General features: G+C 37.5%; 55 protein-coding genes and 2 tRNA genes (2 of these 57 cut by a window edge). 23 read left to right on the forward strand and 34 right to left on the reverse strand.

All coding sequences use genetic code 11. The features are described from left to right. Both dnaE and FORMA_RS02310 read right to left on the reverse strand, forming a co-directional pair. Window positions 1-2,909, reverse strand: partial view of a DNA polymerase III subunit alpha gene (gene dnaE / locus FORMA_RS02305; RefSeq protein ID WP_069674137.1) — the 5' portion only. The gene continues 1,471 nt to the left of window position 1, outside the view; only the first 2,909 of its 4,380 coding nucleotides appear in the window; the start codon lies at window positions 2,907-2,909; the stop codon falls past the left edge of the window. Window positions 2,910-3,183: 274 nt separating this feature from the next. After that, window positions 3,184-3,654 carry a DUF6252 family protein gene (locus FORMA_RS02310; protein ID WP_157506015.1) on the reverse strand — a complete coding sequence of 157 codons (471 nt, stop codon included), beginning with the start codon at window positions 3,652-3,654 and terminating at the stop codon, window positions 3,184-3,186. A 145-nt stretch (window positions 3,655-3,799) separates the two neighbouring features. Between FORMA_RS02310 and FORMA_RS02315 the strand changes: the two genes are divergently transcribed. The 5 genes from FORMA_RS02315 to FORMA_RS02335 all read left to right on the forward strand — a co-directional run bounded on the left by FORMA_RS02315 (window position 3,800) and on the right by FORMA_RS02335 (window position 7,649). After that, entirely contained in the window at window positions 3,800-4,312 is a 513-nt protein-coding gene (locus FORMA_RS02315; protein ID WP_069675417.1) for a 30S ribosomal protein S16, read from the forward strand. A 59-nt stretch (window positions 4,313-4,371) separates the two neighbouring features. Then, window positions 4,372-4,899 (forward strand): ribosome maturation factor RimM, encoded by a 528-nt coding sequence (gene rimM, locus FORMA_RS02320; RefSeq protein ID WP_069674139.1) that lies wholly within the window; start codon window positions 4,372-4,374, stop codon window positions 4,897-4,899. Next, the gene (locus tag FORMA_RS02325; RefSeq protein ID WP_069674140.1) at window positions 4,899-5,615 is read left to right on the forward strand and encodes a tRNA1(Val) (adenine(37)-N6)-methyltransferase; all 717 of its coding nucleotides are present in this window, start codon (window positions 4,899-4,901) and stop codon (window positions 5,613-5,615) included. The genes rimM and FORMA_RS02325 overlap by 1 nt, the downstream gene beginning before the upstream one ends. An 89-nt stretch (window positions 5,616-5,704) precedes the next feature. Further along, window positions 5,705-6,883 (forward strand): acyl-CoA dehydrogenase family protein, encoded by a 1,179-nt coding sequence (locus FORMA_RS02330; RefSeq protein ID WP_069674141.1) that lies wholly within the window; start codon window positions 5,705-5,707, stop codon window positions 6,881-6,883. Beyond that, window positions 6,870-7,649 carry an SGNH/GDSL hydrolase family protein gene (locus tag FORMA_RS02335; RefSeq protein ID WP_069674142.1) on the forward strand — a complete coding sequence of 260 codons (780 nt, stop codon included), beginning with the start codon at window positions 6,870-6,872 and terminating at the stop codon, window positions 7,647-7,649. Before FORMA_RS02330 ends, FORMA_RS02335 begins: the two co-directional genes overlap by 14 nt. A 2-nt stretch (window positions 7,650-7,651) precedes the next feature. Here FORMA_RS02335 and FORMA_RS02340 read toward each other — a convergent pair whose 3' ends face one another. From FORMA_RS02340 to FORMA_RS02380, 9 genes are read right to left on the reverse strand one after another with little or no spacing between them, the layout of a single operon-like run. Continuing rightward, window positions 7,652-7,984, reverse strand: a complete 333-nt coding sequence (locus tag FORMA_RS02340) for a 2Fe-2S iron-sulfur cluster-binding protein (protein WP_069674143.1) — start codon at window positions 7,982-7,984, stop codon at window positions 7,652-7,654. Beyond that, window positions 7,984-9,039, reverse strand: coding sequence for an NAD(P)/FAD-dependent oxidoreductase (locus FORMA_RS02345; protein WP_069674144.1), 1,056 nt, complete (start codon window positions 9,037-9,039; stop codon window positions 7,984-7,986). Before FORMA_RS02345 ends, FORMA_RS02340 begins: the two co-directional genes overlap by 1 nt. Window position 9,040: 1 nt before the next feature. Then, complete coding sequence (locus FORMA_RS02350) at window positions 9,041-9,283, reverse strand: NifU family protein (RefSeq protein ID WP_069675418.1); 243 nt, start codon at window positions 9,281-9,283, stop codon at window positions 9,041-9,043. Between the two features lie 12 nt (window positions 9,284-9,295). Continuing rightward, window positions 9,296-10,429 carry an Mrp/NBP35 family ATP-binding protein gene (locus FORMA_RS02355; protein ID WP_069674145.1) on the reverse strand — a complete coding sequence of 378 codons (1,134 nt, stop codon included), beginning with the start codon at window positions 10,427-10,429 and terminating at the stop codon, window positions 9,296-9,298. Between the two features lie 57 nt (window positions 10,430-10,486). Next, window positions 10,487-10,813 (reverse strand): MGMT family protein, encoded by a 327-nt coding sequence (locus tag FORMA_RS02360; RefSeq protein ID WP_069674146.1) that lies wholly within the window; start codon window positions 10,811-10,813, stop codon window positions 10,487-10,489. Between the two features lies 1 nt (window position 10,814). Next, window positions 10,815-11,441, reverse strand: coding sequence for a LysE family translocator (locus FORMA_RS02365; protein ID WP_069674147.1), 627 nt, complete (start codon window positions 11,439-11,441; stop codon window positions 10,815-10,817). A 3-nt stretch (window positions 11,442-11,444) separates the two neighbouring features. Then, a complete protein-coding gene (trmB, locus tag FORMA_RS02370; protein ID WP_069674148.1) occupies window positions 11,445-12,119 on the reverse strand; it encodes a tRNA (guanosine(46)-N7)-methyltransferase TrmB in 675 nt (224 codons plus the stop codon). Window positions 12,120-12,160: 41 nt separating this feature from the next. Next, complete coding sequence (locus FORMA_RS02375; RefSeq protein ID WP_069674149.1) at window positions 12,161-13,210, reverse strand: sensor histidine kinase; 1,050 nt, start codon at window positions 13,208-13,210, stop codon at window positions 12,161-12,163. Continuing rightward, window positions 13,207-13,899: a response regulator transcription factor gene (locus FORMA_RS02380; RefSeq protein WP_069674150.1), complete on the reverse strand. Its 693-nt coding sequence runs from the start codon at window positions 13,897-13,899 to the stop codon at window positions 13,207-13,209. Before FORMA_RS02380 ends, FORMA_RS02375 begins: the two co-directional genes overlap by 4 nt. A 335-nt stretch (window positions 13,900-14,234) precedes the next feature. Here FORMA_RS02380 and FORMA_RS02385 point away from each other — a divergent pair, with 335 nt between their 5' ends. Then, window positions 14,235-15,959 carry a T9SS type A sorting domain-containing protein gene (locus FORMA_RS02385; protein WP_069674151.1) on the forward strand — a complete coding sequence of 575 codons (1,725 nt, stop codon included), beginning with the start codon at window positions 14,235-14,237 and terminating at the stop codon, window positions 15,957-15,959. Window positions 15,960-16,044: 85 nt separating this feature from the next. After that, the gene (locus FORMA_RS02390; protein ID WP_069674152.1) at window positions 16,045-17,022 is read left to right on the forward strand and encodes a LuxE/PaaK family acyltransferase; all 978 of its coding nucleotides are present in this window, start codon (window positions 16,045-16,047) and stop codon (window positions 17,020-17,022) included. On the opposite strand, the gene tyrS is transcribed toward FORMA_RS02390, so the two are convergent. Further along, a complete protein-coding gene (gene tyrS / locus FORMA_RS02395; RefSeq protein WP_069674153.1) occupies window positions 17,019-18,314 on the reverse strand; it encodes a tyrosine--tRNA ligase in 1,296 nt (431 codons plus the stop codon). The two genes, FORMA_RS02390 and tyrS, sit on opposite strands and share 4 nt — an antisense overlap. A gap of 72 nt (window positions 18,315-18,386) precedes the next feature. Here tyrS and FORMA_RS02400 point away from each other — a divergent pair, with 72 nt between their 5' ends. Further along, a complete protein-coding gene (locus FORMA_RS02400; RefSeq protein ID WP_069674154.1) occupies window positions 18,387-19,397 on the forward strand; it encodes an NAD-dependent epimerase/dehydratase family protein in 1,011 nt (336 codons plus the stop codon). Here the strand turns inward: FORMA_RS02400 and FORMA_RS02405 are convergent. Genes FORMA_RS02405 through FORMA_RS02415 form a run of 3 tightly spaced genes read right to left on the reverse strand, consistent with a single transcriptional unit; the run spans window position 19,351 to window position 21,893 of the window. Further along, window positions 19,351-19,824 (reverse strand): DUF4296 domain-containing protein, encoded by a 474-nt coding sequence (locus tag FORMA_RS02405; RefSeq protein ID WP_069674155.1) that lies wholly within the window; start codon window positions 19,822-19,824, stop codon window positions 19,351-19,353. The two genes, FORMA_RS02400 and FORMA_RS02405, sit on opposite strands and share 47 nt — an antisense overlap. Next, the gene (locus FORMA_RS02410; protein ID WP_069674156.1) at window positions 19,821-21,167 is read right to left on the reverse strand and encodes a dihydroorotase; all 1,347 of its coding nucleotides are present in this window, start codon (window positions 21,165-21,167) and stop codon (window positions 19,821-19,823) included. Before FORMA_RS02410 ends, FORMA_RS02405 begins: the two co-directional genes overlap by 4 nt. Next, window positions 21,168-21,893, reverse strand: a complete 726-nt coding sequence (locus tag FORMA_RS02415) for a polyprenol monophosphomannose synthase (protein ID WP_069674157.1) — start codon at window positions 21,891-21,893, stop codon at window positions 21,168-21,170. It abuts the gene before it with no gap. A 74-nt stretch (window positions 21,894-21,967) separates the two neighbouring features. On the opposite strand from FORMA_RS02415, the gene FORMA_RS02420 reads away from it, so the two are divergent. From FORMA_RS02420 to FORMA_RS02430, 3 genes are all read left to right on the forward strand, one after another. Further along, window positions 21,968-22,615 carry a DUF4271 domain-containing protein gene (locus tag FORMA_RS02420; protein ID WP_069674158.1) on the forward strand — a complete coding sequence of 216 codons (648 nt, stop codon included), beginning with the start codon at window positions 21,968-21,970 and terminating at the stop codon, window positions 22,613-22,615. Between the two features lie 26 nt (window positions 22,616-22,641). Then, a complete protein-coding gene (locus FORMA_RS02425) occupies window positions 22,642-23,388 on the forward strand; it encodes a uroporphyrinogen-III synthase (protein ID WP_069674159.1) in 747 nt (248 codons plus the stop codon). Window positions 23,389-23,474: 86 nt separating this feature from the next. Then, window positions 23,475-24,341: a hypothetical protein gene (locus FORMA_RS02430; protein WP_069674160.1), complete on the forward strand. Its 867-nt coding sequence runs from the start codon at window positions 23,475-23,477 to the stop codon at window positions 24,339-24,341. Here the strand turns inward: FORMA_RS02430 and FORMA_RS02435 are convergent. Next, window positions 24,338-25,282, reverse strand: a complete 945-nt coding sequence (locus FORMA_RS02435) for a calcium/sodium antiporter (protein WP_069674161.1) — start codon at window positions 25,280-25,282, stop codon at window positions 24,338-24,340. The two genes, FORMA_RS02430 and FORMA_RS02435, sit on opposite strands and share 4 nt — an antisense overlap. A 77-nt stretch (window positions 25,283-25,359) precedes the next feature. On the opposite strand from FORMA_RS02435, the gene FORMA_RS02440 reads away from it, so the two are divergent. Beyond that, window positions 25,360-25,509, forward strand: coding sequence for an SsrA-binding protein (locus FORMA_RS02440; protein ID WP_069674162.1), 150 nt, complete (start codon window positions 25,360-25,362; stop codon window positions 25,507-25,509). A 112-nt stretch (window positions 25,510-25,621) separates the two neighbouring features. Here FORMA_RS02440 and FORMA_RS02445 read toward each other — a convergent pair whose 3' ends face one another. Continuing rightward, window positions 25,622-28,324 (reverse strand): reprolysin-like metallopeptidase, encoded by a 2,703-nt coding sequence (locus FORMA_RS02445; RefSeq protein ID WP_069674163.1) that lies wholly within the window; start codon window positions 28,322-28,324, stop codon window positions 25,622-25,624. Window positions 28,325-28,483: 159 nt separating this feature from the next. Beyond that, window positions 28,484-28,557, reverse strand: a tRNA-Arg gene (locus FORMA_RS02450). Between the two features lie 98 nt (window positions 28,558-28,655). Between FORMA_RS02450 and FORMA_RS02455 the strand changes: the two genes are divergently transcribed. Next, entirely contained in the window at window positions 28,656-30,068 is a 1,413-nt protein-coding gene (locus FORMA_RS02455) for an MBL fold metallo-hydrolase (protein WP_069674164.1), read from the forward strand. Window positions 30,069-30,079: 11 nt separating this feature from the next. On the opposite strand, the gene FORMA_RS02460 is transcribed toward FORMA_RS02455, so the two are convergent. Genes FORMA_RS02460 through FORMA_RS02490 form a run of 7 tightly spaced genes read right to left on the reverse strand, consistent with a single transcriptional unit; the run spans window position 30,080 to window position 35,146 of the window. Next, window positions 30,080-30,355 carry an ATP-dependent Clp protease adaptor ClpS gene (locus FORMA_RS02460; RefSeq protein WP_069674165.1) on the reverse strand — a complete coding sequence of 92 codons (276 nt, stop codon included), beginning with the start codon at window positions 30,353-30,355 and terminating at the stop codon, window positions 30,080-30,082. Next, window positions 30,345-31,193 carry a 50S ribosomal protein L11 methyltransferase gene (gene prmA / locus FORMA_RS02465; RefSeq protein ID WP_069674166.1) on the reverse strand — a complete coding sequence of 283 codons (849 nt, stop codon included), beginning with the start codon at window positions 31,191-31,193 and terminating at the stop codon, window positions 30,345-30,347. Before prmA ends, FORMA_RS02460 begins: the two co-directional genes overlap by 11 nt. A gap of 4 nt (window positions 31,194-31,197) precedes the next feature. Beyond that, the gene (gene tpiA / locus FORMA_RS02470; RefSeq protein WP_069674167.1) at window positions 31,198-31,947 is read right to left on the reverse strand and encodes a triose-phosphate isomerase; all 750 of its coding nucleotides are present in this window, start codon (window positions 31,945-31,947) and stop codon (window positions 31,198-31,200) included. Next, the gene (locus FORMA_RS02475; RefSeq protein WP_069674168.1) at window positions 31,944-32,432 is read right to left on the reverse strand and encodes a TlpA family protein disulfide reductase; all 489 of its coding nucleotides are present in this window, start codon (window positions 32,430-32,432) and stop codon (window positions 31,944-31,946) included. Before FORMA_RS02475 ends, tpiA begins: the two co-directional genes overlap by 4 nt. Then, window positions 32,433-33,509, reverse strand: a complete 1,077-nt coding sequence (locus FORMA_RS02480; RefSeq protein WP_069674169.1) for an ABC transporter permease — start codon at window positions 33,507-33,509, stop codon at window positions 32,433-32,435. It abuts the gene before it with no gap. A 3-nt stretch (window positions 33,510-33,512) separates the two neighbouring features. Then, window positions 33,513-34,607 carry a BT_3928 family protein gene (locus FORMA_RS02485; RefSeq protein ID WP_069674170.1) on the reverse strand — a complete coding sequence of 365 codons (1,095 nt, stop codon included), beginning with the start codon at window positions 34,605-34,607 and terminating at the stop codon, window positions 33,513-33,515. Beyond that, window positions 34,604-35,146, reverse strand: a complete 543-nt coding sequence (locus tag FORMA_RS02490) for a DUF1599 domain-containing protein (RefSeq protein ID WP_069674171.1) — start codon at window positions 35,144-35,146, stop codon at window positions 34,604-34,606. Before FORMA_RS02490 ends, FORMA_RS02485 begins: the two co-directional genes overlap by 4 nt. A 79-nt stretch (window positions 35,147-35,225) precedes the next feature. On the opposite strand from FORMA_RS02490, the gene folP reads away from it, so the two are divergent. Continuing rightward, entirely contained in the window at window positions 35,226-36,071 is an 846-nt protein-coding gene (gene folP, locus FORMA_RS02495) for a dihydropteroate synthase (RefSeq protein WP_069674172.1), read from the forward strand. Window positions 36,072-36,114: 43 nt separating this feature from the next. Next, on the forward strand, window positions 36,115-36,903 hold the full coding sequence (locus FORMA_RS02500) for a diadenylate cyclase (RefSeq protein WP_069674173.1): 789 nt from the start codon (window positions 36,115-36,117) through the stop codon (window positions 36,901-36,903). Here the strand turns inward: FORMA_RS02500 and FORMA_RS02505 are convergent. Both FORMA_RS02505 and truA read right to left on the reverse strand, forming a co-directional pair. Continuing rightward, on the reverse strand, window positions 36,895-38,667 hold the full coding sequence (locus tag FORMA_RS02505; RefSeq protein WP_069675419.1) for an ABC transporter ATP-binding protein: 1,773 nt from the start codon (window positions 38,665-38,667) through the stop codon (window positions 36,895-36,897). The genes FORMA_RS02500 and FORMA_RS02505 overlap by 9 nt on opposite strands. Further along, entirely contained in the window at window positions 38,660-39,406 is a 747-nt protein-coding gene (gene truA, locus FORMA_RS02510; RefSeq protein WP_069674174.1) for a tRNA pseudouridine(38-40) synthase TruA, read from the reverse strand. The genes FORMA_RS02505 and truA overlap by 8 nt, the downstream gene beginning before the upstream one ends. Window positions 39,407-39,482: 76 nt before the next feature. On the opposite strand from truA, the gene FORMA_RS02515 reads away from it, so the two are divergent. Then, a complete protein-coding gene (locus FORMA_RS02515) occupies window positions 39,483-39,995 on the forward strand; it encodes a metallophosphoesterase family protein (RefSeq protein WP_069674175.1) in 513 nt (170 codons plus the stop codon). Window positions 39,996-40,037: 42 nt separating this feature from the next. On the opposite strand, the gene FORMA_RS02520 is transcribed toward FORMA_RS02515, so the two are convergent. Beyond that, a complete protein-coding gene (locus FORMA_RS02520; RefSeq protein WP_069674176.1) occupies window positions 40,038-40,445 on the reverse strand; it encodes a DUF4293 domain-containing protein in 408 nt (135 codons plus the stop codon). Between the two features lie 224 nt (window positions 40,446-40,669). On the opposite strand from FORMA_RS02520, the gene rho reads away from it, so the two are divergent. After that, the gene (gene rho / locus FORMA_RS02525) at window positions 40,670-42,235 is read left to right on the forward strand and encodes a transcription termination factor Rho (RefSeq protein WP_069674177.1); all 1,566 of its coding nucleotides are present in this window, start codon (window positions 40,670-40,672) and stop codon (window positions 42,233-42,235) included. Between the two features lie 69 nt (window positions 42,236-42,304). Here the strand turns inward: rho and rpsT are convergent, their stop codons facing one another. From rpsT to proS, 3 genes are all read right to left on the reverse strand, one after another. Next, a complete protein-coding gene (gene rpsT, locus FORMA_RS02530; protein WP_069674178.1) occupies window positions 42,305-42,556 on the reverse strand; it encodes a 30S ribosomal protein S20 in 252 nt (83 codons plus the stop codon). Window positions 42,557-42,587: 31 nt separating this feature from the next. Beyond that, window positions 42,588-42,659: transfer RNA gene (locus tag FORMA_RS02535), tRNA-Glu, on the reverse strand. A 144-nt stretch (window positions 42,660-42,803) separates the two neighbouring features. After that, complete coding sequence (proS, locus tag FORMA_RS02540) at window positions 42,804-44,282, reverse strand: proline--tRNA ligase (protein WP_069674179.1); 1,479 nt, start codon at window positions 44,280-44,282, stop codon at window positions 42,804-42,806. 101 nt (window positions 44,283-44,383) lie between these two features. Here proS and FORMA_RS02545 point away from each other — a divergent pair, with 101 nt between their 5' ends. Beyond that, window positions 44,384-45,394, forward strand: coding sequence for a hypothetical protein (locus tag FORMA_RS02545; RefSeq protein ID WP_069674180.1), 1,011 nt, complete (start codon window positions 44,384-44,386; stop codon window positions 45,392-45,394). Between the two features lie 32 nt (window positions 45,395-45,426). Then, window positions 45,427-46,932: an OmpP1/FadL family transporter gene (locus FORMA_RS02550; protein ID WP_069674181.1), complete on the forward strand. Its 1,506-nt coding sequence runs from the start codon at window positions 45,427-45,429 to the stop codon at window positions 46,930-46,932. Between the two features lie 52 nt (window positions 46,933-46,984). Here the strand turns inward: FORMA_RS02550 and FORMA_RS02555 are convergent, their stop codons facing one another. Both FORMA_RS02555 and FORMA_RS02560 read right to left on the reverse strand, forming a co-directional pair. Then, window positions 46,985-51,715, reverse strand: a complete 4,731-nt coding sequence (locus FORMA_RS02555) for a T9SS type B sorting domain-containing protein (RefSeq protein WP_069674182.1) — start codon at window positions 51,713-51,715, stop codon at window positions 46,985-46,987. A 2-nt stretch (window positions 51,716-51,717) separates the two neighbouring features. Then, entirely contained in the window at window positions 51,718-52,191 is a 474-nt protein-coding gene (locus tag FORMA_RS02560) for a hypothetical protein (protein WP_069674183.1), read from the reverse strand. A 176-nt stretch (window positions 52,192-52,367) separates the two neighbouring features. Here FORMA_RS02560 and folE point away from each other — a divergent pair, with 176 nt between their 5' ends. The 4 genes from folE (at window position 52,368) to lgt (ending at window position 55,677) form a co-directional block, all read left to right on the forward strand. Then, the gene (folE, locus tag FORMA_RS02565) at window positions 52,368-53,045 is read left to right on the forward strand and encodes a GTP cyclohydrolase I FolE (RefSeq protein WP_069674184.1); all 678 of its coding nucleotides are present in this window, start codon (window positions 52,368-52,370) and stop codon (window positions 53,043-53,045) included. Window positions 53,046-53,054: 9 nt separating this feature from the next. After that, a complete protein-coding gene (gene cysS, locus FORMA_RS02570) occupies window positions 53,055-54,542 on the forward strand; it encodes a cysteine--tRNA ligase (RefSeq protein ID WP_069674185.1) in 1,488 nt (495 codons plus the stop codon). A gap of 4 nt (window positions 54,543-54,546) precedes the next feature. Next, window positions 54,547-54,780 (forward strand): membrane protein insertion efficiency factor YidD, encoded by a 234-nt coding sequence (gene yidD / locus FORMA_RS02575; RefSeq protein ID WP_069674186.1) that lies wholly within the window; start codon window positions 54,547-54,549, stop codon window positions 54,778-54,780. 66 nt (window positions 54,781-54,846) lie between these two features. Next, window positions 54,847-55,677 carry a prolipoprotein diacylglyceryl transferase gene (gene lgt, locus FORMA_RS02580; RefSeq protein WP_069674187.1) on the forward strand — a complete coding sequence of 277 codons (831 nt, stop codon included), beginning with the start codon at window positions 54,847-54,849 and terminating at the stop codon, window positions 55,675-55,677. A gap of 78 nt (window positions 55,678-55,755) precedes the next feature. On the opposite strand, the gene secDF is transcribed toward lgt, so the two are convergent. Then, on the reverse strand, window positions 55,756-57,671 hold the 3' portion of the coding sequence (gene secDF, locus FORMA_RS02585; protein ID WP_069674188.1) for a protein translocase subunit SecDF. Its footprint extends 1,066 nt past the window's final position; only the last 1,916 of its 2,982 coding nucleotides appear in the window; its start codon lies off the right edge, out of view; it ends in the stop codon at window positions 55,756-55,758.

The following is a 57,671-nucleotide window of genomic DNA, read 5'->3' on the forward strand; positions in this document are numbered from 1 at the left end:
TAAGTTTCGTTCAAAAACTCCTCCATCTCAGGAAGATCATATGAGATGTCTTCATCGCCGTGTTTTCTTCGAATAAAACTAGGAATATACTCTAAGGGTCCTGGGCGATATAGCGCATTCATGGCAATTAAATCAGCAAACACTGTAGGTTTAAGGTCGCGCATGTGTTTCTGCATTCCAGGTGATTCGTACTGAAATATACCTACAGTTTCTCCTCTTTGGAAGAGCTCATAAGTCGCCACATCATCCAAAGGGAAATTTTCAGGATCTAATTCAATGTCATGCTTTGCTTTAACAATTTTGACAGTATCCTTGATGAGCGTTAAGGTTTTTAAGCCCAAAAAATCCATTTTCAATAGCCCTGCATCTTCTACAACCGAATTGTCAAACTGAGTGACATACAATTCTGAATCTTTTGCCGTAGCAATGGGTACATAATTGGTGATATCCCCAGGGGTAATGATGACCCCACAGGCGTGAATTCCTGTATTTCTAAGCGACCCCTCCAATACTTTAGCTTGATTTACAGTTTCCGCTTCAAGATCATCTCCTTCTGAAATATTTAGCAATTGATTGATAAGTTCCATATCCTCGGCGCGAAACTTTTGTTTGAGAACTTTCTCATCCTCACCAAAAATTTTATTGAGCTTTGACATATTAGGGACTAACTTTGCTATGCGGTCAGCATCACCAAGTGGCAAATCCAATACACGTGCAGTGTCTCTAATAGATGACTTTGCAGCCATAGTTCCGTAAGTCACAATTTGTGCAACCTGATTTGAACCGTATTTGTTTATCACATAATCCATCACACGCCCTCGACCTTCATCATCAAAATCAATATCAATATCGGGCATACTTACACGATCCGGATTCAAAAAACGCTCAAAAAGCAAGTCGTACTTAATGGGATCTATATTAGTAATCCAAAGGCAATAGGCCACTACTGATCCTGCAGCAGATCCACGACCTGGCCCTACAGAAACATCCATGTTTCGGGCCTCACGAATAAAGTCTTCAACAATCAAGAAATAGCCAGGATAACCTGTTTTTTCTATCGTCTGAAGTTCAAAATCTAATCGTTCTTTAATTTCATCTGAAAGAGTTCCGTAGCGTTTTTTAGCACCTTCGTAAGACAAATGACGGAGGTAAGCATTTTCGCCGTGATTTGTACCCTCTACTGCGTCACTAGGATGCTCAAACTCTTTGGGAATATCAAATTTTGGAAGCAGGACTTCTCGAGCAAGTTCAAAAGACTCAACTTTATCCACTACTTCCTGTATATTGAGAATAGCTTCAGGCAGATCACTGAAGAGCTGTTTCATCTCGTCAGGCGATTTGAAAAAATATTCTTGGTTGGGTAATCCGTAACGGTAACCTCGTCCACGTCCAATGGGGGTTGCTTGCTTTTCTCCATCTTTTACACACAACAAAATATCGTGGGCATTGGCCTCGGTTTGGTCAATATAATAAGTGTTGTTTGTCGCCAATAGTTTAATCTTATGCTTTTCAGCAAAGTTGATTAGAACTGCATTGACATGGTCTTCGTCTTGCTGACCATGACGCATCAACTCAATATAAAAATCTGCTCCAAATTGTGCTTTCCACCACAACAGCGCTTCTTCGGCTTGATGCTCACCAACATTTAGAATTTTGGACGGTACCTCACCATACAAATTACCTGAAAGTACAATCAAATCATCTTTGTATTGTTCGACAATTTTACGGTCGATACGCGGCACATAATAAAAGCCATCGGTAAAGGCCATGGAAGACATTTTGACCAAATTTTGATAACCCTTTTTGTTTTTGGCTAGAAATACCATTTGATAGCCATTATCTTTTTGTGATTTGTTGCTGTGGTCTTCACAAACAAAAAATTCACAGCCCACAATGGGTTTGATGGGCTTTTGATTAAAAACCTCGCCTGCGGCTTCGGCTTCTTGTTTGCGTTGTGCCAAAGACTTGTTGTATAGCCCAATTTCTTTAACAAAGTGAAAGGCCCCCATCATGTTTCCGTGATCGGTAAGCGCAACTGCTGGCATAGCTGCATCAGCAGTAGCTTTTACTAATTTTTTTATACTGATGGTCGATTGTAAAATCGAAAATTGAGAGTGGTTATGTAAGTGTACCACTGGAGCATCAGCCAATTCAGTCGAAATTTCGCTAGTGCTTGGCGGTGCATTTTGTTCTTGTTTTTTGGTTTGTTCAACAAGTTTAGCCGCAGATTTTTTTAGATTGATATGCTTGAGCCCCAACGGCGCAACACGATCTGGGTTTTGGGCTTGAAATTGTGAAACATAATCGGGGGCAACTTGCAACTGGTCTGCGGTATAGATGCCCTGACGCAAAAGCTCCAAAAAACAACGTGTGGTGGCCTCGACATCGGCGGTGGCATTGTGTGCTTCCGCAAAGGGCGTGTCAAACAATTTTTGGTGCAACTCCGTAAGCGTAGGCAATTTGAATTTGCCGCCACGACCTCCTGGCAACTGACAAAGACTTGCTGTGGTTTCGGTACAAGTGTCCAATACCGGCATGCTGTTGAGCGGCGTTTCCACCTGCATGCGGTGGTATTCGCAGCCCATAATATTGAGGTCAAACCCCACATTTTGCCCCACAACAAATTTAGCTTTGGCCAGTGCGGTATTAAATTTTTCAAGAACAACAGCCAAAGCTTCGCCCTCTTTGTTGGCTAATGCTGTAGAAATTCCATGAATTTGCTCTGCATCGTATGGGATGTTGAACCCATCCGGAAGGATAAGATAGTCTTGATGTTCGACACAGTGGCCCATAGCGTCGTGCAATTGCCATGCTATTTGAACACAACGCGGCCAATTATCGCTATCCGTGATGGGTGCTTTCCAACGTTTGGGAAGGCCTGTGGTTTCGGTATCAAAGATTAAATACATGCAGAAATTTGTGCTTCAAATAGAATTTTAAATATAGTATTATTTTAAAATTATGAGCATGGTTTTAGCTAGGATTTATGAACAATTTTTTTGTTGAGCAGCTAAAGCTCGAAACCCAATTGAACTGTAATGGCGGGAGTAAAAATAGTTTGAAGAAAATTAAAATTTGGCAAGGCCACTGAAACTCTGATTTGCAACTATCAAAAGATTTAGCAGTAATGTAATTTAAACGGATGTCCAAAAAGAAACTCAGTCCTAAAGGACAAACAGATTGTTAGTCGATATACCTCAAATTATAAAACACCCCTTCAGAAAAGTTCAAATACTTACTACCCTCATCGTCGTACGAATTAAAATAGAAAGATCCTTTGAGCGTTTTTGATACAGTATTTACTTCCTCTAGAGTAACCTGCCCATCGCCTAAGTAGACGGGGAATTCTGTACCGTTGTTTTGAGTAGAGTAAGTTGTGATTCCTTCTGTAAAAGTGATTGTTGATAGCTCACCTTGACCTAAAGTGTAGACCCCGACAGCAGCTTCTGGAAGGCTTATAATCATGGTGCCGTAACCATCGCTACCCGAAATACTCAACACTCCAGAGCTTTGCACAGTAGCTGTACGTACAGTAGAGCGCCATACAAAATCGCCCTGTTGTAGCCCCTGAAAAGTCGGCGAACTGGTTTGTATATCGTCCTGACAACTTAAAAAAGCTAAAGGAAGTAAAAGAATAAATAAGAAGTATTTCATAAAAAAAATAAATGAGATAGAGGACAACATGGCCACATAACACTTCAAAAATATAAAAAATAAATGAATGTTTTTGTATTGAAAAAATATAGTATATTTGCCGCTCATTAATAACAGAGGTCGAGTACCTCACAAATTAATTTTTATGCCTGTAAAACTAAGATTACAAAGACACGGAAAAAAAGGAAAACCATTTTATTGGATTGTTGCCGCAGATTCGCGCTCCAAAAGAGATGGCCGTTTTCTTGAAAAACTAGGAACGTACAACCCAAACACCAATCCTGCACAGATTGAACTCAACGTTGATGGTGCAGTACAATGGTTAGAAAAGGGTGCACAACCCACAGACACCACACGCACAATTTTGTCGCACGAGGGTGTAATGTTGAAAAAACATCTTGCTGGTGGAGTGAAAAAAGGCGCTTTAACGGAAGAACAAGCAGAAGAAAAATTCCAAGCTTGGGTAACTGAAAAGCAAGCCAAAATTGACGCTAAGAAATCGGATCTCCAAAAAGCTAAAGACGCCGAAGCTGCAAAAGCATTTGCTGCAGAAAAAGCGGCTAATGAAGCGCGAATTGCTGCCGCTGCACCAGTAGTGGAAGAAGCGACTGAAGATACTGCCGAAGAAACAACAGAAGCGTCTAACGAAGAAGAATAAAACATTTATTTTTTATATCTTTAAAACCTGACTTTGGTCAGGTTTTTTTATGAACTTTTATGAAAAAAGAAGATTGTTTTTACCTCGGAAAAATCGTAAAAAAGTACAGCTTTAAAGGCGAAGTACTACTGAAACTTGACACAGACCAACCCGAGCTTTACGAACACCTTGACGCCCTTTTTTTGGACATCAACAACAGTTTGATTCCTTATTTTGTTGACAAATCACAACTGCACAAATCCAATCTGTTACGCTTAAAATTTGAAGATGTATCCTCAGAGATAGACGCAGAACAATTACTTAAAAAAGAAGTATACCTTCCCCTAGCCTTATTGCCAAAACTAGAAGGCAATACATTTTATTACCACGAAATTATTGGTTTTCATATCGTTGATGAAAATTTTGGCTCAGTTGGACTCATTTCAGGGGTTAATGACAGCAGCGCTCAAGTGCTTTTTGAAATAGACCGTAACGGTATAGAAATTTTAATTCCCTTAAATGACGATATCATTTCTAGTGTTGACCGTACTAATAAAACAGTCACAGTAAACACACCACCGGGACTCATTGATTTATATCTCGAATAATGGCCTTGGAAGCATTTGAATTCAAACAATTTAGTGTCGCACACGATCGGTGTGCAATGAAAGTGGGTACAGATGCTGTTTTACTTGGTGCTTGGGCTTCTGTAGATCATCGGCCAAATGCAATTTTGGATATTGGTGCAGGATCGGGGATTTTAGCCCTTATGCTTGCGCAACGCAGTGCCGCAGAACTCATTGATGCGCTTGAAATTGATGCCTCAGCTTATGAGCAATGTGTAGCCAATTTTGAACAATCACCATGGGGCGATCGTTTGTTTTGCTACCACGCTAGTCTAGAAGAATATACAGAAGAAATCGAAGACAAATACGATCTTATTGTATCGAATCCTCCATTTTACACCAACCCTTTTCATACACAAAACGATGCGCGAAATAGAGCGCGTTTTGAACACGCTATGCCCTTTAAGCACCTTATCGCTTCGGTTGATAAATTACTGTTTGACGACGGTCAATTTTGTGTTATTGTCCCCTACAGTGCAGAAAAAACGTTTTGTAGTTTGGCCAAAGAGCAAGGGTTGTTTTGCCATAATATATTGTATGTTCGTGGCGAAAAACAAGGAGAAATCAAGCGTTGCCTGATGGCCTTTTCATTTGAAAATCGACAAACGGACCGCCAAGAAATGTATCTTGAAGATGGTCGCCACAGCTATAGTGAGGCCTACAAAAGCATGACAAAAGAATTTTATTTAAAATTCTAAACTAAATAAATTTATAAGTAAATTTGTTGTGTAGAAAATTGATTTTTAGTTGTTTTTTCTATGAAATGATTACATAAAAAACTTTTTGTATGAAACCAGACCTCTTTGAAGCACCCGATTATTACAATTTAGACGATTTATTTAGCGAAGAACACAAGCTTGTTCGTGATGCTGCTCGAGAATGGGTTAAGCGAGATGTCTCACCCATTATTGAAACTTATGCGCAAAAAGCGGAATTTCCAAAACAAATTATCGGAGGATTAGCAGAAATTGGTGCCTTTGGGCCCTATATTCCAGAAACCTATGGAGGTGCAGGTCTAGATCAAATTTCATATGGACTGATTATGCAAGAAATTGAACGTGGCGATTCTGGAGTTCGCAGTACCGCATCGGTGCAATCTTCATTGGTAATGTATCCAATTTGGAAGTATGGTAATGAAGAACAACGTCAAAAATATTTACCAAAACTCGCCTCAGGAGCATTTATGGGTGCTTTTGGACTTACTGAACCCAATCACGGAAGTAATCCTGGGGGTATGACCACAAATTATAAAGATATGGGCGACCATTACTTGCTGAATGGTGCAAAACTATGGATCTCTAACGCTCCTTTTTGCGATGTTGCAGTGGTATGGGCAAAAAATGAAGAAGGCCGTATTCATGGGCTTATTGTTGAGCGGAGTATGGAAGGCTTTTCTACGCCAGAAACACACAACAAATGGTCGTTAAGAGCTAGTGCAACTGGTGAGCTTATTTTTCAAGATGTTAAAGTTCCAAAAGGAAATTTATTACCTAACAAATCTGGATTAGGCGCACCGCTTGGTTGTTTGGATTCTGCGCGCTATGGCATTGCATGGGGTGCTATTGGTGCAGCAATGGATTGCTACGATACCGCTTTGCGTTATGCCAAAGAACGTGTTCAATTTGGAAAACCTATTGCAGGCTTTCAACTGCAACAGAAAAAATTGGCCGAAATGATTACTGAAATCACTAAAGCACAATTGTTGGCCTTCCGGTTGGGACAATTAAAAAATGAAGATAAAGCTACTTCGGCACAAATTTCTATGGCCAAAAGAAATAATGTAGATATGGCCTTAAAGGTTGCTCGTGAAGCCCGACAGATTCTTGGCGGAATGGGGATCACAGGCGAATACAGTATTATGCGCCATATGATGAATTTAGAAAGTGTTGTGACTTACGAGGGTACACACGACATACACTTACTCATTACTGGACTTGATATAACAGGACTTAATGCGTTTAAATAATAAACTTCTCGTATTGTTTTTTGGACTGTCATTTATTTTGAACATGTCTGTCCTAAGCTGCAATACAAAAGCTGAAATACCATATGTTGCCCCTTATGCTGGAGGTGAAGACGAAGAAGAGGAAGAAGAGGAAGAAGAACAGGACGATGAAGTACCGCGCACATTCAAATTATTATCCTTAGGCGATAGCTATACCATTGGGCAGAGTGTGTGTATAAGTTGTCGTTTTCCAGAACAACTCAAAGACAGCTTAATTGAAAACTTTAACAGTCAGGATATTTTTTCTTTGGAAATCATCGCGCAAACGGGTTGGACAACTACAAATTTAAAATCTGCCATAGCAAGCGCTAATCCAACAGCAGATTTTGACTTGGTAACTTTACTCATAGGAGTCAATAATCAATATCAAAATAAACCTTTTTCATTATATCAAACAGAGTTTATTGAGTTAGTGGATACCGCTATTTCTCTGGTAGGTGGCGAAGCATCAAACCTCATTGTCGTTTCCATTCCCGACTACGCCTACACACCATTTGGACAAAATTCAAACTCCGAAACCATTTCAGCAGAGCTAGAGACCTACAACAATTACGCACAAAATTATTGCAACACCAACGGGTTGACTTATGTTTATATCACAGACATTACTCAACAAGGGCTCAATAATCCTGACTTGGTTGCTTCAGATAACCTACACCCTTCTAGCTTGGCGTACTCCAAATTTGTTGAGCGCATACTCCCATTTGCTATAGAAAAAATTGAATAAATTTACTCTTCCGGAGCCAATTCAATTTCCAATCCTTCTAACTCAGGAAAGACTTGAATTTGACAACCTAATCGACTATTTGGCTTGACGTGAAACGCCTCGCTAAGCATGGCCTCTTCATCATCTGATTTATCAACTAAATCGTGTGTACTGTGGATATAACATTGGCAGGAAGCACACATGGCCATACCACCACAAACGCCAATAGTCCCTTCTGGAGCAAGTTCGTACATGCGCACAACTTCCATCAAATTCAGAGCCATATCAGTGGGCGCCTCAACAGCATGAGTTGTTCCATTGCGGTCTGTAATTTTTATGTGAATATCTGAAGACATCAATTAATTGATTTTACAACACTCTTGGGCGCTTCTTTGCGAGTTCCATCAAAGCCATTAATACCACTTACAGTTGTGTATTTAAGCACAAGACGCTTTCCTGGATTGATGATTTTGTAAGCTGCCTGGCACATCAGTGTGGCTTCGTGAAAACCGCATAAAATCAATTTCAATTTTCCGGGATAGGTATTCACATCTCCAATGGCGAAAACCCCTGGAATATTGGTCTGATAATCTAATGCATTATTTACTTTAATGGCATTTTTTTCGATTTCTAATCCCCAATTGGCAATTGGCCCCAGTTTAGGGGATAGCCCAAACAGTGGAATAAACGCATCTGTTTTGATACGTTGTGGTGCTTCATCTGTTTTTGTGACTTCTATAAATTCTAAACAATCAGCACCAAAAAGACCCGTAACCTCAGCAGGCGTAATCAAATTAATAACCCCATTGTTTTTAAGTTCCTGCACTTTGTCAACAGAATCTAAAGCGCCCCTAAATTCTGTTCTTCTATGAATCAATGTAACTTCTTTAGCAACGGCACTTAAAAAAATTGACCAGTCCAATGCGGAATCCCCTCCACCTGCAATAACCACACGCTTATCGCGATAAACTTCGGGATCTTTAATCATGTAAGACACCCCTTTATCTTCAAAATTTTCAATATTTTCTAGGGCTGGCTTTCGTGGTTCAAAACTCCCTAATCCTCCTGCAATTGCGACGACAGGCGCACAATGCTGTGTCCCTTTGTTGGTTGTTACAACGAAAGTTCCATCGCTTTGCTTTTCAATAGTTTCTGCACGCTCACCAAGGGTGAGACCAGGTTCAAATTGTTTAGATTGCTCTAATAATTTTTCTGTAAGTTCGCCAGCTAAAATTTCTGGATAGGCTGGAATATCGTAGATTGGTTTTTTGGGATAAATTTCAGAACATTGGCCACCGGGCTGAGGCAGTGCATCTATTAGGTGGCATTTAAGCTTGAGCAATCCTGCTTCAAAGACAGCAAATAGCCCTGTTGGCCCTGCGCCAATAATAAGAATATCTGTTTTGATCATCCTAAGCTTCAATATTGATTACAGATTGAATTTGAGGCGCATATTTTTTAATGGTCATCTCTACACCAGACTTTAAAGTCATTTGATTGACACTACACGAAGAGCACGCGCCAATGAGTTGAACTTTGACCACCTCATCATTTTCTATGGCAATGAGGTTAATATTCCCTCCATCATTTTGAAGAAATGGACGAATTTCATCCAATGCTTTCTCTACATTTTTTTGCAATTCTTCTGTACTCATAATCATTTTTATTTAATTTTTTACAGCACTACAACCCGCCATTGTTGTAATTTTTATGGCTTCTGTTGGTGGTAAACTTTTGTTACGCCTAACAACCTCTTGAACTACATTTTGAGTGATTTCTCTAAATGAAGACTCTAATGGCGTATTGGATTGCATGGCTGCCGGGCGACCAAAATCGCCGGCTTCTCGAATACTTTGTACAATGGGAATCTCGCCCAAAAATGAAACCTCAAGATCACTTGCTAGATGTCTTGCTCCTTCTTGACCGAAAATATAGTATTTGTGGTCTGGTAATTCCTCAGGTACAAAATAGGCCATATTTTCAATGATGCCCAATACTGGTACATTGATGCTTTCTTGTTGGAACATAGCTACTCCCTTTTTAGCATCAGCAAGTGCAACATTTTGTGGAGTACTGACAACCACAGCTCCAGTAATGGGTAAAGACTGCATGATACTCAAGTGAATGTCTCCTGTTCCTGGTGGTAAATCAATCAATAAAAAATCTAATTCACCCCAAGCAGCATCAAAAATCATTTGATTTAGTGCTTTAGCAGCCATAGGACCACGCCAAACTACAGCTTGATTTGGTTTGGTAAAAAATCCAATCGAAAGTATTTTGACTCCATAATTTTCGACAGGTTGCATTTTAGAAGCACCATTGACTTGTACGGCCAATGGTCGTTCTAGCGCAACATCAAACATCAAAGGAATAGAAGGACCATAAATATCGGCATCTAAAACACCAACCTTAAAACCCATTTTAGCCAATGTAACGGCCATATTCGAAGTAATTGTAGACTTGCCAACTCCGCCTTTACCAGACGCTATTGCGATGATGTGTTTGATCCCAGGGATGGGTTTACCCTTGATTTCATTTTTTGGCGCTTTATTCGCTTCAACTTTCACATTGACTTGGATTTTGGCTTTGGAATATACCAACTCATGAATGGTTTTCATGATGTCCACTTCGGTACGCTTTTTGGCCTGAAGGCTAGGATTGGAAATCGTGATATCTACAACGACTTCATCACCAAAAACAACAATGTTTTTAACCGCCTGACTTTCAATCATATTCTTACCTTCTCCTGGTACAGTAAGGGTCTTCAACGCGTTTTGTATGTCTTGTTTTGTAAATTTCAACCTGGATAATTTAGACTTATTCTAAAGGACAAATATACGCTTGATTTGTCAAAAAAACTAAAGTTCTTTTGATGGATCCCAAAATACAATTTCAAAATTTTGAATTTGGTTATTTTTGACTTCAATTCCTTCATTTTCTAAAAGTTGCTGCATCAAATTTATGCCCTCAAAATGATGTTTGCCTGTGAGCAATCCGGTTCTGTTGACCACTCGGTGCGCGGGAACGTCTTTTGCGTGAGACGCGGTCATTGCATAGCCCACGGCTCTTGCGCTTTGTGGCGAAGCCAAATGGCGTGCAATGGCTCCATAAGTTGTGACACGCCCATATGGAATTTGACGTGCTACTGTATAACATTTTTCAAAAAAACTAAAAGATTCCGACATCTTAATTCTGCCTTAGAAGATTAATCAAAGTGGCAATTGCCACGACTAAAGTGATAACACCAATGCAATAGTTCATGTTTTTTGGACTGGCTATTTTTGTGTTTTTCAGAGTGTCAAAAAACAAAATATAAACATACAAGGCCATAAATGTTCCCATGACTGCACCAGAGACATAGGTTCCAATAGTTGTAGCTTCTAAACTCATCCAACCATAAGACAGCAGCGTAGTGACTACATAGGCCTGAAAAGGAATGGGGAAAATATTCAGTGCAGACATAAATATTCCTTGAAAAAAACGGCTTTGTTTACTTCTTACAGGGTGTTCTATTGCCAAGGTAGACGATTTTGCCGTGTTGAAAAAATAGGCTGAAACCAACAAAAAAATGACAAAGGCCACCCGCTTCAAAATAACCGTAATCTCAGGATGAAGGTTAAGATATTTAGCAAAAACTACACCGATATAAACTTGAATAGCTACAACAACACATACCCCAAAAGAAAACATAAAACTTCTGTTATGCCCTTCATTCAAACTGATTTTAGCAGCAGACACATTGAGCATTCCTGGGGGAATAACTCCAATAAAAGAAATCAAGAGACTGATGAAAAAAATTAGTGTATTACTCAAAATTTAATTGATTTTGAATCTAATATAAGTAATTGCTTTGTTTTTTTCTAAATACGTGGTTTCATAAAAGGTTTGAATGCCAGTAACTTCGTCTGGACTTCCTTCTTGATGATACACATCGTGGTTGGCATATTGCACCTCATGGCCTCGGCCATGCAACAACCCAAGGGTGTAGCCATGCATAAACTCACTATCTGTTTTGAGGTGAACAACGCCAGTATCGTTTAGGATATGTTTGTAACGTTTCAAAAACGCATCGTTGGTCAGACGGTGTTTGGTACGTTTGTACTTGATTTGTGGGTCGGGAAAAGTAATCCAAATTTCAGCAACTTCATTTTCAGCAAACAAATGTTCTATCAGTTCAATTTGTGCCCGAATAAAAGCTACATTAGGGAGTTGATCTTCTATTGCTGTTTTGGCACCACGCCAAAAACGCGCACCTTTGATGTCAATCCCAATAAAATTTTTGTGGGGATAACGCTTGGCTAGACCGACAGTGTATTCACCCTTTCCACAGCCCAGTTCCAAAACTAATGGATTGTTGTTTTTAAAAAAATCCGCACCCCATTTTCCTTTAAATGGAAATATAGCATCCACAAGATCCGCACGTTTGGGCTGAAGTACATTGTGAAATGTTTCATTTTCTCGAAATCTTTTGAGTTTATTTTTGCTTCCCACTGATGATAATTTTGAGCAAAAATAGGAAAATTACAATGAAGTTATTCCTGTTTTTGGAGGGTAAATGAAAACTCACTTCCTATACCGTACTTGCTTTCAATAAAGATTTTCTCCTCATGTGCTTCAATAATGTGTTTTACAATAGCGAGTCCAAGTCCGGAACCTCCTTCGCTACGAGCACCACTTTTATCAACTCTATAAAACCGCTCAAAAAGACGTGGAATATGTTCTTCCTCTATGCCTTCGCCATTGTCGGTAATGCGTACCACGACTTTGTCTTTGTTTAATGATTCTACATTAACTTCTGTGGTACCATTGTTATGGCCGTATTTAATAGAATTGACCAAAAGATTGGAGACTACTTGTTGAATCCGTTCCATATCGGCATGGACATATACTGAGCAGGTCGAAAGTTCGTCCAATGAAAGCGTGATGTTTTTCTTTTTGGCTTTCATTTCCAATTGTTCAAAGACATTATTTATCAATTCTAAGATATCAAAATTTGTTTTTTCCAATTTGGCATCACCAAATTCTATCTTAGTGATCATATCCAAATCTTTCACAATATAGATTAAGCGATCGACGCCTTTATCGGCTCTCTTTAAATACTTTTCCAATACCTCTGAATCCTCCATTGCCCCATCCAACAATGTAGCAATATAGCCTTGCACCGTAAATAAAGGCGTTTTGAGTTCATGGGCTACATTACCCACAAACTCCTTTCGGAATTCTTCGCGCGCACGAAAAGACTCTAACTCCATTTTTTTTAGTCGTGTGTATTTGCTAAGTTCTTTAGATAAAAAATCTAAATCCGTAGAAAGGGGTACACTGTTCACTGGCCCAGTCTCAGATTCTAAAAAGATGACATCATTGTAAATTTTTTCAATTCTTTTGAAGATATAACGATCGACGCGGTATTGAATCAGAATAAAAGACAGTACAAAACAAAAGAGTGAACTTAGAATAATGAGTTTTCCGTTGAACTGATCAATGTAAAACAAAAAAACACTCAGAAAGAGTGTAAGAAAAAACGTCAAAAGCAGCGCTGTAGTGCCTGCAAATTTATAGGTTTTTTTCAGTGATGAACTCATTTGCTTTGAAACTTATACCCAACGCCTTTTATGGTTTTGAAGCGTTTATCACCCAATTTTTCGCGGAGCTTACGGATATGAACATCAATCGTTCTTCCACCAACAACCACTTCATTCCCCCAAATTTTATCAAGGATATCTTCGCGTTTAAAGACTTTTCCAGGTTTTGATGCCAACAAATACAGCAATTCAAATTCTTTACGTGGTAAAATGACATCCTCTCCTTTAAAAATAATTTTGTAGGCCTCTCTATCGATGATCAAATCTTCTAATTCAATAAGGTCTTTGGATGGGCTATCGATTTTAGTATTTAAGCGTCTTAGCAAAGATTTGATTTTGCTGACCAAGACTTTTGGTTTAATGGGTTTGGTAATGTAATCATCTGCACCAGCTTCAAAACCTGCAACTTGCGAATAATCTTCGCCACGCGCTGTAAGAAAGGTGATGAGCGTATGTTGAAGCTCAGGAATTTTTCGGATCTGCTCACAGGCCTCAATGCCGTCCATTTCGGGCATCATGACATCTAAAATGATGAGTTGGGGTTGTTCTTTTTTGGCTTTTTTTATGGCTTGTAGTCCATTGTTGGCCGTAAATACGTTGTAGCCCTGTGCCGAGAGGTTGTAACTGATGATTTCCAAAATATCGGGCTCATCATCAACCAAAAGAATTTTAACGTTTGAATTGCTCATTTATTTATTTAAGATTCATTGTAAAGATATTGAATATGATACAAATTAAAAAAAATGATTCAAGTATTAACGTTAACTTAAACCTGAGGTAACATTATTACTCTAAAAACCACAAAGCTAAACGTAGAATTTATAAGGTTTAGATTGACCATAGCGATAATCCCTTCAAAAAAATTAACAACTTTATAATACGCCCACCCCTTTTTTACGGATACATTAATTCATTGCAAAGTAAAATGTAAATTTCTGTTAAATGGTATCGCTAAGTGTGTTTTCTTTTGAAAAATTGCTCAAAAAAAACTATATTTGAAAATATCAATTTTAAAAAATTTACAATGAAACACTTTTACTTTTTACTTTTTACTTTTTTTGCTTTAAACCTGTCTTTTGGGCAGATTATAATTACAGAAATCTCAGACCCAATTAACTCCAGTTCTACTGTGCGTTTTGTGGAAATCTACAACATCAGTAATGCTGACGTGGATTTAACAGATTGGGAGCTTCGCAGATGGACAAATGGTAATACTGATCCACAAGGAACTGGGGTAGATCTTTCCTCAGTTGGGACTCTAGCAAGTGGTGCCTTCGCAGTAATTGCTAATAACGCAAATTTTGAAAGCGTTTATGGATTTGCTCCTGACATAATGGCTGGAGGTGGTGGAGCAGCAGACTCAAATGGAGACGATCAAATTGCAATTTTCGATCCTACCGATACTACTATTGATATTTTTGGCGTTCCTGGTGAAGATGGGAACGATACATGTCATGGTTTTGAAGATGGAAGGGCAGAACGTGCGGCATCAGTTACAAGTTCTAACAATGTATTCGACGAGTCTGAATGGAATGTTTGGGATAAAAGCTCAAGTGCTACTGGCTGTACAAATTATTATGGTTCGTCGTCCCAAAGTGCACCTGATGACTACGACCCTGGATCATGGATTGGCGCTTCAGCAACAGCGACGATTTCAATAAGTTCTCCTTCAAATAATAATGTATTTAATCCGGGGACATCATCTGTATCTGTATCATGGAATACTAATAATACACCAACAGGAGCTTCTGTAAATATAGTTGTTGATGGTACTGAAACCTCGGGAGTATCTAGCCCTTACACTATAAATACTACAGATGGCACAACTTATTCAGTTACTGTTAATCTAGTTGACGGTGGATCGACTGTTGCTACAGACAATGTATCCTTTAGTGTAGGGAGCTACACTCAGGTCAATGATATTGCTGCTCTAAGAGCTGGAACAGAGGGGAATTTTTATGAACTCTCTGGAGAGGCGTTCATATCCTATATTGTAACTGATAATACTAGAAACCAAAAATACATACAAGATCAGAGTGGTGGAATTTTGATTGATGATTCTGCTGGTACTTTATCTACTGAATTCAATATTGGTGACGGTATTTCTGGCCTCAGAGGTAAGCTTGGTGGATATGCAGGAGTTTCTCAATTTCTACCAACAGAAAATGTTGCAAGTGCTTCCTCTACAGGAAATACTATAACACCACAAACAATCACTATTGCCGATTTCATTTTAGCAGCAAATGCTGATCTCTATGAAAGTCAACTCATTCGATTCAATAACGTCACATTTTCAGACACTGGAGCTTTTGCTCACAACCAAAATTACTCAATTTCTCAGGGTACAGATGCAACAACAGCAAGAGTTACCTTTAATGATGAAGACCTCATAGGAGCTTCTATTCCTTCGGCATCTGACTATGTAATTGGATTAGCCGCTGAATTTGATGGAAATCTTCAAATACTTCCAAGATATGTGAGTGACGTGCAGGGCGCCTTAAGTACAGATGACTATGGTATATTAAGTTTTGAAATGTATCCCAACCCCACAAATAGTGGATTTGTCACCATCAAATCCAACCAAATGGGTGCAGTACAAGCCCAAGTTTTTGATCTCCTTGGAAAAGAAGTCATCAATACTGCGGTCAATACTGAGCGTATGGATGTTTCAAACTTGAATGCCGGTGTTTATGTGGTAAAACTAACGCAAAACAAAAATACTACAACTAAAAAGTTGATTGTTCAATAATTGATTTTAAACCTTTTTTAAAAAGAGCGTTGCTATGGCAACGCTCTTTTTATTTTCTCTATTTTTGTAGTGCATTTGAACAATAATGGACAACAGGTCAATTTTCGATATCAATTCCGAAGCGGCTTTTACCAAAAAAGCCCTTGAGCTATTCAAATTTCAATTTGAAGAAAATCCAGTATACCGCTCTTTTTGTGATCTTTTGTACAAACACCCCAGTGCTGTCCAAAAATTAGAAGATATTCCTTTTCTGCCTATAGAGTTTTTTAAAACCCATAAAGTTCTTTCAACAAAAAAAGAAATTCAACAGACGTTTACCAGTAGTGGGACTTCTGGCAGTGTGGTAAGCCAACACCATGTGGCCGACCTCAACCATTATAAAACAAGTTTTCAAAAAGGGTTTGCGCACTTTTATGGCCGTATAGAAGATTATGCTGTTTTGGCCCTACTACCCTCATATTTAGAACGAGAAGGGTCTTCTTTGGTTTATATGGTGGAGGATATGATTCAAGAATCCAAGCACCCAAAAAGTGGATTTTATTTGGATGATTTAGACGCATTAAAACAAACACTTCTCGCACTTGAAAAGTCGGGACAAAAAACACTTCTTATTGGTGTGTCCTATGCCCTTTTGGACTTGGTAGAATTTCATCAATTTGAACTAAAACATACCATAATCATGGAAACTGGCGGTATGAAAGGCCGCCGAAAAGAATTGATTAAATCAGAATTACACAGCATATTAAAAAAAGGATTTGGGATCAATACAATCCATAGCGAATATGGAATGACTGAGCTTTTGGCACAGGCCTATTCCAAAGGCGATGGCTTGTTTTCTACACCGCCTTGGATGAACGTGCTCATTAGAGATCCAGAAGATGCTTTAACTATATTACCAAAAGGAAGATCAGGCGGTATCAACATTATTGATTTGGCCAATGTACATTCTTGTGCATTTATTGCAACACAAGATTTAGGGAAAATTCATGCCAATGGCACTTTTGAAGTGCTTGGACGTTTTGACCAATCGGATATTAGAGGATGTAATTTGATGGTGCTTTAAACCGCACGGATAATAAAGGTACTGCGCTTGCCTCGATTTAAGATGACATAGGTGTCGTTAATCAAATCTGCTGCGCTTAATGCGTACTGTTCATTGACTTTTTCTTTGTTGACCGCAATTGAATTTTCTTTCAACGCACGTCGTGCTTCTCCGTTAGACGCTAAAAAGCCTGTTTCTGCCGAAAGCGCTGCAATCATGTCTAACCCCTCTAAAATTTTAGATTTAGACACATCGGCTTGTGGTACACCTTCAAAAACATCTAGAAATGTAGTTTCATCCAAGGTTTGAATATCTTCTTTAAAGGCTTTACTGTATAAAATTTGGGATGCTTTTTCGGCATTTTCACAATCTTCCGCACCATGCACCATAGTTGTAATTTCTTGTGCTAACCGTTTTTGAAGTTGACGTAAATGCGGTTGTTCTTTATGGGTATCTATTAGAGCTTCGATATCGTCTTTTTCTAAAAACGTAAAGATTTTAATGTACTTTTCTGCATCTTCATCACTGGAATTTAACCAGTATTGATAGAATTTATAAGGCGACGTTCTTTTAGGGTCAAGCCAAACATTTCCGCCCTCACTTTTTCCAAATTTAGAACCATCAGATTTAGTGATCAATGGACATGTAATAGCAAATCCTTTACCATTTCCAATACGTCTAATCAGTTCTGTACCTGTAGTAATGTTACCCCATTGGTCGCTTCCTCCCATCTGAATGGTACACTTGTGGGCTTGATATAAATGTAAAAAATCGTACCCCTGAACCAACTGGTAAGTAAATTCTGTAAAACTCATCCCTTCATTACTGTCCGATGAAATTCTGTTTTTTACAGAATCTTTAGCCATCATATAGTTGACGGTAATGTGCTTGCCTACATCACGAATAAAATCTAAGAATGAAAAATCTTTCATCCAATCGTAATTATTAACCATTAGTGCCGCATTGGGTTGATTACTTTCAAAATCTAAAAAGTGTGCTAGTTGCTTTTTAATGGCTTCTTGATTGTGACGAAGAGTCGTTTCATCCAATAAATTTCGTTCGGCAGACTTCCCAGAGGGATCACCAATCATTCCTGTTGCACCACCAACCAAAGCTACGGGTTTGTGTCCACATCGCTGATAGTGTGCCAACAGCATAATGGGTACCAAATTTCCGATGTGTAAAGAATCTGCTGTAGGATCAAAACCCACATAAGCTGCACGCATTTGTTCCAAAAGATGTTCTTCTGCCCCTGGCATAACATCATGAATCATTCCTCTCCACTTCAGTCCCTCTATGAAATTATTGGCCATTTTTTAAGTTTTATTCAACAAAGATAAAAGATTCAGCCATGCTGAGAAAAGAAAAATCAGTAATTTAGCAGCATGGTTTTAGTTACAGGCGGTACAGGACTTATTGGGAGTCATTTACTCTTTAAGTTGACACAAAAAGGGCTGTCGGTTCGTGCTACTTACAGAAAAGAATCTAAGCGCGAGCGCGTAAAAGATATTTTCGCTTATTATTCGGAGGATTCAACAGCGCTTTTTAATGGTATACAATGGGTAGAGGCCGATCTTAACGATGTTCCTAAATTAAGCTTAGCTTTCCAAGACATAACACACGTATACCACTGTGCTGCATTGATTTCTTTTGATCCATCTGATTATAAATTACTTCGAAAAACAAACATTAGAGGTACGGCAAACATAGTCAATTTGTGTATCAATCATGCTGTAGAGAAGCTGTGTTATGTCAGCACTATTGCGACTTTAGGATATGATGCTGATTGGATCGATGAAGAAACCTATTGGGATGGTAATCAAAATCAAAGTGTATATGCCATTTCGAAGTATGGTGCAGAAATGGAAGTTTGGCGTGGAATACAAGAAGGTGTTTCGACCGTTATTGTGAACCCTGGCGTGGTACTTGGCCCAGGCTTTTGGTCTTCCGGCAGCGGCTTATTATTTGACCTGGCGAAAAAAGGAACTCCCTATGTAACTGAAGGGGGTACAGGCTATGTTGCTGTTCAGGATGTGGTTACAGCAATGGTTCGCCTGATGAATACCTCAATTGAAAATCAGCGCTATATTTTAACAAATGGACATCATTCTTATTTCGAAATTATAAGTATGATTTCAAGGGAATTGAACGCAAAACTTCCCAAAAAAATGAGCTCCTCTTTTTGGCTCGCAATCGCTTGGCGAGTAGATTGGATTGCGTCCAAATTATTTAGAAGAAAACGGAGGCTAACAAGACAACTGAGTTACACTCTACAGAAAAAATCATATTACAGGGCGGATAAAATTAAACAAGATTTGGAAGGGTTTGAATTTACAGCTATTTCAGACTCTATTTGTTCAACGTCTCAATTCTTTTTGAAGGAGGTCTGTTCTTAAGCGTTAGCTTTTGCTTTTTTAAATCGAACGCTGAGTCTGGTTTTACCAATTTGGTTTTTCGAATCGAGTCACGTATTCTTTTTTCTTCTGCAACAAAGTCTTGCAATACTTTCTTATCGGATTCTAGTTTCTTTTTTAGGCGTTCGTAAATAGATGCATAGGCTTCACTATTGTGTGCGTAGTAGGTGTTGCTGTTGGCCAGTTGAGTACTATCGATGCCATATTTATCAAAAATATACTGTGTTGGATCGGCAATGTGCTTTTCCAAAATTTTCTTATTAATGCCTTTGGCGGCATTAAGCAACATAAATTCGCTTAATACCTCAACCATTTGATCCTCTTCAATCAAATTATCTGGCGCTTCATAAGTGTTTCTATTACAAGAAACACAAAGTGTCAAAATAAGTAAGAAAGACCAAATTCTCATCGTTCAAATGTTAGGCGCATTGCTGCATTTTGTTTAGAAAATTGTGCGTTGTGGTATACTAAAGAACCATTAAGTATCGTATGTGTAATTCTCGATTTGAACGTTGTTCCCTCAAATGGCGACCATCCACATTTATACAAAATATTGTCTTTTGTTACCGTCCAAGGATTGTGCGGATCGACCAAAATCAAATCGGCATAATATCCCTTCCTGATAAAACCTCTTTTTTCAATTTCAAACAAAATGGCGGGATTATGTGCCATTTTTTCAACAATCTTTTCTAAAGATATTTGTTCACGGTGATAGGCCTCCATAAGAGCCACAACCGCATGCTGAACCAAAGGACCACCTGATGGCGCTTTAGTGTAAGGATTTGATTTTTCGTCTAAGGTATGAGGTGCATGGTCAGTTGCTATGACATCGATACGGTCGTCCAGCAGAGCCTTCCACAGTGCAGCGCGGTCCGTACTGGATTTTACAGCTGGGTTCCACTTTATTAAAGTCCCCTTTTGATCATAATCTTCATCTGAAAACCAAAGGTGATGGATGCATACTTCAGCAGTAATTTTTTTATCCTTGAGTGGACGTTTGTTAGAAAACAGCCCCATTTCTTTTGCTGTAGACAAATGAAATACATGCAGTCTTGCCCCTGTTTTTTTGGCCAATTCAATAGCTTTTGATGAGGACAAATAACATGATTCTGCACTTCTTATGACTGGATGATATTTGACAGGGATGTCGTCTCCATATTTATCGACAAATTTTTTGGTGTTTGTACGAATGGTTTCTTCGTCTTCGCAATGCACCGAAATGAGCAAATCTGTACTTGAGAAAATCTTTTCTAAAACTTCGGGGTTATCAACAAGCATATTTCCAGTGGATGAGCCTAAAAATAATTTCAGCCCTGCAACATTTTTTGAATCTACTTTTAAGATTTCGTCCAAATTGTCGTTGGTACCGCCAAACATAAACGAATAATTGGCATAACATGTTTCAGCAGCGATCTGAAATTTATCTTCTAATTTTTCAATAGTAGTGGCCTGAGGGAAGGTATTAGGCATTTCGATAAAGGAAGTAATCCCGCCTGCAATTGCAGCTTTAGATTCAGTTGCTATATTGGCTTTGTGTGTTAGCCCAGGTTCTCTAAAATGTACCTGATCATCGATCATTCCTGGAAGTAAAAATTTATTTTCCGCATCAATAACTTGGGTATCCCCATTTTTAGCACTGATTGATTCTGAGATTTCAGTTATGAATTGATTTTCTATGAGTACATCGCCTTCAATGATTTTTCCTTCATTGACAATGCGCGCATTTTTTATTAAGATCGATTTTTCTTGCATTTATAGTTTGCCTAATAATTGTTGAGCACGCATTTGGATAACTCCTAAAATGGCCTCAGAAATAATTCCTTTGGTGAGTTTTGACACCCCTCTAATACGGTCGGTAAAGATAATGGGTATTTCTTTGATTTTAAATTTTTTATTTAGGGCTTTAAATTTCATCTCAATTTGGAAGGCGTAGCCAATAAATCGGATCTCATCAAGATTTATTGTTTCAAGAACCTTGCGCTTGTAGCACACAAATCCAGCCGTAGGGTCTTTGACGGGCATACCAGTGATAATACGCACATAAAACGAGGCAAAATAAGACAAAAGAATTCTAGAAAATGGCCAATTCACTACGTTTATTCCTTTGATGTATCTTGAGCCAACTGCAACATCAACATCATGTGATATGCATGCCTTGTGAAGAATCTCCAGATCTTTTGGATTATGAGAAAAATCAGAATCCATTTCAAAAATATAAGAATACGGATGTTGTAAAGCCCATTTGAAGCCATCGATGTATGCGCGGCCCAATCCGGATTTATATGGCCTTGATAAGAGGTGTAAAGAACCTGGAAATTCGTCTTTCAATGCTTCTACTCTTTGAGCTGTTTTATCAGGCGAATTGTCGTCTACAACAAGAACATGTACATGCTTGTACATAGAGAAAATAGTGTGCAACATCAGTTCAATATTTTCTATTTCATTATAGGTTGGTATGATGATGAGTGTATCCTTCAAATCATAATTTTGTTAGACAAAAATACGCTATTTTAACGGATCTGTATATACAAATATTCTTCTTAGATTTGTGTATGCTTAGAGAAGTTATTACAAATGATTGGTACGTGGGGTTTTGCCTCTTGAGCTTAGTCATTGTCGTTAGTGCAAAAAAAATTGATTCCCAACGCTTTTCAGGCTTCTTAAAGTTATTTAGCAATTCAAATTACCTGCGGATTTACTTAAAAGAACATACTTTTTTTGACAGCTTTGATACGCTATTATTTATCAATTTTTGTGTAAATATTATATGTTTTTCTTGGATTGGCTACCAATTACTCTACACCTATGTAGACATGAGCTTTCTGTTGCTTTCTCAACTTTTTCCTTTTGTTGCCGGAGGAGTAATTCTCAAAATTCTATTAGAACTGTTTTTGGGCTATGTATTGGATTTATACAACTTATTCAACATCCTAAGTTTTCAACAAATAAGCAGCTATAACTTTATAGGCTTGGTACTGCTTCCTCTAAACGCATTCCTCGTTTTTGGGGTTAATCTAGCACCTTTAGCTGTGATTTTAGTTGCTGTATTAATCTTGATAATATCCATTGCTGGAATGATAAAAACCATCCAGTCAAATCTTAACATTATTTTGAATAACTTTTTTTATTTTATTTTATATCTTTGCACTTTCGAAATTGGCCCCTATTTGGTAATTTATACGGTCGTTAATCGAGCTTAAATCAATTCTACAAGACTAATTAATTTATGAAAGTAAAAACAATTTTAGTTTCTCAACCTGAACCAAAAGCAGAAAATTCTCCTTACTTTGATCTACAACAGCAACAGAAAGTAAAAATTGACTTTCGCCCTTTTATACATGTTGAAGATGTAAGTACTAAAGAAATTCGACTTCAAAAAGTTGATTTTTCGAAGTTTACAGCCATTATACTTACAAGTAGAAACGCGGTAGATCATTTCTTTAGAGTTGCAGAAAAAATGCGCTTTAAGGTTCCAGACAGTATGAAATATTTTTGTCAATCTGAAGCTGTTGCCTATTACCTTCAAAAATATGTGGTATACCGCAAGCGTAAAATTTATGTTGGAAAACGCACTTTTCCAGAACTTATTACATTAATTAGTAAATACAAAGATGAGTCTTTTTTACTCCCCTCTTCGGATAAGCTAAAGCCTTCCGTTCCCTTAGCTTTAGACGAGTTGGGTGTGCGCTGGAAACAAGCTGTTTTTTATAAAACAGTAATCAGTGATCTTTCAGATTTAGCAGATGTTTATTATGATATATTAGTGTTTTTTAGCCCATCTGGAATTGAATCATTATTTCATAACTTCCCCGATTTCAAACAAAACGACACCCGTATTGCCGTTTTTGGAAATACTACAGTCAAAGCTGTTGAAAGCAAGGGACTTCGTGTAGACATTGCTGCACCAACAAAAGATATGCCGTCAATGAGTATGGCACTTCAGAAGTACATCCAAAAAATGAATAAAAAGTAATTTTTTTATAACTATACAATACGCCGTCCCCTAGGGATGGCGTTTTTTTTTGCTTTTTTTTGTACCTTTAAAAAATATCTAATTTCATGAAAAAATATATATTTCTAATTTTATGTTTTGTATTGGTACTAAGTTGTAATGATGAAGCTTATGACAATGATAGTACCGGTGACTCATCTCCAGCTTTAGGCGCTTCTGACTACTCGCCAAGTGGCAACAATGCTTATTGGATTTATGACGTTGCTGTGAGCAGTGCTGTTGTAACTGAAATGAATTTCGCCGCAACAGATTCTGTGTATGTCAGCAGTATAAACCAAAATTCATTCTTGTTAGAGGCCAATGACGATGGTATTGCTAATGGCAGTATGAATATAGTGCTCACCAACGGATCATTGAGCAAGACAAGTACTACATTGGTTTTTGATGGTGGTATTGATTTACCGGATAATCTAGCCGATTTGGGCTTCACTCAAGACCTTTCAATAGAGGGCATGACTCTTTTGGACTTGGATGCTTCAAACAATCAAGAGCTTTACAATGAGGAACGTAATTTTTCTGAAAATATTGACCTAGATGGGCTTGCAGTCCCTATCAATATCAGCAGCAGAATATCCACTACTAAGATAAATTTTCACGAAAACAAGGCGCTTAATGGGACAAATTACACAAATGTTTTTGAGGGTGAGTTCTCCTTAAATATCGAAATTTTAGGTACATTTTCAGTAGCAGGCATCAGCCAAACAATCCCTATTTTAGATGAACAAGACGTACTAAAAACAAGCTACTATTATGTAGAAAATATTGGTCTTGTTAGAGCTGAAACAGTTCAAGGCATCAGTCTCTCCGCACAATTAACCACACTACTTTCCCTTTCGGGTGTGGACTTAGACATTCCAACAAACGTATCCATAGAAAATATTGAAGAATTAGTTGATTTCGCACTAAGTGACTAAGAACGGAATACCAAAACAATAAACACGGAATAGAGCAATACCAAAAAGAAACCCTCCTTGAATTGAAGTTTGTTTCGTTTTTTCAGTACAACCAAGGGCAGTATAATGACTGCAAACACTAGCATCCAAAGTATGTCTCTGGATAAAATTTGAGAATCATCTACAGGAATTGATTTTATAATTGAAGTTAATCCTAAAACAGAACCAATATTAAAAATATTAGACCCAATAAGGTTTCCTAGTGAAATAGCCTTTTCATTTTTAATTAGAGCAATAATCGAAGCCGCCAGCTCTGGTATACTAGTCCCAACAGCAATTAAAGAAACAGAAATGACCGCTTCACTGACGCCCATTTTGTGTGCGACAACAACAGCTCCATCGACTAACCAATCGGCACCAAAAAACAAAGCTAAAGCCCCAATAACTAGCCAAATTAATATCTTAAAATAAGAAACTTTGTCTGAGACCTCAATACTGCTGTCCAACTCTTGTAAAGAAGTTCTAGATTTTTTAATAAGTAAATAAATAAATACTGAAAGCATGCTAAATAAAACCCAACCCTCAACTGATGAAAGTTGATTATCAGTTTTAAGAAAAAAGTAAAGAAGTAATGAAAAAATAACTAATGAAGGCCAATTGAATTTATAAAACGATTGATCCACTTCTACCGTGGTACAAATTGCGGTAATACCCAACACCAGTCCAATATTGGCAATATTCGATCCAACCACATTATTTATGGCAATGGCTGGTACTCCTTGAAGGGCCGCATTTAAACTCACCAATAATTCGGGAAGAGAAGTCGCGAAAGAGACCACAGTGAGTCCGATAACCATTTTTGAAAGATTCAATTTTAGCGATAGCCCAACAGAAGCTCGAACCAAATATTCTCCGCCTATGACAAGCAGAATAAACCCTAAAATCATCAAAATAATATCCATCAAAGGTATTTTGAACAAATATAGGTTATGAAACGAAAATAGCTTGATTTATAACAAAGAAATTCTATTTTTGGTATATGAAATTATTTTTTAAATCTTTGGCTTTATTGAACAAAGCCATTTTACCAAGCTTAAGCAAAAAAAGGGTTGACCTTAGCAAAGCCAATAAGTGGCAAATGGCGCTATTGGGCTGGCGCAGCTTCGTTACCAAAAGAGCACTCGACTAAAATATATTTGGTAAGTATTAAAATAATATTGAGATGAGCCATCTTATACCACAGTTTAAAAAACTCAAATTTACTTCCTCAAAGCCTCTTTAGATATTTGTTCTTTATTTGTTTATTTTTTAATTATTCGTTTGTAAAAAGTCTGATTGTTTCCTGTGATTTTCACAATGTAAACTCCATTACTTAACTTGTCCATTGGTAAAAATTTACCTTTTGTTGTATAAATTTTTCTACCTCTTAAATCCAATAAAGAATAGGTTAAATCTTGTAAAAAAGTGTCAATAAACAGAGTGTTTTCTACTGGATTCGGGTAGAATTTAATTGCGCTTAAGTCATAAGAAGGGGCATTTAAAATAAAGGTTGTAATGCAAATTTCTAAAGTGTAATCATTCAAAATTCCAAGGTCTTCATTATAAAAATCTCGAATTCCTATAATCCATTGCCCTTGTGAATTTTTACCATCAAAATTTGACAGTGAAGTTCCAGTCGGTTTATAAATTACTCCGTTTCTTACTTCACAAATGAAATCTGATGGAGCTTCATCATCAAAAGTAACATCAAGATTGTCTTCATCAGTACAATCTCTATCAAACAAAACTGATTGGGTCTCATCTGGATGCTGTAGTACTATGTTTAAGTCTTCTATCCATGGATGCGTTATATCAACATTAAAATTAACATCCGAAATTATACCGTTTTCTGTAACGTCTATGGTATTAACTAAAAAATCCCCAAAAACATTTTGACCTGCTCCATCCGGAATATTTTGAGCTAAATTTTCAGCAGAGCTATATGTTATACAATTAGTTTGAGCAATGTAGTCTATTGTAAATGGAATGGTATTTACTGCATAAAAAATATGATTGTTCCCCCTGACCATTAAACGGCAATTTAGTGCTGGTGTATTGGGCACAAGAACATCATGAGACCCATCGTTAGGTACTCCTTGGGCTAGGACTTCATTAAAAGAAACTCCTCCATCTGTAGATAAAATAATATCAACCTCATCCGCATTTATTCCGTTGGCATCTGTTCCTGCAACATTCCATGAAACAGTTTCCACTGACCCTGATTGCCACATCAAATCAGACTCATCTTGGGAAGTAACCGAAAAGCCTGACCCAGTATCGACTACAGTAACAAGCATTTCATCAGTGGCAACTTGCCCGGTACCATCATCTCCAATAAAACCACTACCATTATCTCTTACTGTTAGTGCGAAATTTAGTATTCTAGGAACAGAGGGAGTAACTTCCCATGTAGATGATAGGCTTCCTGAAACGACAGTTTCTAATTTGGGGAAATAGCGCTCTGGATCATTAGTTTGACTTAAGGACCTGTACAGTGGCCCTGTTTGCCAATTGGATTGAGGAGTTGAATTTTGAGGAGATTGTTCTGTATCGTTTTGTGACCAGTTGTATGTGAGTGTTTCATTGCCATCTGGATCATCTGCAATTCCAGTCAAAACAAAAGGTGTATTTGTTGGGATAATGTAATCATTCCCGGCATTAGCTGTTGGTGGTTGATTCTGTATGTCTAGGCCTACATCGCAAGTTGGAACAATAAAACCATAATATGAATTTAAACCAGTTTTGATATAACCACCTATATCTCTAATATTAACGTAATTGAAATGGGCATCACTGTTATTTTGTACGTTGGGCGGACAAATACCTGCATATCCCATAATTGAACTACCGCTTCCAGGCTCTACCTCGGTGTTGAATCCAGACCTACTACAAGAATTCATGGTGTGAAATCCATAAAATTGATGTCCCATTTCATGAGCTACATAATCTATATAAAAAGGATCACCAATGGGGTTTGAAGAGCCAGTCCATCCTCTACCCTTATGGAAAGAATTCTGAGAATTAGATGCGCAAACACAACCCAAACACCCTGCATTACCACCTCCAGTATCATTATAATTATGACCAATATCATAATTATTAACTCCTATGACCTGGTCTAGGGTACTGGCTGTTGTGGTGTTAAATTCACTTTGCCATGGGTCATTGAAAGGGTCTAAATATATTATTTGATCATTATTGGCTACTAATTCTAATCGTATACCAAAATCTCGTTCATAAATATCATTCACTCTGTTTATAGAAGTAATCATTGCAGCAAGAACATTTGCTTTTTGATTTTCAACAGTACCAGAACCTGCAAAAAATTGAGCGTACTCTCCAGTACAACTCAAGGCTAACCTATATGTTCTTAATTTTTGATCATCAATATCTCCTTGTCCGTTAACAAAACTCGATCTTCTTTGTTCATTTGAACTGGGAATATTTTGCTCCGTAAAACACTCAAAATCTGATTCATAACCATACACAGATTCTTTTTCAAAAATGATATATATTGAGTCATCGCTTTTACTGTAAGGTTCAATATAAAGCGTGGAACGCGTACCAGAACTAGAAAGTGCGTGAAACCCAAGAGGGCTCAAGCTAAACCTAATAGTAGCAGTAGGGTCATCTACTCCAACTCCTTTGTAGGTTTTTATATTAGAGTATTTGTTTTGTAAAATGGGATGCATTATTGAAGATTCAAAAACCTTAAATGTATTCAACTTCCCTGATGAATTAGGAATATCAAGCATAAAGTATTCATCCTTATTGCTCTCTAGTTTAGAAGTTAATAAATTTAGGTCTAATCGGAACAATTTGTAATCTGAAAGATATTTGTCTTTTTCGGACAACTTGTTCACTTTATTATTTACGGATTCGGGCAATAATTTCCAGGGTGATAAAATTTGCCCATAAGAACCACATGTTATAATTACGAAAAAGTAGAAAAGAATGCTTTTCATATGCACTTTATTTTGTTTGTTTTAAAAAAGTTTGGCTGAATTTTATCAAATTATTTTATCGAAATGTTAAACAAACATAGAGGATTAAAAATCATAAAACATTAAATTTTTCACAAAAAAAAATCCTCAAAAATAATTAATTATTCTTGAGGATAATTGTGACCTCGGCAGGATTCAAACCTGCAACCTCTTGAGCCGTAATCAAGTGCACTATTCAGTTATGCTACGAGGCCTTAATAGGGCTGCAAATATAACTTAATAATTTTTTACGCAAAAGAATTTTGGTTCAAATTCAAAAAACTTAAATTTGTTTCAATAAAGTGCTTTAGCTATGAAAATTGAACAAATCTATACCAAATGCCTTGCTCAAGGTGCCTACTATATCGAATCTAATGGAGAGGCAGCTGTTATTGACCCTCTAAGAGAACCCCAACCCTATATTGATAGAGCTTTAAATAGTGGTGTAAAAATCAAATATATTTTTGAAACTCATATTCATGCAGATTTTGTTTCAGGCCATGTCGATTTAGCTAAAAAAACTGGGGCAACTATCGTATTTGGACCCAACACAAAAACGACTTTTAATTGCTATAACGCTGCGGATAACGAAGAATTTAAAATTGGTAATATCACCATAAAAGCTCTACATACACCAGGACATACACTAGAGTCTGTCACCTATTTGTTGATTGATGAGAATAGTAAAAATCATGCAATTTTCACAGGCGACACCCTTTTTCTAGGTGATGTTGGACGTCCAGATTTGGCCATAAAGTCAGAGTTAACTGAAAAAGATTTGGCAGGTATGTTATTTGACTCTTTACGCTCTAAAATTATGAACTTAGAGGATGATGTTATTGTTTATCCTTCACATGGAGCGGGCTCAGCTTGTGGCAAAAACTTAAGTAAAGAAACTGTTGGAACCATTGGAGAACAAAAACAAACAAACTATGCCCTAAGATCTGAAATGAGCAAAGAAGAATTTGTAAAAGAAGTGCTTGATGGCATAAGCCCACCACCACAATATTTTGCTAAAAATGCACTTCTAAATAAGTCAGGATATCCCGATTTAGATCAAGTGTTAGTTTCAGGAAATATACCTCTTGCCATAGATGTATTTGAAGAACTTGAAAACGACAACAAAACACTCGTATTGGATGTAAGAACGCAACAAGAATTTGTTGAAAATCATATTCCAGGATCAATTTTTATTGGGCTGAACGGCGGGTTTGCACCTTGGGTTGGTGCACTTATTGCAAATATTACTCAGCCCATACTATTGGTTGTTCCCGAAGGAAAATCAGAAGAAGCAGTCACTCGTCTTGCTCGGGTTGGATATGATAACACTCTTGGATATCTTGATGGTGGTATTGAGTCATGGATTAATGCTGGAAAAAGAACAGATCAAATTACTTCTATCTCTGCAAATGAGTTTGAACAACACACAAAAAATAAACCTGTTCATGTTTTGGACGTCAGAAAAGATGGTGAATACCGCTCAATGCATCTCAAAGGCGAAACTGTTCAGCATTTTGCATTAGATTACATCAATACCCAACTTGATCAAATTAATTCGGACCAAAAATACTATATTCATTGTGCAGGCGGCTACAGATCTGTAATTGCTGCATCTATTCTGAAAAGAAATGGTTTTCACAATATTGTTGATATTGCTGGAGGATTTACTGCATTGAAAAAAACAGCCTTAGAAGTCAGCAACTACGTTTGTCCATCAACTTTATAAGCTATAATAACTTAAATAATTTCAGCACTTAAGCCCGCTTGTAAAAGTTTTGAACAACGAGGTTCTAGATCATCATAAGCCCCCGTCTTAACTGTGCATTTCCCCTTATAATGCACTAAAATTGAACATTGTTCTGCTTGTTCAAAAGTGTGGTTACAAACATCAACCAAAGTCTCAATAACATGGTCGAATGTATTAACATCATCATTAAATAAAACAATCTCATTAATTGGAGCTTGGTCTTCGATTGTTTGAACATCCTTTTGTAATTGCTCTTTATTTGCCATCAATTTTTTTAAATTTTAGGGCTACCCACTTATTTCGTAAAATTTGACCTTCCAAAACTAAGCTATGCATTGTACAAAGCTCCTGAATGGCTGGGATATCCTTTTCGTAAAATCCACTTAAAAATAATAAACCATTTGGATTTAAGCAAGCAACATATTGAGGAATATCGTTCAAAAGAATATTCCTATTAATATTTGCTATGATTACATCGAATACTTTAGTATCCAAAAGCTGAGCGTCTCCTTTAGAAACTGTAATATTTTGACACGAATTTCGCGAACAATTTTCAACACTGTTCAAATAACACCATTCATCAATATCAATAGCTTCAATAAGCGTTGCTCCTCTTTTTTCGGCTAAAATGGCCAAAACTCCAGTCCCACAGCCCATGTCTAAAACAGACTTGTTTGTAAAATCTGTAGCCAAAATATGCTGAATCATCATATGAGTTGTTTCGTGATGTCCCGTGCCAAAGCTCATCTTTGGTTCAATAACAATGTCATACTCAACACTTGGTTTGGAATGAAAAGGAGCGCGAACAGAGCAACGGTGGTCCACTAAAATAGGATGAAAATTTTCTTCCCATTTAGCATTCCAATTAACTTGCTCAATCTCTTCAGAAGTGTAATTTATTGTAAATGTATTGTTATTCAATATTTGGATGTCATCCAGAATACTTGGATAATAGTCCTCTTTTTGAATGTAAGCGGTAACTCCATTTGAATGTTCAACAAAACTCTCGAATCCTGCATAACCCAACTCAGCAATAAGAATTTCAACACCAGGATTCGAGGGAGTTACATCAAAGTTATATCCAATATATATGGATGCTTTCATTACGTTAAAATGAATTCACTATAGCACTAAAATGTTCAGCATCTAGTGCTGCACCGCCTATAAGCCCACCATCAACGTCAGGCTTTGAAAAAATTTCTTTTGCATTTGCGGACTTTACGCTACCTCCGTAAAGAATAGAAACTGCATCAGCTAAAGCAGGGGTGTACTGATCGGCTAGTGTTTTTCTAATGAATGCGTGCATGTCTTGTGCTTGCTCTGGGGAAGCGGTTTCTCCTGTACCAATAGCCCAAACAGGCTCATAAGCCAAAACTATATGATCCCAAGCTGAGGCGGACAAATGGAATAATGCATTTTTTATTTGACTCGCAACAACTTCATTCTCTTTTTTGGCTTTTCGATCGGCTAGCTCTTCTCCGAAACAAAAAATGATACGTATACCGTGAGCAAGTGCAGTGTCAACTTTTTTGGCAAGCATCTCATCGGTTTCATTGAAATAAGCGCGGCGTTCACTATGGCCCAAAATAACCGTTTTAACCCCAATGCTGGTAAGCATACTTGCGCTAACCTCACCGGTATAGGCTCCGTTTTCTGCAAAATGCATATTTTGGGCTGCAACCGAAATAGGGCTTCCTTTTAGCGTATTTTTAGCTGCCAATAAATTAGTAAATGGCGGAGCTATTATGACATCGGTTGTCGAATGGTGATGTTGTTCTAAAAGTTTTGAAACTAATATTTCAGAATCGACATAATCCTTATTCATTTTCCAATTTCCGGCGACAATTTGTTTTCTCATTTTAAGTGTTTTCTTAGGTTTTTATCTTTAGTTTTTATGGCTTTGTATACCACTATTTTTCCACTGGCATCAACAATCATATAGCGTGGTATCCAGTCTAAGTCTAAAAAAGTTCCCATAGGTCCTTTCCAGCCCGATTGCATAAAGTAATGATCTCCTTTTAACTTGTGCTTTTGTATACCCTTTTTCCAAGCACTCAAAGATTTGTCTAATGATAAATGAACATAGGCCATCTCAGGGAATTCACTTTGCAATTCCTTAAATTTTGGTATCGCTTTTAAACAATCCTTACACCATGATGCCCAGACATCTACAAATATGGTTTTACCCTTGTGCTTCTCTAAAACCGTACTGAAGGACACCCGCTCATCGCTTAGGCTTATAAATTCATCGTTAAGTGCAGCTTCTGAAAAAGAGGTGAAAGATTCGGACTGACAGTTTAGTAAGGTACTACCAAGTAAAAAGGTGAAAAATAGTTTTCTCATTTAATTTAATTTGATTTTAGGGTCCAAATAAGCATAGATAATATCAACAACAATATTTAGAAGTACAAAAATAGTGGCAATTATTAAAACAGCACCCATAATTACTGGTAAATCTAATGTATTTAGTGCATTTACGATTTCCTTACCTATACCATTCCATCCAAAAATGTATTCTACAAAAACAGCGCCAGCCAACAAGGAGGCAAACCAGCCTGAAATTGCAGTGATAACAGGGCTCATCGCGTTCTTGAGTGCATGCTTAAATAACACCTGCTTTTCGCTCAAACCTTTGGCACGTGCTGTTTTAATATACTCTTGATTAAACACTTCCAATAACGAATTTCGCATCAATTGAGAAACAACAGCCAAGGGACGGACCCCCAAAACAAGGGCAGGAAGGATTAAGTTTTGTAACTGAAGTTGTACGCGCTCACCAAAATCATCAAGTTCATAAAGGTTTCCTGTCATTTCTAATCCAGTAAATTCATGCCATAGAAAGCCAAACAGCCAAGCAAAGATAATAGCACTGAAAAATGAAGGTAAACTCATCCCAAGTGTACTGACCACTAAAATTAGTTTATCGACCCAATGGTCTTTATACAAGGCCGAGAGTATACCCAAAAATGTTCCCAAAATCAAGGCAATAAAAATAGACGAGCTAGCCAAAACAAAGGTATTGGGCAACGTATCCCTCAGAATTTGTGAAACACTCATACCTTGTCGTGTGAATGATGTTCGCAAATACGGAAATTTCAAAACAAGTTGATTGTTTGGTGTTCCAATAAGCTTTACATGCTTGTACTTATTAGAAGAAAGTTGGGTGTAATGATCTTTGTTATTGGAATGCAAAGAAACAGGAGATAAATCGTTCAAATAATAAAGATATTGGGTAAATATTGGTTGATCAAACCCATATTTTTTTTGTACAATTTTCAATTGCTCTTCATCTTCATTTTGGCCAAGCATCATGCGCGCAGGGTCACCTGGTAAAACATTAAACAAATAAAATATAACAGATACGACACCAAAAAGCGTGATGAAAGTATAAATTGCTTTTTTTGCTATATATCTGCCCAAAATTTATAATTGTAAATCATCGATGTCATTCCAATGCACCTTTTGTTGTACTGTGCCGCTTTTTAGTTGCAATAGCCCAGGATTAGAGCGTACTACGGTCTTCAATGCTTTTTCATCGCAAATGTAAAACTCGAAATCAAGGTCATACAGCGTTGTGATTCTACTTTTTACTTCCTCTCCAGAAGCACTTAAACCAATAACAGTATATCCCTTTGCAAGGGCAAGATCAGATACAGATTTTAATTTTTGAAGCCCCTGTTGATTCGCAGTTTCCAGATTGTAACAAACAATCATTAGCAAGCGTTCTTGATTAAGAAAATAATTGGTAAAGTCGTCCTGATCTGATTCAATAGAAAAATCTAAAATTGAGGGTTGAAAACCCTCCTCTATAATCTCAGTTTCTACACCCACATAGGTTCCGTCTACAGCTGGGTAAGACCCGTCGGTTACAAACGTTTGTTGCGTACCATTGACATCAAAAGTCCAAGTAAACTCTTGGACTGCTTTAGGTGCATTAGGTGGAGTACTCATGTTTTCAATCAAATTAGCTCCAATTTTGTACGCCCTAAAATCAATACTTGGTAAATGCATCAAAACATGATAGCCAAATGCCAAACTCAAAACTAAACTGAGCGTTGCAATGATGTTGGTCATGAAAGAATTGAAAATCGGTTTAATATATTTACGTCCATAAAAGATAATCAGTATAAGAACCAGTAAAACTACGTCCTTTGTAAAACTTTCCCATGGGGTTAATTTCAAAGCATCGCCAAAACATCCACAATCTTTGACTTTGTCAAAATACGCAGAATAAAAAGTCAAAAACGTAAAGAAAACAATCATTGACAAAAGACTCCAAAGTGTGAATTTGGGTTTATAGCCAATCAACAGAAACACACCCAACACAACTTCAAAAACAACAACAAATACTGAAATAGCGAGCGCATAAGGCTCAAAAAAAGGTAAATTTAACACATCCGCACTAAAATATTCCTGAAGCTTATAGGAAAACCCAAGTGGGTCGTTGAGTTTTATAAACCCCGAAATAACAAATAGTATCCCTACAAAGATTCTTGAAATAGGGGTTAATATTTTCATTGGTTGTTGTTTAAGTGAATAAGTGCAAAAATGGCATAATTGATCATATCTTGATAGTTAGCATCGATTCCTTCACTAACTAATGTTTGACCAGCATTATCTTCAATCTGTTTTACCCGCAACAATTTCTGTAAAATCAAGTCTGTTAGTGAACTCACTCGCATATCACGCCAAGCCTCGCCGTAGTCGTGGTTTTTATCCATCATAAGTTGCTTTGTTTGAGCCACTTTCGAATTGTAATCAGACATTGTCTCTTCAAAAGATAAGTCTGGTTGTTCGACTACGCCGCGTTCGATTTGAATCAATGCCATTACACAATAATTTATAATGCCGATAAATTCGCTAGAGGCACCCTCCTTTACCCGCTGGGTTTTATTTTGTTGCAATCCACGAATCCGTTGTGCTTTTATAAAAATCTGATCCGTCAGTGAAGGTAATCTTAAAATACGCCAAGCACAACCGTAGTCTTTCATTTTCTTGGAAAACAAATCTCTACAGCTTGAGACAATTGCATCATATTCTTTTGATGTATTTTGCATAAAATGGATTGAATTTTGCGTAAATTTCGCTTAAAATTTTCAAACCATCAAAATTTATGGTTTAAACTTTAGACTAGCCATGAAATCTAAAAACAAGAATATAAATTTAAGCATTAACTGTAATGGAAAACTGGTAGACCTTAACACACCAAAGGTAATGGGCGTATTGAACATTACACCTGATTCTTTTTATGATGGAGGTCGATACAAAGATGCTAAGAGTATATTAAATCAGACTGAAAAACTCATTTCAGAAGGAGCTACCTTTCTTGATATTGGCGCTTATAGTTCGCGGCCAGGTGCTGATTTTATATCTGAAAATGAGGAGCTAAAACGGATTGTGCCTGTAGTTGAGTTAATCCAAAAAAATAATCCTGATGTTTTGATTTCTATAGACAGTTTTCGTGCAAAAGTGATTCGCGAATGTGTCAGTGCTGGTGCAGTCATATCGAACGACATCTCTGCTGGAAAACTTGACCCAGATATGATTAAAACCGTTGGGGAATTGGGCGTTCCTTACATCATGATGCATATGAGAGGCACTCCACAAACCATGAAGAACCACACAACATACCAACATCTAATAAATGAGATCTATGCCTATTTCTCAAAACAAATCGAGCTTGCGCGACAACACAACATTACAGATATTATTATCGATCCAGGGTTTGGTTTCGCAAAAACATTAGCTCAAAATTATGAACTGCTCAATCAAATGGAATTCTTCAAAAATTTGAACTGTCCTATTCTAACTGGCGTTTCAAGAAAATCAATGATTTATAAAGTCCTTGGCTGTACAGCTGAAGAAGCCCTTAACGGCACCACTGCCCTTAACATGGTGGCACTTATGAATGGCGCATGCATTCTTCGAGTTCATGATGTAAAAGAAGCCGTGGAGTGCATCAAACTGTTCAATCAACTCTAATGGTTTTACATTAAAATTGTATCTTTATTAAAATTTTATTTTCGTGGATATTCTCAAAGACCTTTTAAACTTTAACATCCTTGATACCGTAGACATCATTCTTGTTGCCCTTTTGCTTTACTACGTATACAAGTTGATTCGAGGCACAGTAGCCATCAATATCTTTATTGGAATTGTGATTTTTTATTTATTTTTCTTGCTTGTTGATGCGCTTGAAATGCATATGCTCACAAGAATATTAGGCGGATTTATGAGTGTTGGAATTATTGCACTAATCGTTGTATTTCAACCAGAAATACGAAAATTTTTATTAATGATTGGTTCTACAAATTTTGGAAAGAAAAGTGGCGTTTTGGGTCGTTTTAAATTCTTGGCAAATACTGTAAACGAAAATACAACAGATACAGAGGCGATTATCGATGCTTGTGTAAAAATGGGGAGCAGTAAAACTGGGGCCCTAATCGTACTTGAACGCAACAATAATTTGGACTTCCTTATTGAAACTGGAGATGAAATGAACATCAAAGTTACCCAACCTATTCTAGAAAGCATCTTTTTCAAAAACAGCCCGCTTCATGACGGTGCTATCATCATAGCAAACAATATCATAAAAGCCACTCGAGTTATTTTGCCTGTAACCAACAAAAAAAGCATCCCCTCGCGCTTCGGACTGAGACACAAAGCAGCTATTGGAATAACCGAAAAAACAGATGCTATTGCTCTTGTGGTAAGTGAGGAATCAGGGCAAGTCTCCTATGTTAATAACGGTGAGTTTGTATTGTTTAATGACACTCAAGAACTCAAAGAGAAAATTAAAGCAGACCTAACTTAATTCTGCTTGCTTTAAAAACTGAGCCTCGTACAATCCTCGATAAATACCATCCTGATTTTTTAAAAGAGATTTATGTGTGCCAAACTCTACAATTTCCCCTGCATCCATAACAATGATCTTATCTGCTTTCTGGATTGTAGCCAATCGATGGGCAATTACAATAGAGGTTCTGCCTTTGGTGATTTTTTTTGTTGCATCCTGAATCAATTGTTCTGAATAAGAATCGATTGAGGCAGTGGCTTCGTCTAGTATTAAAAGTTTGGGGTTTATGATATATGCTCTTAAAAAGGAAATCAGTTGCCTTTGTCCAGAAGATAGCATGGCCCCTCGTTCTTTTACGTTATACTGATACCCCCCCGGTAGAGAACTGATAAAATCATGAATACCAATTTGTTTTGCAGCGGCCTTGACATCAACCAAACTGTGTTTTGGATCTCCCAAAGTAATGTTTTGAAAAATAGTGTCCGCGAACAAAAAGACATCTTGAAGCACAACTGCAACATTTTTGCGTAGAGATTTCAATGAAAATGTTTTAATGTCTTTACCATCAAAGCGAATAGCTCCAGAACTGATATCATAAAATCGATTCAAAAGATTAATAATGGTTGTTTTCCCAGCTCCAGTTGAACCAACCAATGCAATGGTCTGACCAGGCTCAACCTGAAATGAAATATTCTTCAAAACAGGCTCGTTTGCCACATACGAAAAACTTACTTTATCAAATTCAATTTCCCCTTTGAAATTGGTAAGTTTTTCGGTGCCGAAATCTTCAATATTAGATTGTGTGTCTAATACTTTAAACACACGATCAGCAGCAACCATACCCATTTGTAAGGTATTGAATTTATTTGCGATTTGATGTAATGGCCGAAACATCATAGGGACCATCATGATAAAAGCAGCCAAATCCCCTACAGTGGCTGTTTGTTCAAAAATTACATTTAGCCCACCTAGCCAAATAATAGTTCCCAATGTAATGGAAGATAAAAGTTCGGCAATTGGAAAAAATACTGAATTATACCAAACGGTCTTAATCCATCCCTTTTTATGCCGCTCGTTTATTTCTTTAAACCTTTGAAATTCTATTGCTTCACGTGCAAACAATTGAACTATTTTCATGCCTGTTAAGCGTTCCTGTACAAAAGAATTTAAGTTAGAAACCTCATTTCTAACATCTTCAAAGGCCTTTTTCATATACTTTTGAAAAATTTTAGTCGCAATGAGTACAATTGGAAGTGTACAGAAAACAATAATGCTCAAATGCCAATTCATATAAGCCATAACAGAACCAACGACCAACATTTTGAGAATATCACTGAAAATCATGAACAGGCCTTCACCAAATATGTCGGCGATTCGCTCCATGTCGGTTACTGTCCTTGTAAGTAAAACTCCAACAGAGGAATTGTCGAAATATTTCATCTTGAAGCCCAAAATCTTGTTGAATAATTTGATTCTAATATCACGAACAACAGATTGACCAAGCCAACTTGCATAATAAATGAAAAACAAATTGCAGACAACCTCTAAAAAAAGCAAAATAAGCATCCAAAAAATATATTTCAGAAAGCCGGCTTGCTGTTGTTGCTCAATGTTCTGATCCATGGCTAACTGCAAAACCTTTGGCCGTAGAGCTCCAAAAACAGCCAACCCAATAACAGTAATTAATGCAAAAAAGAAAATCCCATAATAGCGCTTAGTATACCCCAAAAGACGGCCAAAGAGCTGTGCATCAAAAGCTATATTTTTATTTTTTTTAGCCATCATAAACTGAATCAGGGTAAACTATTTCACTTAAATACAAGCCCTTTGCAGGAGCCGAAGCTCCTGCATTAGAGCGATCTTTGGACTGTATAATCTTATGCAGATCGGATAGCGATATTTTATGATTACCAACATCAAGCAATGTTCCTACAATAGCGCGAACCATATTTCTCAAAAATCGATCAGCGCTAATTTTAAAAATCAACTCAGATTCATTCTTAGTCCAGTGGGCTTCGTAAATCGTACAAATGTGTGTTTTAACGTCTGAATGTGCTCTCGAGAAACACTTGAAATCAGAATAATCCAACAATATGTTTGAAGCCTTGTTCATAAGGTTAAGGTCTAAATTTTTGGTATAATAAAAGGCCGTAGCAAAGCTAAATACATCTTTCGATGTCGCTATTTTATAATAATAAGTGCGTTGTGTAGCATCGAATCGCGCATGAGCATCAGCTTTAACTGATCTAATGTTGTGGACCGCTATGGTTTTAGGTAAAAAAGAATTCAATTTATAAACCAAGTCAACAGCATCAATAACTAGATCATAGTCAAAATGAGCAACCATCTTAGTGGCATGTACTCCAGTATCGGTTCGTCCAGCCCCCATTGTGTTTATTGGAATCTTGAGTAGAACCGTAAGTGCATTATCCAAAACTGACTGCACAGTTACGGCATTGGGTTGTACCTGCCAACCATGATAATCGGTTCCATTATAAGAGAATTCTATGAAATATCTCACGCTAATTTGATACTTTTGTTGCTGAAAAAACAAAGATAAGACTTTGAAGTGGAATCCCTTTGTTTTTAATCAATCCATGAAAAAAATATTACTCTTATCGGACACCCATGGTTATATTGGGGAGGAAATCATAAAATATGTTCATCAGGCAGATGAAGTGTGGCACGCTGGGGATATTGGAGACTTAAAAGTAACCGATGCACTCAAAAAAATAAAACCTCTTCGGGCTGTATATGGAAATATTGACAACAATCAAGCACGCTTAGAATTTCCACTCCATCAAAAATTTACCTTAGAGGGCATAAAGGTTTGGATTACGCACATCGGTGGGTATCCAAATCGATATGCAAAAAAAGTTCGTGAAGATATTTATAAGCACACACCAGATTTATTCATTTCTGGCCATTCGCATATTCTAAAAGTGATGCAAGACAAAAAACTAAAGTTATTGCACATGAATCCAGGTGCTGTTGGCATACATGGCTTTCATAAGATGCGTACCATGTTGCGCTTTGAAATTTCTGATGGAACTATTCAAAACTTGGAAGTCATAGAATTTAAACGAATTGCACAAAAAAACCCTGAATAAATCAAGGTTTTTTCTCGCACTAATATTACTAAGATAATAGGCTTATCTCAATCGGTCTACAGATTTTACGAGCGCTTCATCCTTTTTAATGGCTTTATTGGCTAAAACCAATAACACGATAGAAATAACAGGAAGAAACAACCCAATACCTTTCTCAGCATTTTCTAATGCTCCAGGTAAGTTAAGTAGTCGATATACAAACAATCCTAGTAAAATTAAGTTTAATATGATATTAAGACGGCCAAAAACAAATTGGCTCTGTCTAGATTTGAATGAAAAAACAGCTATAATAGACAACAAAGCAGAAGCTAAAAACAGGCATAAATAAACATTTTCGTCTTTTGCATAGAGTGAATTGTCTGAAATAGTCCAAAGGGGAACCAAAAAAGAAAGCACTCCTGTAGTTACAGCAGACAACAAAAGATATAAAGTTTGTATTCTTTGAAGCATAATTCTCTTTAAGGATGTCAAATGTAGCAGTTTCTTTTTTATTATTTTAAATATATTTTTAAAAATATTGTTGTATAATTGCAGTGTACAAATAATAAAGCATTCTTTCGCTTTTATTTATTTTCATTTTATCAGTAACTATTTCATTTTATAATCATCTTCACACCTCTCTGCTTCAAAGCGGAAAATATTCAATTTAATTATCATAAAACAACCAAAATATAATGTTTGAAATTTCACAATTAAAAGAAAAAAAATTACCTGAATTACAAGAAATTGCAAAGGATTTAAAAGTTGCCAAATTTAGAAGTTTAAAAAAATTAGACTTGATTTATCAAATTTTAGACGTTCAGGCTGCCACGCCGAATGCTGAGCCCAAAGCAGATCAAAATCAACCACAAAAACCAAGACGAGAACGCGTCAATAAACCTGCTCATAACAAGCCAAACAACAACGATCGAACTCAAGACCGCAACTCAAAAAACAACCCCCAAAACAACTCGTCCAACGACAACGCAAAAACCCCAGCTAAAGAACAGCAAAATAAGCCAAAACAGCAAAAGCAACAAAAACATAACAACGGACAAAACCATAAAAACAACAACAACCATCAGCGAAAAGAAAATAATGGCAATAAGGACAACAGAAACCGTTATAAAGAACCCGATTTTGAATTTGATGCGATTATAGAAAGTGAAGGCGTTTTGGACGTAATGTCTGATGGCTATGGCTTTTTAAGATCTTCAGACTACAACTACTTATCTTCTCCTGATGATATTTATGTTTCACAATCTCAAATTCGCCTATTTGGACTGAAAAATGGAGATACTGTATTGGGGCATGTACGTCCACCAAAAGAAGGTGAAAAATATTTTCCACTGATTAAGGTGAGCAAAATCAACGGATTAGATCCACAGGTGGTCAGAGACCGTGTGGCTTTTGAACACTTAACACCACTTTTTCCACAAGAAAAATTCAATATTGCTGAAAAACAAAGCACCATTTCTACACGAATTATGGATTTGTTTTCCCCTATTGGAAAAGGACAACGTGGTATGATTGTATCGCAGCCAAAAACAGGTAAAACCATGCTTTTGAAAGATGTAGCGAATGCTATTGCCGCCAACCATCCTGAAGTGTACCAAATGATTCTTCTTATTGATGAACGTCCTGAAGAAGTTACAGATATGCAACGTAATGTTCAAGGGGAAGTAATTGCTTCTACTTTTGACAAAGAAGCCCACGAACACGTAAAAATCGCCAATATTGTTTTGGAAAAAGCAAAACGTTTAGTAGAATGTGGCTATGATGTAGTGATTCTTCTCGATTCCATTACACGATTGGCCCGTGCCTACAATACGGTACAACCGGCCTCCGGAAAAATATTAAGTGGTGGTGTAGATGCCAATGCCTTGCACAAACCAAAACGCTTTTTTGGTGCAGCTAGGAAAATTGAAAATGGAGGTTCGCTTTCCATTATTGCTACCGCACTGACGGAAACAGGCTCTAAAATGGACGAAGTTATTTTTGAAGAATTTAAAGGAACAGGAAATATGGAGCTGCAGTTGGATCGTAAAATATCGAACCGCCGTATTTTCCCTGCCATTGATTTAACCTCATCAAGCACACGACGAGACGACTTATTACTAGATGAGAAAACCGTACAACGTATGTGGGTAATGCGCAAGTATTTGGCCGACATGAACCCTGTGGAAGCGATGGAATTTATTAATGATCGCTTTAAGCAAACCAGAAACAACGAAGAGTTTTTAATTTCCATGAATGGATAATAAAAACCAGAGCATAAAAAAAAGCCTTCCAAAATATGGAAGGCTTTTTTTTTAAATATCTTGATGAAATTACAACTGCGCAATATGGCTGGCTAATTTAGATTTCAAATTTGCCGCTTTGTTGTTGTGAATAATGTTTCTTTTAGCTAGCTTGTCAATCATAGAAGCCACAGAAGGAAACGCTTTTTCAGCTTTCTTCTTGTTAGTTAGTTCACGTAAACTTTTGATCGCATTACGTGTAGTTTTATGCTGATACTTGTTCAGAATACGCTTGGCGTTGTTGCTTCTAATTCTTTTTAATGCTGACTTATGATTTGCCATAATTCTTTAAATATTATACTATTATAAATTGTAGCCCGTAGGGGAATCGAACCCCTCTTACCAGGATGAAAACCTGGCGTCCTAGCCGATAGACGAACGGGCCGTTTTGTTTCGATTTAAATCATTTGTTTTTCAACTTGTTTTAAAATCCAAAACAGCTACAATATTTCTATTGCGGTTGCAAAAATACAACTATTTTTAAATGCTACAACAATCGCGATTGTTTTTTTAGCTTTTTTTGAAAATTTTAATACGCTTTTGCAAATAAAACACGCCCTTTTGAAGCAGCACCAGAAAACACACATGCTCCAACTTCCTCGATTGAATCATAAGGAATACAACGTATGGTGGCTTTGGTCAATTCCTTGATTTTTTGCTCAGTTTCTGCAGTACCATCCCAATGTGCTGAAATAAATCCGCCTTTGTCTTCCAAAACCTTTTTAAAATCTTCAAAACTATCGACTTCTGTAATGTGTGTATCCCTAAAATCAAAAGCTCTTTTGTATAAAGACTGCTGGATTTCTGTGAGTAAATTTTTAATTTCTTTGGACAGTCCGTCTAAAGGATAAGTCGTTTTTGAAAGAGTGTCACGCCGTGCGACTTCTACAGTGCCTTTTTCTAAATCTTTTGGTCCAATAGCAATACGCAAAGGCACACCTTGCAATTCGTGTTGTGCAAATTTAGCGCCAGGACGTTGGGTGGTTCTATCGTCATATTTCACACTGATGTTTACACTGCGAAGTGTATTCATAATATCCTGAGCAACAGTGCTTATAGCATCTAATTGTTCCTCACTTTTATAAATGGGTACAATCACCACCTGATAAGGTGCTAAATTTGGTGGAAGTACCAATCCTTGATCGTCGCTATGGGTCATGATAAGTGCGCCCATTAGTCGTGTTGAAACACCCCAAGAAGTGGCCCAAACATGATCTTGATCGCCAGAACTGGTCATGAATTTTACATCAAATGCTTTAGCAAAATTTTGCCCAAGAAAATGTGATGTTCCAGCTTGCAGTGCCTTTCCATCTTGCATAAGTGCTTCAATACAATAGGTTTCTTCTGCACCTGCAAAACGTTCGCTCTCTGTTTTTGTTCCTTGGATAACAGGGATGGCCATGAAATTTTGAACAAAATCGGCATAGACTTGATTCATTTGTTTGGCCTCGTCTAGTGCTTCTTGTTTGGTAGCATGAGCCGTGTGGCCTTCTTGCCATAAAAATTCGGCGGTACGCAAAAACAGACGTGTACGCATCTCCCAACGCACTACATTAGCCCACTGATTGATTAATATTGGTAAATCTCTGTAAGACTGGATCCACCCTTTATACGTATTCCAAATTACGGCCTCACTTGTGGGCCTCACCACCAGTTCTTCTTCAAGTTTTGCTTTGGGATCGACACGAAGTTTACCCGGGTTTTCAGGATCATTTTGCAAACGATAATGGGTAACCACAGCACACTCTTTAGCAAAACCTTCAGCATTTTTTTCTTCGGCTTCAAACAAACTTTTGGGAACAAATAATGGAAAGTATGCATTCTGATGGCCAGTTTCTTTAAACATACGGTCGAGTTCGGCTTGCATTTTTTCCCAAATCGCATAGCCATAAGGTTTGATGACCATACAACCCCGTACGGCTGAATTTTCTGCTAAGTCGGCTTTAACAACCAATTCGTTGTACCATTTGGAGTAATCTTCAGCTCTTTTTGTAAGGTTTTTAGGCATATTGTTGTAATTTGGCACAACTATTGTGTTGTAAATAAATGTATTAATTTTACACAAAACTAAGTATTTTTAAAACGTCCAACAATTTAAATTACATCGTCATGAAATTTACAACAATACTGCAACTACTCAAATCTGCTTTTTTAGCCTTAATCGGGTTCACCTTTTTTGCCTCTTGTGGTTCTTACCAGTATGTTGGAATGTCTGAAGATGGAATTTATGGCACTTCCGAAAGTGCACCCAAGGAAGTTGTTTACAAAGATGATAATTCCAATAGTACGCAAGAGAACAGTTATTACAGCGACTACTTCAAAGGCAAAGCAAATGAATACAACAGCGACGAAGCTGAAGTTTTTACAGATATTGACAGCTATAGTGGGACCTATGACGACAGTACTCAGAACTCAGATGAAGAAGCTTATGCAGGTTGGGGACAAAATAACGACTCACAACTTGTTATCAATATACAAACAAGACCTTCTTTTTGGGGTTTTGGATGGGGGCGCCCGTTCTACAATCCGTGGGGTTGGAACAATTTTGGATGGAACGGTGGATGGAATAATTGGGGCTATGTCAATTATGGTTTTTGGGACCCTTTTTTCTACAACTCTTGGAATACACCTTTTCTGGGCTATGGACATGGACCATATTTTTACTATGGGCCCTACAGAAGCAGAAATGTAGCTTATATCAATGGATACAGAAACTCAAGAAATAGAACCTCGAGCTACCGAACAACTAGCTTAGCCAACCGCAGTGCCTTGAGCACTGTTTCAAGAACACGTTCAAATGCAAGGCGAAATACATCAAGTAATACAAGTAGAACCTACAAAACTAACCGCCCCACAAGAACTTCCTCTAGAACAACGACGACAAAAACACGATCTGTTCGAAACAGCGATGGTACAATAACCACAACGCGCGAGACGAGAACAAGCTCACCTAGCAGAACAAGAAGTACTAGAACAACAACACCAACCACAAGATCAACAAGAACAACACGTTCCCGCTCAACCTATAGCCCTCCAAGATCGTCAACAAGATCTACAACTACAAGATCAAGTGGCGGTTCAAGATCAAGAGGAGGAACAACCATACGCAAAAGAAATTAACCTATATTTAACTAAGATATTATAGCATTTAAATGAAAACACTACTTATTTCTTTTTTTGGCCTAATCTCATTTGGCTGTATTCATGCGCAAGATTTAACTGATGCCCTCAGATACTCTAGTGGCGAAACTCAGGGCACTGCTCGATTTAAGGCCCTTAGTGGAGCATTTGGTGCATTGGGAGGCGATATTTCTGGGGTAAGCCTTAACCCCGCTGGTGCAGCCATTTTCAGCAGAAGCCAAGGCGCTTTGTCTGTGGCTAATAGTTCTGTTTCTAATGATACCGAGTTCGGAGGCTCATTAAATAACCGAACAAATAATAATTTTGATTTACATCAAATTGGAGCTGCATTTGTTTTTGAAAATAACAATTCAATGTGGAATAAATTTGTTGTGAGCTTGTTCTATGAACAACTACAAGACTACAATGCACGTTTTTTTGCTGCGGGTTCTACAAACAACTCTATTGCTAGTTATTTTTTAGAAAATGCTAATGGGTTGAATTTAGAAAATATTAGTGCATTTCCTGGTGAAAGTACAACTGATGCATATGGATCTATAGGATCAAGTTTTGGATACCGCCACCAACAAGCATTTTTAGGGTATGACAGTTTTATCCTTGAACCCGTTTCTGGCGATGATGATAATACTGCCTATACCTCAAATATTGCTCAGGGAAACTTTAATCAAGAGTACGACCATTTGACTCAGGGATACAATGGGAAATTTTCTGCAAATTTGGCCATGCAGTACAATAAATCTATATCATTAGGATTGAATATCAATTCTCATTTTATAGATTTTAGAAAAAGTACATATTTGTTTGAAGAAAATACAAACGATGGATCTACAATTAACGAAGTGAATTTTGAAAACGAACTTTACACAACAGGTGAGGGGTTTTCTTTACAGCTTGGTACCATTGTTAAATTAACCGACGATATCCGTGTTGGGCTAAGTTACGCCACCCCAACTTGGCTTACCCTTCGTGAGGAAACTACTCAATATTTATCGACTTTTGACGATGAGGCTAGTCAAGGGTATGTAGTAAACCCATCCATTGTTAATATATTTCCTGAGTACAATTTAAAAACACCTGGAAAACTTATTGGCAGTATTGCCTATGTCCTAGGCAATTCAGGTCTTATTAGTTTTGATTACAGCAGAAAAAATTATGCAAATACCAGTTTTAACTCCAATGATAATTCCTTAGACAACGCTTTAAATAGTGACATTATCAATACTTTTAGAGCAGCTAACTCATACAAAATCGGGGCTGAATTAAGACAGAAGAACTTTAGCTTTAGAGGAGGCTATCGTTTAGAAGAAAGTCCCTACAAGGATACATCCATAGCAGGAGACTTAAAAGGATTTTCATTGGGATTAGGATATAGCTTTGGAAATTCTAAAGTAGATTTAGCTTATGAAAACATAAAACAAAAAACAATGCAACAACTTTACCAAAACGGTTCACTTGATGCAGCTTCAATCAACAATAAAAACTCCATCGTAACACTTACTTTAAGTTTGGACTTATAATTTGAATTAGTCTATAAAAAAAACCGCGCAATTCCGCGGTTTTTTTTATCTATTATCGCTTCAGACTAAAGTGTGCTCTGAGTTGTTTAGGAACGCCTGTATTTAAATCATTGTATTCCAACATAAACCAATAGTCGGTGGTTGGCATCTGCTGGCCATTGTATGTGCCGTCCCATCCTTCACCTGCAGGAGTGATTTGCTTTAAAAGCTTACCATAGCGATCAAATATGTAAATCTTTGAACCTAATTGACTTGAGAGTGCATCTATATTCCACGTATCGTGGTAGCCATCGCCATTGGGTGTGAAATATTTTGGATAATCTACAATATAAATCATCTTTGCTGTTACACCACAACCATTCACATCCCGTACGTAAACCGTATGATCACCGGGGTCTACCCCTATAAATGTTCCGCTGTCTAACCATGGACCCTGATCCAAACTAAACTCGTAAATCCCTGTCCCAACAGCTGTAGCGACAACCACATGTGTGTCTGCAAAAGCCTCAGTCACCACATCTACCGCCACTGCTGGGGCTCCACTCTCACTAACCGTGAAAATCTCTAAAGGTGCTGAGCAGCCTGCGGCTGTTGAAGCAAAACTGACCTCTAAGCTGTAAATACCACCCTGATCAACCGTGTAGGTTGAATCAGTACTGAGTACATCTCCAAGTTCGTCTCGCCATATAAAATTGTAAGTCGCTGGTGAAAGCCCTGGATCAACAACAACATAATCTAATCCGCCCCCTGTAGCATCAGAACAAATCACATAATTGCCCTCCAAATCGATCTCAGGCAAAGGATCAACCACCAAATCTATGGTACTGGTCGCATAACAATTGGTAAGTGTGTTCTCCAATCGTATGTGGATCGTTTGCAGGTTTGGTGTCGTTGTGGTGATGTTATCCCCCAAGGCAGCTGTGTTGTTCTCTGCATCTGTTAGTGTAAGGTGGTAGCTCACCACCATATCCGTCTGCGCCCCTATCACCTGAGCAGCTACTCCACTCATATCAAAGGTCTGTAAACCATCGGTATCATCATCACATTTAGAGTCAATAAATGCTGGGGCTGGAACTGGTAAAGGATTGACCGTGACAGTGACTGTAAAGGCTGCGCCTGTACAATTGTCCGATGATACTGGCGTAAAACTATAAACCACATCCAATGGTGTAGCTGTAGTGTTGGTCCATACATCCGATGCAATGGCATCTGAAGCTAAATTTGTGCCCAACACCGCGTTTGAAGCATCTGCTGCTAATCCTGCCTCTGGTGTAATTGACGTAAGATCATAACTCACCACAGATGGTCCGTCTACATCATCAGCCAAAGTAAGACCTACAGTCGATGCGCTACAAACAGTGGCACTCTGGTCTGTGACCTCTGGATTAGGATACACAGTAATATCAAATTGTGTAGTTTCATAACAATCAGGCAATCCATCCTCTTCAACTCGAACATAGATCGTTCTTGAAGTTGTAGTTAATGGACTAACAAGAGGACTATCCCCCGATTCGGCATCTGTAGGGTCAGAATGATAGGTTACTGTAAACGTTGATGGATCCTGAAGAGCCCCTAAAATAGTTGCCGTTTGTTGTTCTAAATCAAATGTGGCCTCCAATGCGCCTGTACCGCTAGAATCACATTTAGAAAGATTTTCTGGGGCTACGGCAGTAGCTTTATTAGTTACAATCAAATAAAACAAAGGATCAGGACTGACTATGAAGCAGCCGCCACCTCCCACAGGTTGAACACGCACATATATACCTTGCGCATCAGAAGTGCTAAGATATGGACTTGTCAGATTAGCTGTCCCCGCTTCAGCAGATGCTAAATCTATATGATAAGTTACTTCGTAATCTGTTGCTAATTGTGTTCCTAAGATTGATGATGTTCGCTCATCTAAATCAAAAAATTCAACACCATCATTAGACAAATCATCACATTTCACTATGTCTTGTGCCGCAAAAATCTGAGGCAAATCGATAAGTTTTAGTTGAAATGATTCTATTACAAAACAATTGGAATCTAAATACTCGAAGCGGACAAAAATTTCTTCATTAACTGTACCAGAGTATGCTGTGGTATCCATAATTGCCCCAGTATCGTTTTCTGCAGCCGTTATATCGTTATGAAAAGTCACTACATAATCCTCTGGATTGGGATTAGATGCAAGCATAGTGGCTTCGTTTTGAGACAGGTCAAAAACGTATGGTGGTGCAGGGGAATCACATACAAAAAGATTGCTGGGAACATCAAAAATAATTTCTGGCAAAACATCTACACAAACCTCATGTGTGTATTCACAGTCAAAATCATCAACTACCGTGTAGGTGTAACAGTATTGCCCTTCGGTTGGAGGGGCTATGGTAATGGTATCGCCGTTAGTTTCTGCAATGCTAGGGTCATCTGCCCATGAGCCCGAAATAATTTGTGGTGTAAATGAAAGATTTGCTGGGTTTAGGGCAGGATCAAAATTCAATACCCATGAGAAAATATAACCATTATCAACAGCTAAATTATCTACTACCTCTATACACCAATTACCGTTTAAAGGACTTCCTATTAAATTTTGAAAAGAATCTTCAGGTAAATACAACCCTGGTGTAATTGACTGACGTGGTGGATTACCAGCAATGATTAAATCGCCATTGATCAGTGTTTCATTACCTGCCATTGAAAAACAATAATCAGCTCCAACTCCTGGCTGGTTAGAACCATCATCATTCGCCCCACCTAAAAATTGTCCAAAGCCAAAACCGTAATAATCAAGTAAAGTAACTTCCACACCATCAGGACTGATTAATGAAATTTCTAAATCTCCAACATAAGAATGTTCAATGTTCAAACAAATATCGATAAGATCTGTAATATCTTCTATTACTTGGTCTGACTGAAAGCAACTAACCGTAATACAAGTAGTGTATAGATCTCCATTTCCATCAGGTAAGAAAGTCTCTTCACTAACTGCCTCAGTACATTCATTATTGAATGTGGTTGGTGTTACCACAGCTGTTATGGAAGTTGTAGCACCAAAACATAATGGATCTTGATCAGGAACAGTTGCAGTAAAATCAGGTGTTGTACTGACCTGAATAATTTGATTAATCAAGTTTGTGTTTTTGCAGCCTTCAGGTAAAATACTGGTATTGGTATCCCAGATGTTCAAGTTAGCTAAATAGACTCCTGGAGTATCATAGGAGAAAGTTGCTGTTTGTCCATCAATCAGTGTACCATCACCTGTATCCCATTGGTATGTAGCCCCATCACCTCCTCCTGGTTCTGAGAAAGTACCACTCCCGCTTAACGTAATTTCTTCTCCAGGACAGACAAGGATGTAACCCTCAGCATTGGGCTCTGGAAATGCTGAGTCTAATTGTGCTAAAACGGTTTGACATGCTGTTGGTGGATCTTGACAAGAAATATTGGCTTGCCAACCAGACTCCACGCCAAATCCGTTACTAGTAAACACCAAAGTCAGACACCCAGAAGCATTTGTTGTCATAGCAGCAACGAGGCCTGGACTATCTGCGGGATCAGTACCTGAATATTCTTGTATAATTGTTGTAGGATCATCTGCATTATCAGCGTTATAGATAGTGAGAATATCTAAGTTAAGCTGTGTACTAAAGCTAGTAAAGTCCAATTGAATGACTTGACCTGGGTTTTCGGGACAAATAGTAAACGTTACCTCGTTCTCACCATTGGAGTAATCAGCATCCGCACCACCAGAATCATAGAAAATACCATTACATGTATTTATAAGTCCATCAGTCATGGTATATTCGGGGGTTTCTACACAAATTGGGACCGTATTCGGCTTAAATTGTGGTTGTAGAACTCCTGCAACATAAGCATCCACAACATCAATTTGCCCTTGTGAAAACATATACATACAGGCATCATCTGTGTAATCCATGTAATTCATCGAAAGCTCAAATTCACCAGGGTTACATGCTGGAAATTGAGCAGGAGCTGGACACCCACCATTAGCGGCATCTTGTAAAGGCGTGTCAGCAACATCATCATCAGCGCTGCAAGGTCCATCTCCCCAAACATGACTTAAATCAAAAAAATGTCCAAGCTCATGGGTTGTTGTCCGTCCAAGATTATACGGCGCACCAGGTTCAAACCCCGGACAACCAGCCCCAGAACCAAAAGCAAAAGTATTAATTGTAACAGATTGACCAGCAGTAATATTTCCTGGTTTTGGCGAAAACCCTAATGTCCCTCCACCAAGAGTTTTGACTAAAAAATTTAAATATCCACCCCAAAGTGGATCAGTGGAAGTCCCACCACCAAAATTATATCCAATGGAAACCGCTGGACCTCCTTCTATCAAGTCATCATCTGTGTTGGCAGGATGATTGGAAGTAGCAATACAAAATTTTATATTAGCAGCTCCGTGAATTATTCCAGGATAATTACCAGTGGCAACTGCGTCAACCCAAAGATTCGCATCTAAATTGGTAGCTGTAAAATCGGCATTAAGTATGTCAATTTGGTTTTGAGCTAAATCCTCGAGACATGTGCGGTCTGCTTCTGATCCCTCAGGAAAATGAACTGCTACAGGAATTACAATTTCGTTCATTGCAAATGAACTTCGTCCCAAGTTTGCTCTTCTAGCTAACTCATTTTGTAGTTTTTCTTGATCTTTGGCCCATTGCTTAGCATATACGGGGTCTTTCATCATTTCGTTCATGTAATCTTCTGTTCCACAGCTCCGTTGCGCTGAAACATGAGCACAGAAAATCATAAGTAATACTAGTAATACTCCCTTTTTCATGGCTAATTGTTGTAATGTTGAGGTTTAATCAAAATGAAATAATCTGTTTGGTCTACGCGGAAGAGTTGATTCCCACGCCGATAAAATGGGAAATTATATTTCAAAGGATTGAAGGTCTTTGGATTAAAAAATTCATCTCTGGTAAGATTTGAAACAAAGGCATCAAAAAGGGGGACTTCCGATAGTAAAGGACAAGGTTTATGAGCCTTTGGATTTGAAACCTCTTTTACAACAACCCTATTTCTTAAAATTTCCTTGGCAAATAAAACCCGATTTGGCCGATCCATTATTTCAGTGGCCAATGCATCACCATAAACTTGTTCTAGTTTTTTTAATTCATCGCTAGAAAATGGTGCTTTAGTATTGTCGTTAAAAACAATGACTTGTGGGATGCTTCTATTAGAATTTATCTTTTGCCCAAAACATGATAAGGACAGAAAAACAGAAAAGATAGCATTAATGAATAATGATCTCATAAAATTTAAATTGGTAAATTTAAGCAGTTTGCTTTAAGCAAATCAAGCCTATAAATTTAATTATTTATTTTAAATAATCTTAAATTTTTCTTTTAATCATTATAAATTTGAGTTCTGAACAGAGAAAATAACTATCTTTGTCATACATTTTTAGAATACTTTTATTTCACAAATTTATGGGAATACAGATAAACTCAAGCGAAACTGATCACATCGGAGATAATCATATAGGAACATCGTCAGAAACGCCAATTCGTGTTGATGCTTTTAAATTAAATAATGAGGAAAAAATAGAGCTCATAGAACACGATGTCAAACACATCATGGAAACCTTAGGACTTGACCTAAGGGACGACAGTCTAAAAGGGACGCCATTTAGAGTGGCTAAAATGTTCGTGAACGAAATATTTGGTGGTTTAAACCCAAAGAATAAACCAAAAGCTTCAACATTTCAAAATAAATACAACTATGGCGAAATGCTGGTTGAAAAGAACATCACCCTGTACTCGACTTGCGAGCATCATCTACTGCCAATTGTTGGTAAAGCGCATGTTGCATATATTTCCAATGGAACAGTTGTTGGCCTTTCAAAGATGAACAGAATTGTCGATTACTATGCAAAAAGACCTCAAGTTCAAGAAAGGCTTACCATTCAAATAGTCAAGGAACTGCAAAGTGTCTTAAACACAAAAGATGTAGCCTGCGTTATCGACGCCAAACATTTATGTGTCAATTCTCGAGGAATAAAAGACATTGAAAGCAGCACTGTTACAAGTGAATTTGGAGGTCAATTTAAGAATAAAGAAACACGTAGAGAATTTTTGGATTACATCCAATTGAACACAAAATTTTAAACACACTGGATGTCACTAAATTTGTTTGAAAAACAAAAGATTTCGATATACAACTCGATCACTGGAGAAAAAGAGCAATTCAAACCCATAAATGAAGGCCACATTGGGCTGTATGTATGTGGGCCAACCGTTTACAGTAATGTTCATCTAGGAAACGTAAGAACATTCATGTCTTTTGATATGATTTTTCGCTATTTTAAACACCTGGGCTACAAGGTGCGCTATGTGCGAAATATAACGGATGCGGGGCATTTAGAAAATGATGCAGACCAAGGCGAAGATCGCATTGCAAAGAAAGCTCGCCTAGAACAAATAGAACCCATGGAAGTGGTTCAAAAATATACTGTTGATTTTCACAACACTTTAAATAACTTCAATTTTCTTCCGCCAAGTATAGAACCTACTGCCACGGGACATATTGTAGAACAAATAGAAATAATAAAAAGTATTATTGACAACGGCTATGCTTACGAAGCCAATGGATCCATTTATTTTGATGTTTTAAAGTACAACGAATCTAATGATTATGGTGTGTTAAGTGGCCGGAAAATAGAGGATTTGATGCATAACTCCAGAGCACTCGATGGACAATCCGATAAAAAAAATCCACAAGATTTTGCCCTCTGGAAAAAAGCAGAGCCACAACATATTATGCGGTGGCCCTCGCCTTGGAGCGAAGGGTTTCCTGGCTGGCACCTAGAATGTACAGCAATGAGCACAAAGTACTTAGGTGAACAATTTGATATTCATGGCGGAGGAATGGATTTAAAATTCCCACATCACGAATGTGAGATTGCACAAGCTAAAGCATGGCATAGCCACAATCCAGTAAAGTATTGGATGCATGCCAATATGCTTACACTAAATGGTCAAAAAATGGCAAAATCAACAGGAAATAATATTCTGCCTGCTGAAATTTTGAGTGGAGATACAGACAAACTGTCTAAAGGTTTTGCTGCTTCTGTAGTTCGTTTTTTTATGATGCAAGCACACTATAGAAGTATTCTTGACTTTAGCAATGACGCTCTTTTGGCATCCGAAAAAGGGTTTAACAAATTAATAGATGCCCTAAATATCCTTAAATCCGTTACAGCTTCCAACGCATCAGCAGATTTTGATGTAATAAATTGGCAGCAACGCTGTTACAATGCCATGAATGATGACTTCAACACCCCTATTCTGATCGCTGAGCTTTTCAGTGCAGTAAAGTACATCAACCAAATAAATGATGGCACAAACAGTATAGATGAAACAAGCCTAGAGCTGTTAAAAAACACACTTCACAATTTCGTTTTTGATATTTTGGGTCTTGAAAATCTAGACAAAGCATCATCGCATAACAAGCTTTCAGACGCTGTTCAACTTCTCATCACATTGAGAAATGAAGCTAGAGCTCAAAAAAACTTTGCCCTTTCAGATCAAATTAGAGATCAACTGTCTGAAGTAGGCATCCATTTGAAAGATGGAAAAGACGGCACTACTTTTTCTTTAGATTAAATTTATGAATGCTTTGTTAATCACAGCAAGTGTAGCCCTAATTAAAGGTTATCAAAAATGGATTTCACCATTGTTCCCTGCCAAGTGTCGCTTTCAACCAACTTGTTCGCAATATTGCATTGAAGCCTTGCAAGAACACGGCTTTTTAGGGGGATGTTTTTTAGGACTAAAACGTATTTTTAGTTGTCATCCTTGGGGTCGATCTGGTCATGACCCTGTTCCAAAAAAAGACAAATGAGTTAATTCACTCCATCCTCACTATTGTTCTTCAATTCAGTATATTTACAATCAAAATTAAATGACTATGACTTTTTTGCAAATCGTATGGGAACCTGCATCTGATGGGATTCGACTTTTCGGTAATTTCAAGATTCATTATTATAGCCTAATGTGGATGGCTGCATTTATTGTTGGTTTTTACATCATGAAAAAAATCTATTACAATGAAAAACAGGACGAGAGTAAACTCGATAGCCTGTTTATGTATTCTGTTTTAGGGATTATGATTGGTGCGCGCTTGGGTCATGTTATTTTTTATCAAGCAGAATTATTCCGGGAGGATTTCTTCAGTGTATTTTTACCTGTAAAATTCAGTGGTGGATTTGAATTTACAGGATTTCGAGGCTTAGCTAGTCATGGCGCCGCGATTGGAATGATCATCTCTATGCACCTTTACAACAAAAAAGTACTGAAAAAATCTGTTCTATGGATTTTAGATCGTGTTGTAATTCCTTGTGCTTTAGGAGCCATTTTTATTAGAATTGGCAATTTCTTCAACTCGGAAATGATCGGAAAACCCGCAAGCGAAGGCTTACCGTGGGCTGTAGTGTTCAAGGATATGGACAGTATTCCGCGTCATCCAGGTCAATTGTATGAAGCTTTCGGATATGTATTTGTCTTCCTAATTTTATTTGTATTGTATTGGAAAACAAAAAAAGGGCAACAAGAGGGATTCCTGTTTGGGTTATTCTTGTTAATGCTAATGGCCGTACGAGTGTTTGTGGAGCAATTTAAAATTGCACAAGTTGATGGCCGAGAAGACTGGATTTTTGGATTAAATACGGGACAGGTTTTAAGTATTCCTTTTATACTTATTGGCCTTTATTTTATGTTTTTTCACAAAACTAAAACCTAACAACATATTACTTTTTGTCATCAAAAAAGCCACTCAAAGGAGTGGCTTTTTTAATGCTTTTTTTTTAAACTCTTTTATTTAGGATTTTTTATCTAAACGCTTTAGTGTATCGTGCATAATTGGTGTTGCAATAAATACAGATGAATACGTTCCAACAAGTACCCCTACAATCAAAGCGAAGAGCAAACCACGAAGTGAATCAGCACCAAAAACAAACATAGCTAATAAAACAACTAAAGTAGTAAGAGAAGTGTTTAACGTTCTACTCAGGGTACTGTTTAGGGCTCCGTTTACAATTTTAGCAAAATCCCAGCTAGAATGTTCATTGATGTATTCTCTAATTCTATCAAACACAACCACTGTATCGTTTAGAGAGTACCCAATTACAGTTAGTATTGCAGCAATAAATGCTTGGTCTATTTCCATACTAAATGGTAAGTATTTCCAAGCAATGGAGAAAATCCCTAGTACAATCAATACATCGTGAAAAACTGCAGCGACTGCACCTAATGAAAATTGCCATTTTTTGAAGCGCAGCAAGATGTATAAAAATACCACGATCAGAGATCCTATGATTGCCCATACAGACGACCTTTTAATGTCATCAGCAATAGTAGGGCTCACTTTTCCAGAATACATTTTTCCAATGTTATTTTCAGCATCGATAAATTGTTTGTATGATGTTTCGTCTGGCAAGAATGGCACCAATGCACCATAAAGTTTTTCTTGAACCTCAGCATCAACTTCAGCAGAGTTTTCATTGACTTTATATTTTGTTGAAATTTTCAATTGGTTAGCACTTCCTATTGTTTTTACCTCTGCACTACCAAAAGCATCATTAACAGCAGTTTTTACCTCTTCAGTATTCATATCTTGTGCAAAGCGAACAGTATAGGTTCGTCCTCCAACAAAATCAATTCCTTGATCGAGGCCTGTTGTAAACAACGACATTAATCCCGCAGTAATAATCACTCCTGAAAAGAGGTAGGCCACTTTTCTTTTTTTAAGAAATTCGATCTTAATTGATTGAAATAATCCTTTAGTCATTCCTGTAGAAAACTCGAGTTTACCCCCGCGATTCAAATGCCAGTCGATCAATAGTCTTGAAATGAAAATAGCCGTAAATAGTGAGGTTAAAATACCAATTAAAAGGGTTGTTGCAAATCCTTTTATTGGACCTGTACCAAATGTATATAGAATCAAAGCGGTAAGCCCCGTTGTAATGTTCGCATCCAAAATTGAAGATAATGCATTAGAAAAGCCATCACGGACAGCTTCTTTTTGTCCTTTACCTTTATACAGCTCCTCACGAATACGTTCGTATATAAGCACATTAGCATCTACTGCAATACCAATTGTAAGAACGATACCCGCAATTCCAGGTAGAGTTAGTACAGCTCCTAAACCTGATAAAATTCCAAAAATCAAAAGTATATTGAGCAACAAGGCTACATTGGAGAAAATACCTGCTTTTCCATAATAAAATATCATCCAAAGCAATACAAAAGCCAATGCAATAAGGAAGGATTTCATACCACTTTCAATAGCTTCTTGTCCTAAAGACGGCCCTACTTCCTCAGCCTGGACAATATCAGCAGAAGCCGGAAGTTTACCTGCGCGCAAAACATTTGCTAAATCAACCGCTTCATTGAGCGTAAACGATCCCGAAATCTCTGAATTACCTCCTGCTATGGGTCCTGATGTAACACCTGGAGCAGAATAAACTATCTCGTCCAAAACGATGGCAATTTGCCCTCCTGTATTAAACGCATTTCCCGTCATTTGCTCCCAAATCTTAGCCCCTTTAAGGTTCATTTGCATAGAAACACTAGGGTTTCCATTTTGCTGATAGGATTGACGCGCATCGGTAATTACAGCACCACTCAATTGTGGTTTGTTTTCTCTGTTTCCTTTTAAAGCATAAAGCTCTACTAGCTCAATACTTTGTGTATCCTCTTCATTGGTTTGCTGAATTTGAGGGATCCCCCAAACAA

It is taken from the genome of Formosa sp. Hel3_A1_48 (assembly GCF_001735715.1).
GTDB lineage: Bacteria > Bacteroidota > Bacteroidia > Flavobacteriales > Flavobacteriaceae > UBA3537.

Bases quoted from the DNA above. Each gene is read 5' to 3' on its own strand.
- FORMA_RS02460 (WP_069674165.1), bottom strand. From the start codon at position 30,355: ATGGCAAATAAAGAGCAATTACAAAAGGATGTTCAAACAATCGAAGAC.
- FORMA_RS02410 (WP_069674156.1), bottom strand. From the start codon at position 21,167: ATGCAAGAAAAATCGATCTTAATAAAAAATGCGCGCATTGTCAATGAA.
- lgt (WP_069674187.1), top strand. From the start codon at position 54,847: ATGACTTTTTTGCAAATCGTATGGGAACCTGCATCTGATGGGATTCGA.
- FORMA_RS02345 (WP_069674144.1), bottom strand. From the start codon at position 9,039: ATGATCAAAACAGATATTCTTATTATTGGCGCAGGGCCAACAGGGCTA.
- FORMA_RS02445 (WP_069674163.1), bottom strand. From the start codon at position 28,324: ATGAAAAGCATTCTTTTCTACTTTTTCGTAATTATAACATGTGGTTCT.
- FORMA_RS02325 (WP_069674140.1), top strand. From the start codon at position 4,899: ATGGCCTTGGAAGCATTTGAATTCAAACAATTTAGTGTCGCACACGAT.
- FORMA_RS02405 (WP_069674155.1), bottom strand. From the start codon at position 19,824: ATGAGAATTTGGTCTTTCTTACTTATTTTGACACTTTGTGTTTCTTGT.
- proS (WP_069674179.1), bottom strand. From the start codon at position 44,282: ATGCCTAAAAACCTTACAAAAAGAGCTGAAGATTACTCCAAATGGTAC.
- FORMA_RS02505 (WP_069675419.1), bottom strand. From the start codon at position 38,667: ATGGCTAAAAAAAATAAAAATATAGCTTTTGATGCACAGCTCTTTGGC.
- FORMA_RS02435 (WP_069674161.1), bottom strand. From the start codon at position 25,282: ATGGATATTATTTTGATGATTTTAGGGTTTATTCTGCTTGTCATAGGC.
- cysS (WP_069674185.1), top strand. From the start codon at position 53,055: ATGTCACTAAATTTGTTTGAAAAACAAAAGATTTCGATATACAACTCG.
- prmA (WP_069674166.1), bottom strand. From the start codon at position 31,193: ATGAAAGCATCCATATATATTGGATATAACTTTGATGTAACTCCCTCG.
- FORMA_RS02485 (WP_069674170.1), bottom strand. From the start codon at position 34,607: ATGAAAATATTAACCCCTATTTCAAGAATCTTTGTAGGGATACTATTT.
- FORMA_RS02340 (WP_069674143.1), bottom strand. From the start codon at position 7,984: ATGTCTTCAGATATTCACATAAAAATTACAGACCGCAATGGAACAACT.
- FORMA_RS02455 (WP_069674164.1), top strand. From the start codon at position 28,656: ATGAAAATTGAACAAATCTATACCAAATGCCTTGCTCAAGGTGCCTAC.
- FORMA_RS02440 (WP_069674162.1), top strand. From the start codon at position 25,360: ATGAAATTATTTTTTAAATCTTTGGCTTTATTGAACAAAGCCATTTTA.
- FORMA_RS02385 (WP_069674151.1), top strand. From the start codon at position 14,235: ATGAAACACTTTTACTTTTTACTTTTTACTTTTTTTGCTTTAAACCTG.
- FORMA_RS02520 (WP_069674176.1), bottom strand. From the start codon at position 40,445: ATGCTTCAAAGAATACAAACTTTATATCTTTTGTTGTCTGCTGTAACT.
- FORMA_RS02375 (WP_069674149.1), bottom strand. From the start codon at position 13,210: ATGAGTTCATCACTGAAAAAAACCTATAAATTTGCAGGCACTACAGCG.
- FORMA_RS02555 (WP_069674182.1), bottom strand. From the start codon at position 51,715: ATGAAAAAGGGAGTATTACTAGTATTACTTATGATTTTCTGTGCTCAT.
- FORMA_RS02315 (WP_069675417.1), top strand. From the start codon at position 3,800: ATGCCTGTAAAACTAAGATTACAAAGACACGGAAAAAAAGGAAAACCA.
- FORMA_RS02545 (WP_069674180.1), top strand. From the start codon at position 44,384: ATGAAATTTACAACAATACTGCAACTACTCAAATCTGCTTTTTTAGCC.
- rimM (WP_069674139.1), top strand. From the start codon at position 4,372: ATGAAAAAAGAAGATTGTTTTTACCTCGGAAAAATCGTAAAAAAGTAC.
- FORMA_RS02360 (WP_069674146.1), bottom strand. From the start codon at position 10,813: ATGTCGGAATCTTTTAGTTTTTTTGAAAAATGTTATACAGTAGCACGT.
- FORMA_RS02390 (WP_069674152.1), top strand. From the start codon at position 16,045: ATGGACAACAGGTCAATTTTCGATATCAATTCCGAAGCGGCTTTTACC.
- FORMA_RS02490 (WP_069674171.1), bottom strand. From the start codon at position 35,146: ATGCAAAATACATCAAAAGAATATGATGCAATTGTCTCAAGCTGTAGA.
- yidD (WP_069674186.1), top strand. From the start codon at position 54,547: ATGAATGCTTTGTTAATCACAGCAAGTGTAGCCCTAATTAAAGGTTAT.
- FORMA_RS02475 (WP_069674168.1), bottom strand. From the start codon at position 32,432: ATGAGAAAACTATTTTTCACCTTTTTACTTGGTAGTACCTTACTAAAC.
- FORMA_RS02400 (WP_069674154.1), top strand. From the start codon at position 18,387: ATGGTTTTAGTTACAGGCGGTACAGGACTTATTGGGAGTCATTTACTC.
- rho (WP_069674177.1), top strand. From the start codon at position 40,670: ATGTTTGAAATTTCACAATTAAAAGAAAAAAAATTACCTGAATTACAA.
- folE (WP_069674184.1), top strand. From the start codon at position 52,368: ATGGGAATACAGATAAACTCAAGCGAAACTGATCACATCGGAGATAAT.
- FORMA_RS02310 (WP_157506015.1), bottom strand. From the start codon at position 3,654: ATGAAATACTTCTTATTTATTCTTTTACTTCCTTTAGCTTTTTTAAGT.
- FORMA_RS02330 (WP_069674141.1), top strand. From the start codon at position 5,705: ATGAAACCAGACCTCTTTGAAGCACCCGATTATTACAATTTAGACGAT.
- rpsT (WP_069674178.1), bottom strand. From the start codon at position 42,556: ATGGCAAATCATAAGTCAGCATTAAAAAGAATTAGAAGCAACAACGCC.
- tyrS (WP_069674153.1), bottom strand. From the start codon at position 18,314: ATGGCCAATAATTTCATAGAGGGACTGAAGTGGAGAGGAATGATTCAT.
- FORMA_RS02550 (WP_069674181.1), top strand. From the start codon at position 45,427: ATGAAAACACTACTTATTTCTTTTTTTGGCCTAATCTCATTTGGCTGT.
- FORMA_RS02335 (WP_069674142.1), top strand. From the start codon at position 6,870: ATGCGTTTAAATAATAAACTTCTCGTATTGTTTTTTGGACTGTCATTT.
- FORMA_RS02380 (WP_069674150.1), bottom strand. From the start codon at position 13,899: ATGAGCAATTCAAACGTTAAAATTCTTTTGGTTGATGATGAGCCCGAT.
- folP (WP_069674172.1), top strand. From the start codon at position 35,226: ATGAAATCTAAAAACAAGAATATAAATTTAAGCATTAACTGTAATGGA.
- tpiA (WP_069674167.1), bottom strand. From the start codon at position 31,947: ATGAGAAAACAAATTGTCGCCGGAAATTGGAAAATGAATAAGGATTAT.
- FORMA_RS02560 (WP_069674183.1), bottom strand. From the start codon at position 52,191: ATGAGATCATTATTCATTAATGCTATCTTTTCTGTTTTTCTGTCCTTA.
- FORMA_RS02350 (WP_069675418.1), bottom strand. From the start codon at position 9,283: ATGAGTACAGAAGAATTGCAAAAAAATGTAGAGAAAGCATTGGATGAA.
- FORMA_RS02425 (WP_069674159.1), top strand. From the start codon at position 22,642: ATGAAAGTAAAAACAATTTTAGTTTCTCAACCTGAACCAAAAGCAGAA.
- FORMA_RS02430 (WP_069674160.1), top strand. From the start codon at position 23,475: ATGAAAAAATATATATTTCTAATTTTATGTTTTGTATTGGTACTAAGT.
- FORMA_RS02420 (WP_069674158.1), top strand. From the start codon at position 21,968: ATGCTTAGAGAAGTTATTACAAATGATTGGTACGTGGGGTTTTGCCTC.
- FORMA_RS02515 (WP_069674175.1), top strand. From the start codon at position 39,483: ATGAAAAAAATATTACTCTTATCGGACACCCATGGTTATATTGGGGAG.